Here is a 46,041-nt window from a genome sequence, read left to right on the forward strand (position 1 = left end):
TAGCGCAGCTTTCCCGTAGGCTGGGATGGCGAGGTCTCGGGGCCATATCCAATCGACCAAGAGAGAAAAAACTTTCATGATTAGTCAATCCTCTTCTTTTGAAGGAGAGGTAATTATTAATTATTAATTATTCATTATTCATTGTTGAACAACGCCATTTAATGGAGCAACCAATGACTTCTGTGTAAGATTTGCTTACTTCTTCATCTTCAAGAAGTTGGGAAATTGCCTGATGTAGATAAGCAATTTTTACTGCTTCTGGCTGATTAACATTATCGTCTATTAGGCCACGATATCGTAACTTACCTTCCCGATCCAATAAAAAAGCCTCGGGTGTTTTGTCAACCCCAAAGCTTTCTGCTACATCTTGAGTTACATCCCGAATATAGGGAAAATTTAGTTGATTATTTGCTGCAAATTCTTTCATTTTTTCAAAACTATCTGTGGGAGAAATCATCGCATCATTAGCATTCATTCCAATTATGATTACTCCTTGGTTTTGAAAATATTTTTGTAGTTGCTTAATGCGTTCAATGTATAAATCTACTTCTGGGCATTGATTGCTCAAAAATATCACACAAACTACTTTAAAAGTTTCCAAATATCTTGCTAAATGATGAACCTCACCATCTACTCCTGGCAATTCAAAATCTGGAGCATAATTATCAATTTCTGTTCCTGTCATTTCTGTCGAACTCATATCTCTATTACCTGTAAAAAATTCCCTTACTTAGAACAAATATTTTTCTATAATATCCCATATTTTTACCACCCTTGAGCTAATGCTTGATATCCAATAAGTTTATAGACTAATTTAGCTGCTGTAAACTCAGATACTACAGAATCAGTGACTGGAGCTAGCTCCATAATGTCACAACCTATTACTTCGTGTAATTCAAATAATTTCCGCAAAAATGCAGTTAAAGAATACCAATTTAGTCCGCCCGGTTCTGGCGTACCAACTCCAGGAATTAATGTTGGGTCAATTCCATCTAAATCTATTGTTAAAAAAACTCGTTGAGTCTGAATACTAGCGATCGCTCTCTCTATCCAATCTGGCTGAATAGCTATTTCTCTTGCACGAAAAACTGTGAGATTTTTCTCTTTGATTAAATCTGCTTCTTCTTTGCAAATTGCCCGAATACCGATTTGTATTGTTGGCAATTTCATTTCAATTATCCGTCGCATTACGCAGGCATGGTTATATATTGAACCTTCATATTCATAACGTAAATCCCCATGAGCATCTATTTGAATTACTGTAAATTTTTCATCCAAATATATTTTTTGATAAGCTTTAACAATCCCATTTGTAATGCTATGCTCCCCACCTATAGCAATGACAAATTTTCCATCATTCACTAATTTTTCTACTGTTTCTTGGGTTACTTTTAGCATATCCAATGGTAATATTTTTTTTCCATTACCAGTATCTGCTATGGATTCGTGGGTATATATACCAACTTCTAAACCAGTTTCTCGGTCTAATTCTTCGTCATAACATTCTAACTGTTGAGACGCATCTAATAGTGCTGATGGACCATTAACACAACCCCTTCTATAAGTGGTAGTTGCTTCATAAGGAATTGGTAAAATTGCTACTTTGGCAGTGGTGTAATCTGGTTCAATTTCCGAACCTATAAATGGTATATTTGATGTAGGGTAAATTGCTGACATCTTTAATATTTTAGTATTCTAGAGTTGAATGATTTAAAATTTAGCAAAATTTTAATGGTTATGGTTATTGTAAATTTTAAGTTTAGCATATTATAAAGTTTTTCATATTAATGATTAATGGTAATTATACTTGACAACAAAGTAAAAGTGTAAGTATAAAAATCACAATGCTAATATAAAAATTTATTTTATATAAAAGCTCTAAAACTATTCCTACTATTTATTAATGCTGTAGATATTTTCTACACAACTAATGATTGCTACAGGAATTCCCAAGAAGTGTGAGATACAAAATTTGTTTGTTTTAGGGAGTAGGGAGTAGTAATACCAAATCTCAAAAAGCTTGCTATATATCTTTTATTTGTAATGGTGAGATAGGGAGATGCTAATCAAACATAGCATTACTATTCATAAATGGTATAATTCGGGAAATAGGTAATAGAAAATAAAAAAAACAACTGTACCTCAGTAACTTGAGAAACGCTATATATATCAACAAATAATGAATCTAATTTAGAAGATAATTATTGAGATAAATTACTCATTTTTTCAAGGTCAGGAATTACGCAAAGGTACTATATATAGTAGATAAAAACTATAGCACTATGGTATATATAGCGTTTTTGTCGGAAAAATGCGTAAGTCCTGAAGGTTTAAGATGAAAATTATTATTAGCTCGCAAACTACAGAAAATTCCTCAAGGTAAATTCAGGTAAAATAATCAAATAATGAATCTAATTTAGAAGATAATTATTGAGATAAATTACTCATTTTTTCAAGGTCAGGAATTACGCAAAGGTACTATATATAGTAGATAAAAACTATAGCACTATGGTATATATAGCGTTTTGTCGGAAAAATGCGTAAGTCCTGAAGGTTTAAGATGAAAATTATTATTAGATCGCAAACTACAGAAAATTCCTCAAGGTAAATTCAGGTAAAATAATCAAACTTAATGATAAATACATCTTAAATCTGATGACTACCGCTAAAACTTGGATATGGCGAGGTTGGCCTATTTGCTACCAAAGCCAAGGAGAAAAAGGCCCTTCTGTAGTATTAGTACATGGTTTTGGTGCTTCCTGGGGACACTGGCGCAAAAATATCCCTGTACTAGCTACCAATTGTCGCTGTTATGCTATTGACTTACTTGGTTTTGGTGCTTCAGCTAAACCAACTCCAAGCAAAGATGTTACCTATACATTTGAAACTTGGAGTCAACAAATTGCTGATTTCTGTAGAGAAATAGTTGGCACCCCTGCTTTTCTTGTCGGAAATTCTGTTGGTTGTATTGCGGTGATGCAGGCCGCAGTTGATTATCCAGATATTGCTTTGGGTATAGGAATTATCAATTGTTCTTTGCGACTTTTGCACGAACGGAAACGGTCTACTCTTCCTTGGTATCGTAGTCAGGGGGCATACTTAGTACAAAAATTGCTAAAAGTCAAGTGGATAAGTCAAATATTTTTTAATCAGTTAGCAACAAAGAAAACAGTCAGGCGAGTATTGTTGCAAGCTTATAAACGTTCCGAAGCTGTTACTGATGAATTAATAGATATACTTTTAACACCAGCAAAAGATGAGGGAGCAGTTGATGTTTTTGTAGCTTTTACTGGTTATTCCCAAGGACCTTTACCAGAAGATTTATTGCCAATATTACCATGTCAGGCTCTCATTTTATGGGGAGAGGAAGACCCCTGGGAAAATATTGAATTGGCAAATTCCTTTGCCAAGTTTGAAACAGTAGAAAAGTTTATTTCTTTACCTGGTGTTGGTCATTGTCCTCAAGATGAAGCACCTGAATTAGTCAATCCTATTTTGCAAGAATGGATATTTGAAAAATGGGAGTGCTACTCTAAACCTCGTCAAAGCACTTAAATATTAGACTTATTGCTGAAGGGGGGAATAGGAAATAGTTCAACAATTAATTATTAATTATTACCTCTCCTTGAAAAGAAAAGAATTGACTAATCATAAAAATTTTTTCTTCTCTTAGTCATTGGATATGGCTCCGAGACCTCGCCATCCCTAGACCGCTTGTTCCTCCTTGAAAGGAGAAGTTTTAAACCTTAATTATTCGGTAAGACATTTTCGAGAAAAATGTCCGAATTTTTTTTTACTTTTACTTTTGCCAGAGGTATATTAGTTTAAATATCCCGTTATTTTTGAGAATATAGTATCAGTTAATCTCCATGTTTTAAATCTTAGATAAAAGAGTAAAATAAACATTAGATGTTATTATAAAATATCCTCCACAAGTTTCAGGATATATAAAAGTATCAATAGCCCAAAAAGTTGGAAGATGACCCAATGGTGCATGAATATTAAAAGTATATTGAGATGGATAATTAAGCCAAACTCCTTCTTTTCGCCAGCCTACATTATCACCTAATTTGTTTATAATAGCAGGAGTCCAATTAAAATTTTCTTGATTCAGGCGATCAAAACATATTATTTCCTTGTGTATAGAAAAACCGAAATGATTATTACTATATTTTAACCACAATTGATCGAGAGTTTTTAAATTTTCTACAGACATTTTTTCAATATCATTTGGGTCTATAAAGTCTGTTTCCAAACCATCTTCTGATATTTTCAAGAGTATTTGTTCCGTTTCTTCATTAGCACATTGCCACTGTTGTTGTTGGAGATAATTTTCTAAATTTGCAAATAATAAATTATTACTTTTTTGTTCCATATTCTAGGGTTTGCTGAAAAAGACAGAGAAAGTGTGAGGAATAATTTTACCTGTATCTGTACTGTGCTTGTCTGCTCAAAGTTCTAACTTTTTGGCAACTCAAGCTGAAAGGTTGCCACTTTTTTTCGCTCCAAAAAGGCTAAAACTTTTATATGTCAGTGCTTTTAGATTTAATCAGCAAACCCTATTGAGGGCTTGCTGAAAAAGTCTTATGGGTGAGGATAGGAAGACAGGAGACAGGAGACAGGAGACAGGAGAAATGGGAATGAGCGAAGAGGTAGGAGCTAAGTTTTGTCCCTTGATTTTTCTACCATAGTCAACTCAAGATACTAGCTTTTTTAGCTTTTTGCACCGAAAAGCAGGCACTTTTTTTCGCTCCAAAAAGGCTAATCCCTTTATTTATCAATACGCGCGAGAATTAATCAGCAAACCCTGTTTAGGTAAGTAATTTGATTTTAACTTAAATATGTTGCTTTAAAATCACACTAATTTCTATTGATTTTAAACCCAAATATTAATTTAGATAAAATTTAAAATTCAACCAATTAATAATACAATTAATAATAAAACAACACCAATAGCTATCAATATAATTCCCGCTAATATAACTAAATTTGTATATAATTTAAATTACTTTGAGCTTGAGGATTAAAAGCGATGAATAAGCATATAATTCCAAGAACCAACAAAACTATAGGAATGATAAACATAATCATAATAAAATATTTTCTATTCTTGCTATGTAAGCATTCCGCAGGAAATACTTACATAGGTATTTTTAGAATATAGTCATACTAAATAATTGGTGAAAAAACTACTCCCCTACTTCCTACTGCTTCTTTTCCGGATTATTTATAATAATCATAACTGAGCCGATCAAACTTTGAGCGTTAAACTTTCTTCTTGTTTACCATTTGATTTTCAAATATTTCTAAGGTTCTTAACAGAGAAATTGCTGACTGAAAAGCTTCCTCAGTAAGTTCTGTCTGTTCTTCGGGTGTATCAACTATTTCATCAGCTAATAGTCTCAAAGAACCAATAATTTGATTGAGAGAACCACGAGCTTCATAAGAAGCTTTAGTCAAAAGTTGGTGGTCAATATAACTATCTGCCTTAGATTGGTCGCCAAACTGTATAGAATATAGACGGCGATAGTAACCATCTTCTTTTTCTAGAAGTTCCAAATGAGTGCCAATTTCCACTAACTCTCCACGCTCTAAAACAGCTATTTGATCTGCATTTTGAATTGTTGAGAGACGGTGGGCAATAACTAAAACTGTTCGGTCTCGACTTAATTTATCGATGGCCTCCTGCACCAAACGTTCAGAAACAGTATCAAGGGCACTGGTGGCCTCGTCTAAGATTAATATTTCTGGATCTTGCAATAATGCTCTAGCAATAGCCAAGCGTTGACGTTGACCCCCAGAAAGCATAACACCCCGATCGCCTATTTCGGTCTCCCATTGCTTTGGCAATTCCATAATAAAATCATAAGCATTAGCTTGTTTGGCCGCTTGAATCATTTCATCTTCTGTGGCATCAGGACAAGCATAAAAAATATTATTTCTAACTGTGTCGTTGAATAAATGAGTAGTTTGACTAACAATACCAGTTTTTCTTCTGAGGCTGGTAATATCGAACTCACGCAAGTCAATGCCATCTATAGTAATGGAACCAGAGATAGGGTCATAAAATCTTGGTAGTAGGTCGGCAAATGTTGACTTACCTGCTCCCGAACCTCCCACTAATGCTAAAGTTTTACCTTTAGGTACAGATACATCAACATTTTTGAGAACTAAATTACTATTACCTGGATAAGAGAAAGAAATTTTATTAAAATGAATTTTCCTCCTAACTTTTTGAAAGGGTATGGAACCAGGTTTCATAATTGGTTTATTATCTCTTCTCCATAAGTCTAAAGCCATATTAAAACTAGCAGACCCTTTGGCAATTTGATTACGGGTACCATTAATTCCTGATATCATTGGTAGTGAGCGAAACAGAACTAAAAGATAAGTAAGTAGGATAGCAGAAACGTTTGCCATTTGATCGGCAAATAAAGTTCTACCTAATAATAAAATACTGATTACCGTAATTATGCTGGTAACCTCATTAACTGGTGCGATTAACGCTGAATTCATTTTTGCTCTCAGCGCTATATCTTCTAAGGACAGCATTAATTTTCTTAACTGTTTATATTCTCTATTTTCGCTACTTACTGATTTAATTAAACGGATACCACTAAGAGTTTCAATTACTTTGATGGCATAAGTTTTTTGTTCCCGGTTCAACAAAGACCCAAATTTCTTTGAACGACGGATAAATAATTGATTAATACCTGCTATTAAAGTTACCAATAGAGTAGAAATTAAAGTAAGTTGCCAAGAGATAGAAATTAGTATGCTGACAAATAATAAAATAGTTATTGATTGAGTTACTATATTAATATAAGCATTAATTGTTTGCGTGCATTGAGCTGTATCTGAGCCTAAACGTTTCGTTAAATCTCCTACTTTTACTTTTGTGAAGAAGTCTAAATCGCTGTCCATTAATGTTTGGAACATTTCCGATTTAATACTATTTGTGAGGCTACGAGTAAAAGCTACTGACAACAAATTTTTTAAATATGTGGTTAAATTTTTCAGAATAATAGTTAATATCACTGCTAAAAGCATCACCACAAGACGATACTTTTCTGGAACTCCGTCAAAAGGAGATAATAAAAACTGAATTATCGGTGGAGAACCCTTCAGTTCAATTTCTTGCCCAGAAATTTGCAGTAGTATTGGTACTATTAGGGCTGTATTAACTCCATTAAATAATCCTCCGGCAAAACCTAATATAATATTTCCTATTATGTGGAAAGGATAACGCCGAATAAATCTTAAAATAAATTCTTTTGTAGACATTTATATTTTCCTTTTGTCTGAATAGCCTAGTTGTATTGCGCCTCAATTTTTACTACTCTTAATACCTTCTAGCTAAATTTTGATTAACTCTGATAAAATACTTGCCATAGCATCAATACTATAATATTTAATACATCTTTCTCTGGCTTTCATGCCTTTGGTATTTGCTGTGGCTAAGTCGTTAAATATTAATTCAATTTGTGCTGCAATTTGTTCAGGAGAACTAGGATTGACTAAATAGCCAGTATCGCCTACAATTTCTGGTATATCCCCTACTTTTGTGGCAATAATTGGTTTGGCCATTGCCATGCCATCAGTTAGTTTTAATGGAAATTGTGCTTGGGCTTCTGGAGTATCTCTCTGGGGGACTACTATTATATGGGCAGCCGCTACAATTTCTGGCATAACTGTAGGTGGATATTTTGGCATTTTAATTATCCAATTTCCCCATCTTTCCATTAGTTGACGGTCATAATCATCATAAGGACTACCTCCAACAATTACCAATCTTAAATCTGGTTGATTGATATTTTCTAGGGCTATTAACACGTCTTCTACACCTTTATAAGGTCGTGGTGCCCCTGGAAACATTAAAATTTTATAATCGCTCAAACCATAACGAGTTCTGCTTACCTCTGGATCGTACTTGGTGGGGTCAAATAAAGTTGTGTCTTTTCCATTTGGTAAATAAGTACCACCAAAGCGTTTTTTGAGAAATTGATTGTGTAGAGTTACCCTGTCTGCTTTGGAGACGAAACTTTCTATCCATTTTAAATAAAAGGGATGGTCTGGTTGTCGTAATGCTCCTTCTGGTTTCAAAATATCTCTAGCTAATTGTTTAATACTGGGATGATATTTCCAATTATCCCCTCCATGCCAGCTTAACTCCCAATCGTCAATATCCAAAAATACTGGGCGATGGGTTTGCATTTTTCTTACTAGAGATAAACCTAGGCTGGTAGGTTTTAATTTGTAGGCGTAAATTATATCTCCTGTTATTTTATCTAGAAGTTGTTTGGCTGATAATAAAAATTTGGGATAGTAGTTTTGGCTATCTATAGCGATAATAGAATTTTCCTGATTAGTTGCTAATTGTTGTTTTTCTCCACTAATAAAGCCAACAATTTCTACATCTACTTGTAGTTTTTTCAATGCTTGAGATAATAAGAAAGGACGAACTGCGCCTCCCCATCTACCCACACCACTACTTGATAAATCACTAACAACTAATGATACTTTCACTGATGATTTATTTCCTGATTTTACTACTTCTATTCTAATTTTATTTCTTTGATCTAAGGATTCTTTACTTGATTTAGCAATTAGTTCTTGAGCAATTTCATTATATATCCCTAATTTAGAGATTTTGTTTGTGTGATATTTTTTAATAAAAATAGGAGGAGTTAGTTTAATGGATAAATTTCAAAAGTCCTGATCAAATTCAAGACCTGTGAATATAGTCATAAATTCTTTTTTTTATTTTATTTTATAGATGGCAAATTTTTCTAGTTTATCCATACAATAATAAATTTGACTACACTTGTAGTTCATCATAAAAAATATTGTTCCATACAATGCTTTTCTTTAAATAATATAACTGTCCTAAATAGTTATAGTTATAGGCTTTGAACAAATGTTAGTTATCTAAATACTAAGGGTTAATTCTCTTGATATGTAATTAATGTTCATATTTTATCTAAAATAGCTATACTCTATCAGGAGTGATGATAACTCATGTTAAAGCTTCCTGTCAATTATTACATGAAAGTTCAAAAGTAAGTATTAACCCCGATCTCTTGAGATAGCTAATTATTTAAGGGGTTGGAGAGTAAGAAGCATCAAAATAGGCTGGTCTTCTATAGTATTTTTCATCAATACAGGTGAAGTACATTATTATGTTTTCTGATTCTCAGTTAACTATTATCAATTTTCTACCTTGGACAATATGGACAATATGATAGATTTCATTAATGGATAATGGATAATGGATAATGGATAATTACCTCGGGTTTTAACCGTTACGGAATTGAATATCAGGAGATATTATTTCTTCTCTTGGTTGATTGGATATGGCGAGGGGACCTCGCCATCCCTCAACCGCTTTTTTCCCCTTAAAAGGGTCGGCTTTAAACCAGAATTATTTAATAATTAATAATTAATAATTCGGTAATATTAGGCTGTCATTCATTAACTGTACTTAGTTGAGTTATTTAAAATTGTATAATTTTTATAAAACTCCTGTTATCCCACCAATATTACAAATCTTATCGTCATACAATTTGCAGTATTATATGTCTACTCAAAATATTCAGAATCTTACCATTGCTCAAGCTGAAAAAATCCTCCATAAATTTACCTGCCAAAACATTAAGTTAGTAGAATCACCAGAGGAAAAAGCTATTACTCAAGCAGCAATTTTGCTATTAGCTAATTTGTCTGACTATCAAATGTTGGGAATTTGTGCCGAATCAACTACTGAGGCTTTATCTGCTTTAGAAAGCTATCTAGGGGCATTAGGATATAATACCACCCTAATTGATGACTCTAATTGTAGAAAAATTGAAGGTTCAATTTATATAAAATTTAATGGGATAAAAGAGTCATATCATCTTGAATCCTATACCGGAGAATATAGAGGGGTATTAGTATCTTGTCAATCTGCTGAAGATACAGGAGTTAATGGAACTTATGGTCATTTACCGCTAGATTTATTTACTTAAAAAAAAGCATTTTTGATGTTAATTTAGTAAATTAACTAGCTTTAAAAGCAAGACGTTCGGGGAAATAAAAAAGCTGACAACTGATACATTTCAGTACAAGCTTTCTATAATCAAGAAATAAGGAATTGGGTGTTTTACCTCAATTCCTATTCTAAAAATTAGGTTTTACTAAACTAATTCAGGCTCCTTCTCTGTTGTTGTTTCTTCCTCAGGTAAGCCAAGTATTGATTTGTACATTTTAATATACTCCTTAGCTGATTTGTCCCAACTAAAGTTTTCTCTCATGCCACGTTTTTGTAACTCTTGCCATTGATCTTTAAAGCGGAAAGCTTCACAAGCTCTAACCATTGCTGTAAAGAAGTCTAGTGGTTCATAGCGATCGAAACAATAGCCAGTACCAGCATTGTTAACTGGGTCATGGAAAGATACTGTATCAACTAACCCTCCTGTGCGACGCACAATTGGTACACTACCATAACGCATGGCCAACAATTGACTAATACCACAAGGCTCAAACCTACTAGGCATTAAAAAACCATCAGTACCTGCATAGATCCGGCGAGATAGGGCATCATTATATAAAAGTTGGACACTCATACGACCAGGGTAACGAGTAGCTATCTGCCACATTTGGGTTTCATAGAAGCGATCGCCAGTGCCTAACAATATAAACTGACTATCGGTGTAAGCCATAAACCGATCCAATACTTGCAGCATTAAATCAAGTCCTTTTTGATCTACCAGTCGGGAGACCATTCCTACTAAAAAGGTGTTTTTATTAACTTCAAAACCTACCTCTTCTTGGAGAGCAACTTTATTAGCATCACGTTTTTCTAAGGTATCGATAGTATAAGTTTGAGCAATGTATCTGTCATTAGCTGGATTATAAAAGTTCAGGTCAATACCATTAAGAATACCTGTTAACTTACCGCTAATAAAAGACATTAAACCATCTAGGCGTTCGCCATAAGCTGGTGTTTGGATCTGACCTGCATAAGTAGGAGAAACAGTAGTGACCCGGTCGGCAAACTGTATTGCTGCAGCCATTGTATTATGTCCCTCCATATACCAGGGACACCAAGTAATTCTTTCTAATAACCAGCGCCAAGGTCCTTGATAAGCTAGGTTATGAATAGTAAATACGGTTTTAATATCTGGGGTTTCATGCATCCAAACTGGAATCATGCCTGTGTGCCAGTCATTGCAATGAATAATATCTGGTTTCCAGCCATTCCAGCAAAACTCAGCTGCTCCATTGGCAAATAGAGTAAACCTCCAGTCTTCGTCATCTCCGTAGTAGATACGACGTGGCCAAAAAGCAGGATGACCAAATAGGTACAATGGCACGTCGCTTTTTGGTAGTACTGTCTCATAAATACTAAAGCTTTGATACATGGCGCTTCCTTCCCAGATTGGTTCTTCTGGAATTTCCATTTTGTCGCCTAGAAAGCCATAGTAAGGCATAAAGATACGGACATCGTGACCCATGGCCCGTAGCACTTTGGGTAAGGCTCCAACTACATCGGCCATACCACCAACTTTGGCTAAAGGAGTTACTTCAGCTGCCACAAATAAAATTCGCATGATTCTTTAATTTGCGTTCCCTTCATTGATGCTCAATATCGTCAATCATACCTGTATGGGCGCACCTAGACTATAAGTCAAAAGTCAAAATTTAAAAGTCAAAGAAGAGTTATTTGATTTGATAAGAATTCGGGTTGAGAAAAGATAATATTAATATTAAGTAGCTAGATAGATAGTATAGATGTTAAAAATTATTGTGATGATAGGGTCTAAGTTTGGTTTGCGAGTTAGAGACAGAGGGTAGAATACAGAAGGGAACAAGTTTTTTTGTGAGATTGCCATTACATTTTCTTTTGAAAAATAGGTAATTTTTAATACCAAATTCATTTCTAAGTTGCATAGAATAATATTTTGATTGGGGTTGACTGTAGATCGAGATAGACAAGTTAATAAATTTCATAATTCTGTGCCACCTCACATCACATTGGTGTAACTGTTAATTGTTGATTTTTGAACTTTTTTATTTATTTCAAAAATTTAGTTAAATCAAATTCTGCTTCTGTCTGAGGTTTTTGATATCTCTGGGAAATTAAGACTAATAAAAGTCGTTCTGAATAATCTACTGCACCCCGCATTTCATCTCGTAATATTTCTAACCCTCCATTGGCATACTCTTCAAATATTTTAATGTAATTTTCTTCTATTTCTTCATTTGTTGGAGAGAGAATTTGTTTATCTTTTGTGTCGGCGATCGCGATTAATTTAATAATACTGTCATATCCCCTAGACCAAAATACTTCAATACTAATTGGACCTGGTTCTCTTGGAGAAATTTCTGTTAGTGGAACTCGGTGGTTTTTTTTAATGGCTAAAGATGCGGCAAATACCATTACATCAGCATAAGTTTTAAAAGGACCTGTTTTTTCTTCTGACTCGGTTAAAGCTTTGACTAAATCTGCTTTATCTCTGGCAATTCTTATTCTATTCATCACTAAAAATTAAATATATTCATCTGTTTGAGATGTGTGAAATTTTCAAAATTATAGATTTAAGCTATAAAGTTTTTACCGAATAATTAAGATTTAAAGTCTCTTCTTTAAAGGAGAAACAAGAAAAAAATTTCCTCAAGCCTCAATCCTCTCCTTGAAAATAATTGTTAATTGTTAATTATTAATTATTAATTATTAATTATTAATTATTTAGTAGTATTTTCTTTTGTCCACAATAACATGATTTTTTGATCAAAATCTCCTTTAGTTGCGCGTTTTCGGTCTCGTTCGAGTGTAATTTGATTATGAGAAATGCCATAAATTTTGAGTAAAGCATCTACTACTTCTAATAAGTCGGCTATTTCTATGGCTAATTCACCGTTACTTGCTGTTGCTGCTTCTTGAGCTTCTTCAATAAGTTTTTCTCGTAATGCTTGGCGATATTCTACTTCTGAGAGAGTGATCGTTTCACACTCTAAACCACTTTTACGGATAATTTCGGGAATGTGATCGCGTACTAATTTATTATATTCTTGAGGCATAATTGTATTATTTTACCAACTAATTGTTATTGATTGCTTGAATTTATATAAACTACTGTATCTCAACTTAAAATATATACCAATACGTTCAACAATTAATAATTAGTTATTAATTATTAATTATTACCTCTCCTTGAAAATAAGAGGATTGCAGATATATAAGGCGAGGATAAGGAAAGTAGTTATAACTAAATTTTGCTTTGGCTTTACTTACTAATTTGGTGGAATATGATAAGATTATTCTAGTTATTTAATCCTAGTTAATTATGAATAAATTGTTCATCAACTATTTGAAAAATGTAGGCATAATTTTATTTATATCTATTCTAAGTCTACTCTTAAATGCTTGTTCTATAAAAGCTAATGTGGTTGCTAGTTCAGATGGAGTTTATCAATATAAAACTATCCATAATCCGGAAGGTATTGGGAAATTTTATCTAGGTCGAGAAATAGCTAAAGTTATGGGTCATGAAGGTGCTGTTTGGTTAGAAAGACCTAGCAGAAGTTATAGAGAAAATCCTCAAAATGCTATTGATCGTCTTGATTTAAAATCTACAGATGTTGTGGCAGATATTGGTGCTGGTACTGGTTATTTTACTTTTAGAATTAGTCCTTTGATTCCTCAAGGTAAGGTAATTGCGGTAGATATACAACCGGAGATGTTGGAATTAATTAATTTTGTTAAAAATGAGGAAAATATTACTAATATTGAGACGGTTTTAGGGGATGTAGATAATCCTAAGTTGTCTCCTTCTACTGTTGATATTGCTTTGTTAGTTGATGCTTACCACGAGTTTGAATATCCGCGAGAAATGATGTTGGGAATAGTTGCTGCTTTGAAGTCTGGTGGGCGGGTTATTTTATTGGAATATCGGGGTGAAAATCCGATGATTATGATTAAGGGTTTGCACAAGATGACTGAGAAACAGGTGAAAAAAGAAATGAATGCTGTGGGTTTGGTTTGGCAAGAGACTGATGATTTTTTACCACAACAACATTTTCTAGTGTTTAAAAAGTCTGATGTTTTTTGACAAAATGACAATTAAATAGCTGGATTTCTCATAGGAGAGCTATTTAAATTCCTTCTAATTGAAAACGAATAAAAATTTATATTTATGTGAAATACATTTTTTTTGTTGAATAAAAAGTCATGCTTAGGTACGAATAGATCCTAATACAACAACTGTATCACTATTATTTGGAGAATGCAAGACAAAAAACCTTGGCAATTTTTTAGATGCTTCACAGAATGACAATTTGTGGGATTTTTCTTGATTAGCGATCGCTTCTATCAAAAATGCAGCTTTGAGGACTCCCGGTATCATCTCCGATTTACCGGGAGAGGATGTCAAATTTTTGTCTTTTATTTCTCCAGACTATTTCATAGATCTTTCTTGGTTGAATAAAAAGTCAAGTGCATAGGCGAGTTGACCCTTATAGTTAAATTCTCTCACAATTATTTGAGCAATGCAAGACAAAAAACCTTGGCAATTTTTTTGGTGCTTCACAGAATGACAATTTGTGGGATTTTTCTTGATTAGCGATCGCTTCTATCAAAAATGCAGCTTTGAGGACTCCCGGTATCATCTCCGATTTACCGGGAGAGGATGTCAAATTTGTGTCTTTTATTTCTCCAGACTATTTCATAGATCTTTCTTGATTGAATAAAAAGTCAAGTGTATAGGCGAGTTGACCCTTATAGTTAAATTCTCTCACAATTATTTGAGCAATGCAAGACAAAAAACCTTGGCAATTTTTTTGGTGCTTCACAGAATGACAATTTGTGGGGTTTCTCGCTAGATTTTTTTTAACTTTAAGCTGTAGGGTTGCTGTTTTTTCTCTTAGTCCTAAAGATATCAGGATATTAGTTAGTATATTCCTTTAATTGTTGGGAGTTAAGCTTCAAAAATTATTATTTGTTTACCACTACCTTTTTTCTTAATCAGACCAATCTATAGACCATTTTTTTGATGGTAATTTAGTAGTTGGCACATTGTTATGGGCAGTTTTTCTTTGAAGATTTGTTGCCTGAGCAACCCAACTTCTAACAAGACTTAAACTAGGCAAGCGTTGCACGAGTTGTTTTTGAAGGTTAAGCTTCATCATCTGAGAGTGGAGTGTTTCAGGAAACCGATTTTTTAATTCAGAAATTGTATGTATTCCCAAAGCTGATAATAGGGAAAAATATTCCCGGTCTATTCCTTTAATTTGTGATAAATCAGCAAAATTTACCCACTGAATAATCAGGTTTTTTTCAATGGTAGTAGCTTGCTCTAATTCTTCTATTCCTGCGAGAGAAGAACATTTTTCTAATAGTTCTGTTACATTAGTAATACCTACTCCTATTAATTTTTCAGCATATACAGAATTCATGCCTTCAATATCTTGAATATTATGTATCATAATTTCTCTCCTATTTGACATTTGACTATTTTACCTCTTTCCGAGGAGCTATATTCAAGAAGTTAAAAATCAGAAGTGTGTTTGCGGAGCATTAGGACTGAAAGTTAGAAGTTAAAATTAGTGGGAGATTGTTACTCACCACTAATTTTTAACCACTAAAATAAAATTTGTAGCGGGGGTAGCGTCACTATATTTATCCGTCTAAAAATAGAGATTTTATTACCGAAAATGATTGTACGAAAAACTTCTGACTTGGTGAGTTCCTATTTCTGACTTTCCGTTTTTCATGCTGCACAAAGGAGGGCAGCGATCAGGGAATAAGCTATGTATAAATGCAAGATAAAAAGGGTGAGATTACTCCACAATATCTCCACTTAAAAACTTGAGTTAATATTACTAATACTAATTCACATAAATAATGTAATTTCAGTTATCAGTTAGCCTCCTGCTGGAGGAACTGCGTTAATAGTATCTCTAGCTGTTTGCGCAACATTCCGTAGGAAAGCAAGAAGCTTTAAATATTGAATATTCTCTTTTTATCCCCTTAAAAAGGGAACCTTGAGACAAAATTTTTTCGGTCATATCTAATGACGTGAAATAATCATTTGAAATTATTTTCAATCAAAGTTTAGGTGTTCATGGGATTTTAAAGGATGACTGTCTTGAGTGTATCTTACCTAGCTGTTTGCATAGTATTTCCGGAGGAAAGTTTTTCTCATAATTAGGGCTTGCTGATTAAATCTAAAAGTATTTACAGATAAAGGTTGAGCGCATTTTTAAGTATCAAAAAGTGTGAGGTTTTAGGTGGTAATGGTTCAAAAATTCAGGATTTTGGTCAAGAGTTGGGCAGAAAAATTGAGAGACAAAACGCCCGCTCCTACCTCCTCGCTCATTCCCATTCCTCCTGTCTCCTGGGGGGCGAGGGGTGGGTTTTCTCCTGTCTCCTACCCCTACTAAAAGACTTTTTCAGCAAACCCTAATTAGGCAATTGATGGATGACTTCTGTGAAACTGTATAGTTATAGCAGAAGGAAGAAAGAAGAAGTAAGAAGGAACAATCTTGCGTTGTCTGAGTTTTAAACTTTTGATATATTCTAACCTTTCCTTTGATTGCTATATATTCTACTATTTAGAGTTGAAAATACTTCTTGCAGAAGTCGGGGAATAGGGAATAGGAAATAGGGAGATGAAATTGTTTATTTCATGTAAGCATTCAGCTATTAGCTGTCAGCTTTTCCTGCGGAATGCTACGCAAACAGCTTTTGAATCTAATAACTTACTAAAGCTAGCTAATGACCTTTTTATTTCCTGCGGAATGCTACGCAAACATAAGTTTTAATTCTTTTTGGAGACTAATTCCTCTTTCGGTGTAATAGTAAGTTCATAACTCATAGCTGATAGCTGATAGCTGACAGCTGAATGCTTACTATTTCATAGTCTTGAATTGATTTAATTAACACTTTTCCCAGAGGTTTAATCATAATCTACTTCAAGTACTTCTGTATATTCAAATTCATTCGGACTACGTTTTACTAAAGGATAAGATTCTCCACTTAACTGAATAGCATCTTCTTCACAATCTAATTTTGGAGAATTATAGGAAAGTACGTATTCTCTACCAATATAATCAGTCATTTCTTCAGCTACTTCGCCTCGCCATTGAGTTTTAGTTACTAATACAACTAATTGATTTGCTAATTGAGGAATAATATTGGCAATTTGTCTGCGATAAATTTCATCTAAACTGCCAAAAGGGGAATCCATTACTATGGGAAAAGTGCTACTATCGGGTCCCATTAAAGTGTTTTTTTGACTCCAGATTCTTACTTCGTCAATAATACTACCAATAAATGCCAAACTGAGGATTTGATTTTCTCCTGTAGAAGCGGCAACTAAGGCATCTTCTCCACCAGTATTTTCTACTAAAGTTAATTCATAGTTTTCATTCAATTTAGGAATATAAGGGGTAAAGGAAATTTCTGAAAATAATTCTTGTATTCGTTTTTCCAAAGAAATTCTAAACTGTTTTTCTAGACGCCCTCGGACTTCTACCAATCTATTCATAGCATCTTGAGTAGCTGCAATTCGCCTTTGGGCTAAAACTTGTTTTAATTCATTCATTTGTTGTTTATCAAGTTGTTTTTCTAAGACTTTAATTTCTTTATTTAAAGTTTCTAGCTGTAGAGCATTTGAACCAGTTTCTCGGTTTAAGTTTCCTACTTTAATTTCTATTTCATCTAACCGTTTTTGTAACTGCTGAATATCTTCGTCTGGATAATTTCGTAGTTTTTTATGAACTGACTCTAATTCATTTTCAACCCGTGAAAGTTGATGACGCAATTTTTCGATATTACCTTGTTGTCGATCGACTTCATCCCAAAACTCTACTACTTGTTTGTCAATTTCATCTATCTGTATACTCATTCTAATTGCGGTTTCTTCTACATCAGCAATTTCGGCTTTTTCCATCCATTTTTCTACTGATTTTCTCCCTGGAGAATCTATAGTTAATTCTGCTCCACAAATACAACGTTGTTTTTCTAATAATTGTTGTACAAACTGTCTTTTAATTCCTATGGGTAACTCACCTTTTTCTTTTAAATTACCAAAAATTTCTCGGAATTTTTCTATGGCATCTGACAAGAAAACCATATAACCACGAGTTGATATGGCTCTTTTTAAACTCTGATAAGCTTGTAATATTTGTTCTTTGATTGATACTACCTGGAGATTTAATTGGTCTTTTTGTTGAGGTAATCCTTCTGCTCCTTTAAACTCCACTAAACGACTACTAATTTCTTTCTTCACTTCTCGATGATTTTGTAATTCTTTCTCTATCTCTGTTTGGCGTTTTGATAATTTGTTAATTTCTTGTTCAATTTGATTTTTTTCTTTCAGCAGTTTTTTAGTTTCAGGATTACCAATTAATCTCAAATCAGTTTCTAAGGATTTTTTGGCTTCTCCTAAATGTCTAACAGAACGATTTAATACTTCAATTCCTAATAATTCTTTCGTTGCTTCTGCTATTTCACTTTTCCGGTCATCTCTAACAATATACTCAATTCTTTCTCCGTCAAAAAAGAAATATCTATGTAAACTTTCTGGCAAAATTCTACCAATAATATCATCAGGATGTTCTGGGGGTGGAGACCAACGTCCGTCATCTCCAGCTATCTGCATATATAACTCACTTTTACCATGTTCAATTTCATTTTTTTCATTCCTATAAGCTCGTGATAAACGTTTAGCTTGATACCGTTTATTATCATGTTCAAATACAATTTCTACCCAACAAGCTATGGCTTTACCAAGTTTTGCTTCTGTAATTGCTCGTTTATTTACCAGTTGAGTTTCTATTACAAAAGCGGCGCTAAATTTTTCATAAAGTACCCAAGTAAAAGCGTTCATTATGGTAGTTTTACCTGCACCATTATTGCCATGAATAATTGTTGTATTTTTTTCGCCTGATGCTAAAATTATTTCTGGCGTTTTGCCGTAAAACTGACGAAAGTTACACAAGATAATTGAGATTAATTTCATTGCACTGCTTCTTTAATAATTTTGAGAATATCATCTTAATTTAAGGAAGAAGGAAGAAGTAAGAAAACTCCATTTCTCTGATGCCAAAATTATTTCTGGAGTTTTGCCGTAAAACTGCCGAAAATTACACAAAATAATTGAGATTAATTTCATTGCACTGCTTCTTTAATAATTTTGAGAATATCATCTTAATTTAAGGAAGAAGGAAGAAGTAAGAAAACTCCATTTCTCTGATGCCAAAATTATTTCTGGAGTTTTGCCGTAAAACTGCCGAAAATTACACAAAATAATTGAAATTAATTTCATTGAACTGCTTCCTTGATAATTTTGAGAATATCATCGTTTATCCGGGGTGTTTTTTTATAAAGTCTGTCTTTTTCTAGTTGTAATACTCGCCCAATAATTTGCTTTACTTCTGGGGGTGCAGTAGTAATTGGTTCTTGAATGTTATTCAGTTTTGCTTGAGTTTTAACGTCATACTTTGAATGCTTTTCTGAAAAAATTGTTGATATTGTTGTAGTTACTTTGTCTGAGTATTTTGAAGTCATTTTAATTTAAGGAGGTAGCAGGGAGTAGGGAGTAAAGAGTAGGGATTAGGGAATAGTGTTTTTAGGTATGAAAATATCTTTGTTCTTTTCCTATAATCGTTAAAAAACATTGCTGAATCTTATTTATTACTTGATAACTGAAATATTGAAGCAATATAAAATTATTTCAATATATTAGTATGATGTAAGTATTCAGGTAGGTCGCATTCAGCTTTTAGCTCTTTTATAAATCATGAATATACACTCCTAAGGTCAAGGTTAGTTGTTTTTTCAATACTTTGAATTCTTCTTAAACCTCTCAATACTAACTCCTCCTATAAAGGCAGTGAATTAATAGCTGATTGCTGATTGTTGACCGCTGAATGCTTACAGTATGATATTAATTATATCTAATGTTTTCATATTGGCTATCTCCTAAAAATCTTTACCTTTTTCTTTTTTATAAACCAATCTGGTAATAATACAGTTAAATAAAAATATAGTAAACGATTTGTGAAAAAACTGTACTACCCCTAAGTTTATGAAGTTGGTATTATTATATTGGGTTACTAGGTGTTAGGTGGTAGATATTATACTAAATCCGGTTTATACACCAACCAAATATTATCGAAAACACTTTTTATATATTAGAATTATTGCAGAAGTCAGGGAATAGGGAATAGGGAATAGGGAGATTAAATTGTTTATTTCATCTATTGAATTGGTTTAATTAAAACTTTTGCAACAGGTTTATTATTTGTCTATAATTATTAGATTGTATTATAAATAGGATTGTGATTATGAGCGAATTTATTGTAGGCATTCCATTATATTCTGGTGTAGATTTATTAGATGTAGTAAGTGCCCAGGAACCTTTTTCTTTTGTGGAAACAGTGAGCGACCACAAAATGACCACCTACCTTATTGCCGAGAGCACTGAACCTGTGGAAACTTCCCCTGGGGGTCTTCGAGTTATACCAGATAAAAGCTTTCAAGAAATAGATGAAGTAGATATCCTGTGGGTACCGGGAGGCAAACCTGCTTCCATCGAAGCGACTTTGCAAGACAATACTTTACTGAACTACATCAAGACATTAAGCCAAAAATCAAGCTGGATAACCTCGGTGTGTACTGGGTCGCTTTTGCTCGCGAAAGCAGGTTTACTCAATGGATATGAGGCAACTACCCACTGGAAGTTTATGCCTTGTCTGAGGAAATTTCCGGAAGTAAAGATACCAGAGGGCTATAATCGTTTTGTGAAAGATGGTAACCGAATTACAGGAGGAGGTATTTCTTCGGGTATAGAAGAAGCCCTGGAAATCATTACCATTGTCATCTCGGAAGATGTAGCCAACAGTGTTAGAGAAATACTTGAATATTATCCACAGATTTCTGAAGATCTACCTCCTACGCAGGAGCAATGCGAGATATCTACTGGGCTTTGTTGAATGGTGCTGCTTTACTGCCCATAAATCTGAAAGAAATTGCTTTGCATCTGTTGGACCGGTGGTTGCAGGATAATGAGATTACTGTACTGCCCCTAAATCTAAAAGAAATTGGTTTGTATCTGTTGGACCGGTGGTTGCAGGATAGTGAGATTACTGTGATGTTTGTTGTGGCCACCTTGTTTAGTCACTTCGGTAGCAGATTTATCGGACTTAAATAAGGTCTGCTGAAAAAATTGGTTGGTGGGGGTAGGACACGGGGACGCGGAGACACGGAGACACGGAGATGGCGGAACAGGCAACGGTTTCGGCAATTTTATGTGAAGAAATTTTCTTGAATTTCAGCAGAAAATTTCAGTAAATTGATGCCAATAACCTGACTTTTAGCTTTATTCAGCAAACCCTAAATATCTAATAATCCGTATCTTTTTTGAATGTTTAATAACTTTCTCCTAGCTTCTCCAGAATTATCTGCTAAATCTGCAAATTCTAAGAACCTTTTCAACTCTTTTCTAAGTAAATTTCGTTCTACTTCCAATGTGCTTCTACCCATATCAGGAGGCAAAACAATCATGTCAAATAAAGTTGCCCTTTCCTTACTTGGATGAGGTCGTAAAATTCTGCCTCTTCTCTGAATAAACTGTCGAGGATTTTGACTACTTGCTAAAATAACTGCATTTTTAATTGCTGGTATATCTACTCCTTCATCTAAACATCTAATTGCTACTAAACCTTGCAATTCTCCACTTTCAAATTGTTGTCTTAATTTTTCTCTTTTTTTAATTGGAGTTTCAGCAGTATAAGTATTAACTCGATAACCTAATTCATAACCTAATATTCTTACCACTGCTTCCATTTGTCTTAAATTTGAAATATCTTCAGTTTCTACCGAACTATCCCCACAATAAAATAAAGTATGACTGGTTTGTAAACGGTTTGCCATTAATGCTTTTAATGCTGTTAATTTATTTGTTGCTGAAGCGACTAAACGAGAACGCTGCATTAATAAAGCTGTTAAATCTTCTTTTTCTATTTCTACATTTTCTTTTTCTGATAATAATAATGCCCAACCAATCTTGGAAGTTAATTTAGCATAAGCGCGACTTTCTGCTTCGGTTAGTTCTACTAAAACTGGATAATAAAGATAACGAGCTAAAGCACCTTGTCTAATAGCATCAGCTAAAGTTAATTCAGGCTGTAATACTTCACCAAAATAATCTAAAATTGCCGTAGTTCCTTGGTCATCAAAATATCTTTCTGGCGTGGCAGACAAAGCAAGTCTTAAACCAATATTTTTTGGTAAATTCTTTTCTAACTTGGGCGAACCTAAATGATGTGCTTCATCCCCAATAATCAGAGTTTTTTCAGGAAAATATTTAATCTGAGATTGGAGACTGTCTGAAATAAAAGTAGAGTTCGTAGTAATAACAGTAATAAATTCTTCATAGCCAGAATGAATATTATAAAGTGTAGTAGAAAGTTGATTTTGCCAAGTATGTACATTCTCAAAAGCGAGAATTGGTTTAAGATTAAACTTTTCACATTCTCTTGCCCATTGAGTTACTAAATGACAGTAAGGACAAATCACAATTAATGCTTGTAAAGCAATTTTTTGATAAAGCTGAGTAGCGATCGCTAAGGCAGTTATTGTTTTTCCACTACCTGTTGCCATCTTCAAAATTCCCCTACCTCTATTTGTAAACCAATTATTAATAGCTTGTTCTTGATAGGGTCGTAATTTAAGTTGAGATGGCATTATTGGGTAGCAAAAATTTACTGTTAGTTTATTCATTTATACTAATTTTTAGATACACCAATTTTCAATAAATAAATTTATTATATAGTTATCAGAACTTAGTTTTAAACTTAAATCAAAACTATGAATTGCAGTGTACTAGAATCTTATGGTTGTTACAGGCGTTTTTTTGTAGTGCCATACTCTACTAAAAATTTTTACAAGTATCTATGAGATAGATGAACAGAAAAAATTAATGACTCACATCAGACTATTTGTCAGATTAATTTCTTGAGGTTTAAGATCAACCGGATATTCAAATTGTTCCTAATACAATACTTACTTTACTTTTGGATATAAATATATTTTTTAAAATTTGTAAACCAGAAAAAAACAATGACTAAAACCGGATTATTTGTCGGATTAATAACCTTAGATTTAGTTTATCTCACAGCAACTTATCCTGAGAAAAATCAAAAAGTTGTTGCTTCCGATTATACTATTACAGCAGGGGGACCTGCCACAAATGCAGCAGTAACATTTAGCTATTTTGGCAATCAAACAACTCTTCTCTGTGGGTTAGGAAATCATCCTATAACTCACCTAATTAGAGCTGATTTAGAAAAGCATAATGTCACAATACAAGACTTAGATAAAAATCGTGACGAACCACCACCAGTTTCATCAATTATTACTACTCAAAATACAGGCGATCGCTCTGTAATTTCTATCAATGCTACTAAGTCTCAAATCTCAAAAGAATTGATTGACCAAGATATTATTCATAATATTGATATTGTTTTAATCGACGGTCATCAAATGGCAGCGAGTTTAGAAGTTGCTCAACTTGCTAAGTCAAAAAATATTCCTATTGTTATAGATGGTGGTAGTTGGAAACCAGGATTTGAAGAAATTTTACCTTTTGTTGATTATGCTATTTGTTCTGCTAATTTTTATCCTCCTAACTGTGAAAGTCTAGAGGAAGTTTTTGCTTATTTAGCAAATCAAAATATTCCACATATTGCTATTACTCAAGGAGAAAAACCTATTAAATATTTGAGTCAAGGTAAGTTTGGTAATGTGGAAGTTCCGAAAATTAATGCTGTTGATACTTTAGGTGCTGGTGATATTTTTCATGGATCTTTTTGTCACTATATTTTTGATGGGGAATTTACAGAAGCATTGGCAAATTCTATTAATATTGCTGCTCATTCTTGTAAATATTTCGGAACTAGACAGTGGATTAACAGTTAACAGTTATCAGTTATCAGTTAATAGTTATCAGTTATCAGCGATTAGTTATTAGCGATTAGTTGACAGTTAATAGTTATTAGTTACCAGTTGTCAGCTATAGCGAATTTTATCTCAGTTACTAATAGCGGGTAAGATGCCCACACTAGATATTTGAATTAAAATGGGAGAGCTTAATATTATAAATTTGGAAACTCATACAATTTTAATAAAATTATGACATAAACCTGACTTTTTCAAGGGCGTTTTGGCGAGATTAAACTGTTCCACATCTTTAACAAATTGGTATAGACATCCGTGCTTATGTTGTAATATTTTATCGTAGGGGTTTGGTCTCTAAATCAATTTTTACCCTCGGTTTGGAAACGAAACCTCTACAGTTTTTTCACAAATAAAATCATTTATGATTGCTATATCAGGTTAACCATTTTTATTGAAAAAAATAAAGAGACTATCCAATGGAGCACTTAAACGAATATTTTACAGCAATTAAAACATCATTAGAAAATAGTGATTTTTGGCAAAAGGTTGCTATTGCTATTATCTCTGGTTTTTCAGTAGCATTATTTAATTACTTTTCATCAAACAAACAACGTCAAGACCAAGCAATGGAGCTTTCCTATACAATAAATACATCAAGTATTTTAGATTTCAAAAAAGATATAGATCAGAAAAATATTAGTATCCTTTATGGTGAAAATTGTCAGGTTGCAGATTTGTATATCATCTCTTGCGATATTGAAAATACTGGTAGAAAAGTAATTAAAAATCAAGAAATTACTTTTGAGTTTCTTTCTACAAATGTTGGAATTTTAGAAGAATTTTTCGAGCCGCCTTTGAATGGTAATTCAATGGGTATAGAGAAACTTGAGATAGAGGATATTCAGCAAGGTGAAGTAAAAAAAAGGTATTTAATCAGAGAAATTTTACCGAAACGTCAAGTAGGGTTTCGATTTTTGTCGGGAAGGCGAACTGAGGAAAATGAAGTACCAAAATTATTTGTTTCAAATCAAGATAGTAGCAAAGTTCAACTTATTCCAAGAACATATAAAAGTGAGAGGGATGAAATTTCTAGAATTATGAATTTTGTCAGCTTCTTGATATTATTTTTTGCTCTGCCACAAATCTTGGAATTGATTCCAGATTGGGGTAAAATTCTAGCTTTTTTAGCAAAATTAGTTATATTTGTATTTATTATTCGAGACATAGGTACTTTTTCTAAAAAAATTGCAGAGCTTCTAATACTGCCTTTTCAAATAAGTAAAACTCAAAGAGCTAAGTACAACATAAATATACAAGATTCAAAAATAGAGGATTCAGGTATATCAATTGGAGATATAGTTAGGAGTTCTTTTAAGCAGGAGCGACAAAAAGACGAAAAATAGCACAATAATTTGATAATTTGATTTGGGTATTGATGCCAAACTCTACTATCAATACAATCTCATATTCTTGCTTCTTACTTCTTCCTTCTTCTTTCTTGCTTCTTCCTTCTTCCTTCTAATTTCTGACTTCTCCCTTCTTCCTTCTTGCTTCTTGCTTCTTCCTTCTTAAAGAGTTTTCCTTTAAGTGCAGAGATTATTTCCCCTACAGATTTAGCTGAAAATGTCTTTTTAAAAGCTCAGGAATATTTAGAGTCTGGTGGCGAAGAAGTTTGGTTAGTTTTTCCTGAAAGTAAATGGATAATAATAGTTACTGAAAATCAAGGTTTAATGTTTACTTCTGGTCAGGTTGTTACTACTCAAAAAGTTTTAATAGGTTTTAATATGGCAGTAGATGATTTATTAGCTTGAGAATTAATTATATTTTTTTCTAATCTATATCAAAGGCAAAAATATTCGCAAACGCCATTCCTTTTTACCGCAAAAAAATATCTGCCATCTCTAGCAAAACCTCCTCCAGTCAGATTCCGAAATTTGGGAAAAATATTTATGGTTTGTCTACTACTATTCTGACAACTTTCCTCTTTCCAACAAAGCAAAAAATTTTCATATTTGTAGTTAGCTAATTTCCTAAATTTTAACTTCCAACTTCTAACTTCTGACTTCTCCCTTCTTCCCTCTTCCCTCTTCCCTCTTCCTTCTTCCTTACATAAAACGAATAAACCAACGTTCCTTAAAACTCACACCTGCTAATGCTTCATACTCTGCCAAACTTCTGACATTTCCTAACCCATAAATGCCAAAATCTTCCGTAGCAGTTTCCATTCCCAAAATCTGACGAAAACGAGATTCAGATATCTTATTTTGTACCCACCAATCTTGATGATCTTCCCAATGTACAACCCGCTTTTTACCAGTATTATAAAAATGCCAACAAACACTAAGATTAGGATGATAAATATCCCATCCCCTAGTCCAAGCTTTAGCAGCAAATAATACCTCTTCCCCAGTAAAATAAATCTCCGGGTCGTAGGGTACTTCCTCAATAATTAACCCATCTGCAAAAATAAATCCAGCAGCAACAAAAGCTCCTAGTTGTGGAATACTACATTTACTCAAATCACCTATTGCTCTCAAACTTAAAATACCAGGATCTCCAAACCCCTTTGCCTCTAACCGACTTGGCGTATCCCCAACCAATTCCCTGGGAGGTCTGTAAGCAGGAGGATAGGTACTCAAAAGAGGTTTTTCACTGGGACACATTTCCAGCATTTTAATCAATTCTATGTCCCAGCCAGGCAAAAATCTCATGTGGGCATCAATTTGTAGAGTATAACGTTCCTTTTGCCACAACTTTTGTACCAAAGACCTCGCCCAACCTACGCCACGAGCTTCAGAAGCAGGCACTGCAATAATACGACAATCTTGAATACCTTTAAGTTTACTGATATAGTCCTTTTCCTCATCCGTACCATACTGCCAACAAATGCCAAAAGTGAGGCGTTCAGGATGAGTGGCATGAGCGATCGCTTCTTCTACTGTTGGGACTAATTCTAAATCGCGATAGGCAACTATTTGAATAAAAATACTATCCATAAAATTTGTTTATATTCATCTTAATTATATTGTTTAACTAGCTATTAGCTTTTAGCATTTCCGTACCCGAATGCTCCGCAAACAGCTAGTCTCTTGCAGAGGAACTGTGTTAACAGCTTGTAGGGACGCCATTCGGCAGCTCTACGTTAGCAAATGGCCATTTGCCCCTACTTGGGTTTATAGCAGTTTTCATGTTTCATAGAATACAGAGATTTTGGCTTAAAGGCAGCTATGCTGAGAGCAGAAGGCAGAAGCTTTGTAGTCAACATGAGTGAAAACCGCTATAAATACCAGGTTTCTATAAAGCGGAAGGTGCGCGGAGGGGTAACAGTCCCCTTCTAAACATTTACTGCTGACTGCTGACCGCTTTTTTAACTTATTACTACTTTAGATAGTGCAAATCAGACCATCGGTAGACTCATGCTAAATCCAGTTATTATAGGCTAGTTATATATATCAATTCCCATACTGATGATGTACAAATTCTTTTCAAGGAGAGGTAATTATTAATTATTAATTATTAATTATTAATTATTAATTGTTGAAATAGCTCCAATGATTTTCTTCAACATCCGTAGATCCACAAGAGGTCACACTATACTATTGATCTAGATCGCAAAAGACATAAAAATTTGTCACAATAACACCTTGACTAGGCTCACTGAAATTACGGCATGAATAATCAGATGATATATTAAAGTTGAAAAATTGATTAAAATTCAGGGTTTTTACTGATATTAAATTATGGAAATTACTACTAATAATCCAATAAATATTAATTCTGAAATACCTAGTCCTGTTGAATGGGTAGAAGAACATTATTCGATCGCCAATTTAATAGATACTCTCACCGATCTACAAGAGGTACTTGCTCATGGACTACTATTCCAAGATAATCAAGATGGAGAATTAGTTATTAATGCTGATGTGAAAGATTTACTACAAGAAGAATACGGACATCAACATTGGCAGTATTTAGAAAAGTATTTATTGAGTCATGGTTGAAAATAGTATTTTGTAGCGTAGTATTATTGATTATTGAGTAGGGGAGTAGGGGAGTAGAGAATAGTTATACCATTTCTCAAAAACTTTTCTACACTTTGTTGAGCAGGAGACCCACCCGCGGGCCCCGACCGTGGAGGGGAAGCAAACATCACAATAATTAACATTAACGCAAGCTGAAATTAGCATACAAAGTGATTTTGCTTGTACCTATCAGTTGACAACTGAAGTATTGCCCAAGTATAGCAATAATGCATGGGAATTGGTATTAGGAGAAACGAGGAATTAATTAGGAGATAGTCGGATATATTTGTCCCTTAATTTTTCTGCTAAAATTTCTGCCTTTTATGCTAAGTTTTTGAGGGTTTTCAACTGAAAACCAGGCACTTTTTTCGCTTCTTTAAATGCTAAAACCTTTATCAAAAGAGTGCTTTTAGCTTTTATCGGTAAGCCCTACTTAAATAATTGGGTGCATCTCATATTTGCAAAAATACTTTTTCCTATATATTTCCTGTTGCCTCACAGGAGTGCGCATTCCGCAAGCGAGCTGACGTCGTCGCGGGGTCGCACCGCTGTTGCTTTCCGGAGCTGTTGCCTAAAAGCGATAAATTTTTGGCTTTATTCAAAATTGAGATGCACCCTAATAATTGAAGTTTCACCTCACAAAAGTATTCTTTTTTCACCCTTAGGTATAAAACAGCTTTCATTGCAGATAAATTTTTGTAGCTTATTGCATTAAAGCTAGTCTAAAGAAGTTGAAAAAATTCAAAACATCAATCAACTCTTCCTCACCAAATAATTAAGGTTTAAAGTCTCTCCTTTAAATGAGAAACAAGCGGTCGTTCTCTCTTCGCAGCGCACCCGTTGGGTGGGATGGCGAGGTCTCCTCGCTGTCCGACCATCGACCAAGAGAGAAAAAATTTTTATGATTAGTAAATCCTCTTCTTTTCAAGGAGAGGTAATTGTTAATTATTAATTATTAATTATTAATTGTTGAACTTGCCTTTTTTTCTCACACTCTAAGACAAAATTTTCGGCAACCCTACCTTTTTTAATTCCACAAACTTACCTTGAAAATCTACAGCTTGATTCTCCCCAACTCTCCTTGCTTCTGCCAATTCTCGACGAATTCCTGCTCGTTCCATCTTGTCAGAAATTCCACCTAATATATAGATAAATAATCTCATTGCTAAATCTCTTCCAGCTACCGACATTCGCTTCCGATTAAAATCATATAAAACCCCATACCAAATAGAGTCAAAAAATTCTATTCCACTCAAACCACCATCCACATCATACTTATTTAATTTCTGAAAAACCTCCTCCAGAGAAAATCCTTTTTTGTATATTAAAATTCCTAGAGCTTCAGCAAAAGCAATTTGTCCAACAGGGCGAAATAAAACATGACCTTCTCCTGGTTTTATTTCAAAACTAAATCTTCTCAATTCTGGAGTTTCGGCACCATTTTCTAATCTTGAATAACTAGGTAAATTAGCTAAATAATTCCAAAGCAACATAAATTCCTCTAGTCCCTCTTCTAATTCTTCTTCTTCAGGACACATCGGAATTAAGCCTTTATCTGAAGGTTTCCAATGAGGATAACGAGGCTTTAAATATCTTTCAGACATTTCTTGAATTGCCTGAAGAGTTGTTAAAACAGTAGACTTAGTTGCTACAGTTGCACTATCCCAATTCACCCGTGGATTTCTATCATCTTTCTCCTTTAATAAAGGATGATAAATTGCTGTTTTTCTAGCCACAATGGCAAACCCGTCATCCTCATTTAATAATGCCAACTGCCCTTTACTTAATTTTACAGCAGTCAAATTTACATGAGCAAAAACTGACCTAACTCTCCGTCGTGCTTGTGCTCTATTTTCTCCTTTTACTACTGCTGGAATAAATTCTATTCCTATTTGTTCGTAAGCTAATTTTTGTAGTTCTGGTAATTCAATATTATGAGTTTCCGCTAAATCATCAATATTAATAGCTGCACCTACTGGTTTTTTTTGTTTGTTATATCTAGGCAACCTACCTGTTTTTATTAATTCCATTAAACCTTGAATTCCCATCAGTCGATGTTGACCGTCTAGGGCAAATACTGCTACTTCTAAACGTAGGTCTAATAATCCTACTTTTCCGGCTGAGTCTAGGGGTAAAAAATCAGTAGCAGATTTATTTGCTTCACCATTTTTATTCCATTCCTCTGCTTTGGGATTATCTACCCAACTGGGGCTAATTACTACTAATACTGCTGGAAATTTGTGAGCTTTTCTTGTTGCTAAATATAGGGTTAATGGGGCTTGACGAGACCAATCTAAAGGTCGTTGTTGAATTTCATCTATTGTTTCTGCATCACGAATTACATTATCTGTTTCTATATCAAATTTTTGCCGAAATAATGGTAGTTGAGAGGCAAAACGTACACGACTATCTAACCATTCTAGAGTGACAGAACCGATGTAAGCTTCCGTTTTTCCCATCATAGTTTTTTGTACTAAAAGTCTGTCATCTTTGCCTATATGTTTGTCTAAAAGGATAGCGATCGCTTCTCTTTCTCGATTATCATTTTCTAAAATTTCTTTTGCTATTTCTGATGTGGGTTTATTGGTCTTTTTCATCGCTGATTTTGGGAAATATTTTTAATGATTTTTGAAAATTACTACATATATAAATTTTTGTCAATAAACGTTTTTAAAAACTTTTGAGTTAGTATAATTATTAATTGTATAGTAATTTTGCTTATCATATACTATTTATTATGTCAATACTAACGGATGGAACATGAGGTATGAATATTGATGTCTTTTTATAGCTATAAGCATTTCCGTTTGTCATGCTCCGCAAACAACATTCAGCTATGAGCTAGAGTCAAAAATTTTAACTGTAATATTTTGAAGTTTCTTAGCTGTCCTAATTTTAATGCGTAGTGCTATAACATCAAAATAATAGCCATTCAGCTATTAACAGCTAGTTTTCACAGAGCATAGTGTTTAGAGAAAAATGAATAATTTATTAGTACTTTTCCTAAAACTTACTACTTAATAAATTTGAATATCAGCTATTTTAGCTGACGAATACATCCTTACTGAAAATAGAAATAGTATCTAATAGATAGTTCATTTCTTTCTGTAAAAAAAAGGGATGAAAAACTTATTTATTTTGTAGAAGTACAACATTACAGTAGCAGGTATAAATGAGAAACTAATCAACTTAATTTTGCCATTGAAAAAGCGTTTCCTGACGGAATTCTGAGCAAACAGCAGTTCGGCAATCAGTTTTTTAGAAGGGGATTTAAACCCAAGCTTGGACGTTCCGGAATGCTCCGCAAACAGATACCATTACATAAGCACAAATTTTTAGGCTAATAGCTGTTAACGTAGTTCCGACTCAGGAGGCTAGCTAATAGCTGATAGCTAGTTAAAAAAGGAGGAATTAGAATGGTTATGGTAAATTTAACTTTGGTAGTTATTTTAGATTTAATCTGGCATATTTATTTAGTTAATCTGCTGGTTTATGACAAATAAATAGTAAAAATATAGATGTTTTACCGAATTATTAATTATTAATTATTAAATAATTCTGGTTTAAAGCCTCCCCTTTTAAGGGGAAAAAAGCGGTCGAGGGATGGCGTTTTGCTCCGCAACATATAAAGCGGAGCGGCTCTGTCACTCTTAGGGTCTCCTCGCTGTCCGACCATCGAGCAAGAAAAGAAATAATATTTCCTGATATTCAATCCTCTCCTCTCGGTTTTAACCAGAGGTAATTATCAATTATCCATTATCAATTATCAATTAATGAAATAGTGCTATAAATGAGTAAAAATCAAGAATCAAGCAGAGAAAAAAAATTAGCATACTACTGTCAACTTTTTACTGAGATTAATACAAGTAAAAGTCAAAAATTAGGTACTGCCAAACACAAGCCAATTTTACTTTTATCTGTAATTGATTTGATTGCACAAGGTTTAATCCAAAAGAATGAAATTAATGTTTCAAAAAAATTAGTTGATACTTTTAATCAATACTGGGATCTTCTATCCTCTGATTCTCATCGACGTGGTTTGTACTATCCTTTTTACCATCTACAGAGCGATAATTTTTGGCATATAAACTTTAACTCTGACTTTATTAATACTTTGCCAGAAAAAACAGTTACAAAGGAAGACAGGCCAAAATCACTAACAAAGCTAAGAAAAATAGTTAATTATGCCAGTTTTGATGCATAATTATTTGAATTACTACAAGATAAAAATCACAGAAAAGAATTAACAGATGTACTAATTGCAAATTGGTTCTCAGCCAACCAAAAAGACACCAAAGAACTCATCAGAATTAATCAAAATTTTCAAAAAAATGATGAGCAAGAAGAAGAACAAAAACAGCCTAAATCATATTTCAGAAAATCTGTACTTAGAGATGGTATTTTTCGTAAAGCAGTTGTACATACTTATAACTATAAATGTGCTTTTTGTGGAATAAAAGTAACCATGTCAATCAAGCAAAATATTGTAGATGGAGCGCATATAAAACCATTCGCCAAATTTTATGACAATAGAATAGATAACGGCATATCACTTTGTAAAAATCATCATTGGGCATTCGATAAAGGTTTATTTACTATCTCTGATGATTATGATTATAGAATTATCGTTTCCAATAACTTTCAAGAAGAATCACCAAATTCTAAAGCCATGAAAGAATTTAATGATAATCAGCTTTGGTTGCCTAGTGAAAAAAAATATTTTCCTAGAATAGAAGCTTTACAATGGCATCGCCAGAATATTTTTATCTCATAAAAATAGATATTAATCAAAAAATTGAGGATATTTCTAAATATGAAAGGTATACAACAATCTTTATTTCCCAGCAGAACTACTGCCGAATTAGTAGAAGACATAAAAAAACTAACTACAGAAATTCAAGAACTATATTGTTTAGATTCTATTCCCTGGGTTGTTGGATATTCAGGCGGTAAAGATAGCACCGCAATATTACAACTAATATGGAATGCGATCGCTGAACTTCCGAAAAAAAAACGAGCTAAAACTATCCACGTTATTACCACAGATACATTAGTAGAAAATCCCATCGTTTCTGCTTGGGTAACTAACTCTTTAAACTTGATGGAAGAGGCGGCAAAAAATAATAAACTACCTATAGAATGTCATTTATTAAAACCAGAAGTCAAAAAAACATACTGGGTGGGATTACTTGGTAAAGGATACCCAGCCCCGCGTCATACATTTCGCTGGTGTACTCCCCGTTTAAAAATAGATCCATCTAATATTTTTATTCGTAATGTTGTTAGAAATAATGGGGAAACAATAGTTGTTTTAGGAACTCGTAAAACAGAAAGTGCTAATCGTGCTGCAATAATGAATCAACGAGAAATTGGTAGAATAAGAGACCATTTGAGTCCTCATCCTAGTCTGCTTAATTCTTTACTTTATACTCCTATTGAAGACTGGCGAACTGATGAAGTTTGGCTATATTTAATGCAGTGGGAAAATCCTTGGGGAAATAGTAATAAAGATTTACTAGCAATGTATCGAGGTGCGACGGAAGATAATGAATGTCCGTTAGTAGTTGATACTTCTACTCCTAGTTGTGGAAGTTCTCGTTTTGGATGCTGGGTTTGTACTTTAGTAGATAGTGATAAATCTATGTCAGCAATGATTCAAAATGATGAGGAAAAAGAATGGTTACAACCTCTTGTAGATTTGCGTCGGGAACTAGATATTTCTGATAGAGATAAAAGAGATTTTCGGCGAATTTGGGGTACAGTTCAACTATTTGAACGGAATATAGATGGTGAAGTTTCTGTAGAACCAATTCCTGGTCCGTACAAAAAAGAATGGCGAGATACTTTACTGAGAAAACTGTTAGAAGCTCAAACACAAATTCGTGAAACTGCTCCAGAAAATATGCGAGATATTACTCTCATTTCTCTGGAAGAACTGAGTGAAATTAGACGCATTTGGTTAGAGGAAAAACATGAGTTTGATGATAGTTTACCTCGTATATATGAAGAAGTAACAGGAGAGAAATTTGAAGACTGTCGTCCTGGTGCAGGAATAAGTCTTTTAGGTAGTGATGAATGGTCAGTATTAGAAGAAATATGTAATGGGGATGAAATGCACCTTGAACTTATGGCAAAACTGTTAGATACAGAGCGACAATATTATATTAAGTCTCACCGATATAAGATTTATGAAAGTCTCGAACAATGTTTTGAAACAAGTTCTCGATCCAAGGAAGAAGCTATTCAAAACGCTCATAATAAAAGAGACCTTAAAAAAGCTGTCGAACGAGGAAAAGTCTCAGATAAAATTAAACAATTAAGTTGGGCAAATATGAAATTTTCTCCTCAAAATTCGGCAGATATTGAGTAAGGGAGTAGGGGAATAGGGGAGTAGGGGAGAAATAAAAATATGAAACTTTATCTGGAAAATTTATCTTTTCTTCTACGGGAAAAATGCAAAAATGACTAACAATTGATGAAATTTTATCTTGCAAATTCATCTGTGGAAAACCTCTGTTTTTCTCAGTCTGAGTCAGAGGCAAAAATTCTCCGTCGCTTGAGACGAAAATTTTATTTGTCAGACCTATCCCCTATAGGAAAAATGCAAAAATGACTAACAACTGATGAAATGTTCTTGGGAAAACTAATCTGTGGAAAACCTCTATTTTGGCAAGTCTAGGTTAAAGGTAAAAATTCTCTATTGGTGAACAAGAAAATTCTATTTCTCAGACTTATTTGCTACGATCAAAATTCAACAATAACTAACAACTGATGAAATGTTTTCTGGAAATCTCATCTGTGGGAAACTTCTCTTTTTCTCAGTCTAAGTCAAAGGCAAAAATTACAAGAAAACTCGATTTGCCAGACCTATCTCCTACCGGGAAAAATTCCACAATGACTAGAAAGTTATGAAAATTTATCTGGAAACCTCATCTGTGGAAAACCTCCCTTTTTCTCAGTTTGAGTCAGAGGCAAAAATTACAAGAAAACTCGATTTGCCAGACTTAACTTCTACTGGGAAAAATTTCACAATGACTAGAAAGTTATGAAAATTTATCTGGCAAACTTACCTCTGGGAAACCTCTGTTTTTCTCAGTTTGAGTCAGGGGCAAAAATTCGGGCGTTACTTGAGAAGAAAATTAGATTGGTCAGACCTATCTCCTACCGGGAAAAATTCCACAATGACTAGAAAGTTATGAAAATTTATCTGGAAAACTCATCTATGGGAAACCTCTGTTTTTCTCAGTCTAAGTCAAAGGCAAAAATTACAAGAAAATTAGATTGGTCAGACTTACCTCCTACCGGGAAAAATTCCACAATGACTAGAAAGTTATGAAAATTTATCTGGCAAACTTACCTCTGGGAAACCTCTGTTTTTCTCAGTCTAAGTCAAAGGCAAAAATTACAAGAAAATTAGATTGGTCAGACTTACCTCCTACCGGGAAAAATTCCACAATGACTAGAAAGTTATGAAAATTTATCTGGCAAACTTACCTCTGGGAAACCTCTGTTTTTCTCAGTCTAAGTTAAAGGCAAAAATTACAAGAAAATTAGATTGGTCAGACTTACCTCCTACCGGGAAAAATTCCACAATGACTAGAAAGTTATGAAAATTTATCTGGAAACCTCATCTGTGGAAAACCTCCCTTTTTCTCAGTTTGAGTCAGAGGCAAAAATGGCAAAAATTCGGGCGTTACTTGAGAAGAAAATTAGATTGGTCAGACCTATCTCCTACCGGGAAAAATTCCACAATGACTAGAAAATTATGAAAATTTATCTGGAAACCTCATCTGTGGAAAACCTCCCTTTTTCTCAGTTTGAGTCAGAGGCAAAAAATACAAGAAAATTAGATTGGTCAGACTTACCTCCTACCGGGAAAAATTCCACAATGACTAGAAAGTTATGAAAATTTATCTGGCAAACTTACCTCTGGGAAACCTCTGTTTTTCTCAGTTTGAGTCAGAGGCAAAAATTCGGGCGTTACTTGAGAAGAAAATTAGATTGGTCAGACCTATCTCCTACCGGGAAAAATTCCACAATGACTAGAAAGTTATGAAAATTTATCTGGCAAACTTACCTCTGGGAAACCTTTGTTTTTCTCAGTCTAGGTCAAAGGCAAAAATTCGGGCGTTGGTTGACAAGAAAATTCTATTTTTCAAACTTATCTCCTACCGAAAAAAGGTAAATTCTAAGAATAAAAAAATCAAGTTAATTATCCCACTACTTTTTTTCCTACTCCCTATTCCCTATTCCCTATTCCCTATTCCCTAAAAAATGATTTTCCTAGAACTTGTCTTACAAAATTTCGGACCATACTCTGGTAAACAAACAATAAACCTTCGCCCTACTCTTACCGATCACCCTCGCCCCATCATCTTATTTGGAGGTATGAATGGAGGAGGAAAAACTACTCTTTTAGATGCTATTCGCCTCGCACTTTACGGTCATCGCGCCCAATGTTCAACTAGGGGAAATTTAACTTATGGCGACTTTCTTTCTCAATGTGTAAATCGTAATACTCCACCTACAGAAAAAACTCGCATTGAATTAGCTTTTGAACATATTCAAGATGACCAAATTGTTGAATATCGCATAGTTCGTACCTGGGAAAAAAATCCTAAAGACGGCAAAGATAGTTTGGGAATTCTTGATGGTGAATGGCCTGATTCTTACTTAGCAAATGCCTGGGATGAATATATAGAAAATCTCTTACCTTTGGGAATTTCTAATCTATTTCTCTTTGATGGAGAACAAGTAAAAGAGTTAGCTGAACTAGAAACTCCTCCACCTTTGGTTGTAGATGCAATTCAATCATTATTAGGACTGGAATTAGCTGAACGTCTGGCAACAGATTTAGATATTTTGGTGACTCGGAAAAAGAAACAAATTGCTAAAACTACAGAATTAAAAAATTTAGAGGAAATTGAACAAAAACTGCATCAGCAAAAGACAGATTTGGAAGTTGCTACAGAAAAATCGAAAGATTTGGGAAATAAATTAAAAAAGGCTCAACAAAAACAGCAAAAAGCCATGAGAAAATTTGTCTCGGAAGGGGGAAAAATTGCTGCTGAAAGAAGTCAGTTAAAACAAGAATTTCAAGATGTCGAATTAGAGATGGAAAATGCTCGTCAGGAAATGATTGAACTTGCTGCGGGAGCTTTACCTCTGGCTTTAATTTCTCCTCTTTTGGAACAAGCAAGTTCTCAAGGTGATGTAGAGATTTTACGACATGAAGCAGAAATAGCTTTAGATGCTTTTCAAGAAAGAGACCGACGTTTAGTTAATTATCTGAATGAGTTGTCTATTCCTGCTGGCAAAATTAGTAAAATTAAAACGTTTCTCCATCAAGAAAATATGATGATTGAAGAGGATATTAATCAAAGTGATGAATCTTGGTTATTAGCAGATGAGAAGGCATTAACTTTACTAGAAAATTTGTTGCGCTATGAGATTGAAAATTGTCGGAAAAATGCTCGGGAAAATTTAACTCGTCTCAAAGATTTTGAAGTGGAAATTAATGTTTTGGAAAAGCAGTTGGTAAGTGCGGCATCTCCGGAAGCTTATGAAATTTTGGAAGCTGCTTTACAGGAGGCACAAACTGAGTTAGCTAGGATACAGATAGCTTGTGAAAATAGTGAACGCGATTGTAAAAAATTGGAGGATACTATTACTCAAACCAAGAAGGAATTATTTAGTTATACTGATGAAACTATAGAACGTCACAATATTCAAAATATCATTGAATCTTCTGGCAAAGTGAAGAAAACTTTGCAGCTATTTAAAGAGAAGTTAACTTTGAAAAAGTTGAATAAGTTAGAGATGGAAGTTACTGAGTGTTTCCGCTATCTTTTGCATAAATCAGATTTGGTACATCGCGTGGCTATTGATACTAATAACTTTGCTCTTTCTCTCTACGATAATCAAGGACAAATTGTTCCTAAACATCGCATTTCTGCTGGAGAAAAACAGCTTTTGGCAATTTCTTTTTTATGGGGTTTGGCAAGGGTTTCTGGTAGAAATTTACCCGTCGCTATTGATACACCTTTGGGTAGATTAGATTCATCCCACCGTCAGAATTTAGTAGAACGTTATTTCCCTTCTGCTAGTCATCAAGTTATTCTTTTATCTACTGATACTGAAATTGGTAAATCAGAAGTAAAAAATCTCCGTAACTTAGAGGCGATCGCTCACGAATATTTGCTGGAATATGATGCTCAAAAAAATCAAACTAATCTGGAAAAAGGATATTTTTGGTAAGCAAATTTTGGCGTTGGTAATTTTAGGTATGATACTATGTCCGGATAAGAGCGCGATAGAACTCCGTGACCTTTACGCGACCAAAAAACTTTCTCCTTCTAGTCCTATTTCTTCTGTCTTTCTTCCCTCCTGACTCCTGACTCCTGGCTCCTGACTCCTGACTCCTAAAGAATTAAGACTAATATCATACACGCGCTTTACCAACGCCCAAATTTTTTCCCTTTACTTTTTCAACTTAAGTTGTCTAAGTAGGGTTTGATGATTAAACATAAAAGCATTGACATATAAGGGTTTTAGGGTTTTTTAGTTAAAACCAACATTCCGCACTTCAGAATGTAGCATAAAAAGATACATGAATCATCATCAGAATTTTAGCCAACAAATTAATTGTATGGAACCCACATTCCGCACTTCTTAACATTTAATTGATAAATAAATTTTATACTTCGGCTAATATCCTTAGCCAGCAATTGTTTTAGCCATTCAAGCTAAAATCCCAGAATGTAAATTTTTGTTACTAAAATTATCATAAAACAAGGAATATTGGCGTTCGCAACTCCTGTAAGTACATTTTATCGTTCAAGAAATTTTGGGAATGTAAACAGATATAAAGATATATTGAGAACTGCGGAATGTGGGATGGAACATAAAAAAGTGAGGGTTAGAGTATAGTTGTTGAACCAGGGAGTTCTCTTGCCAGCAAAAAACACAGTCAGCCAAAAAGTCAAACTCCCTCGCTGTTTTAAGGATGCATCATACTCAGACCAGTTTTTGAGCCGATACAAGGACTTAGATTTACTCATACCTACTGACTGTATTTTGTGTACCATCTTAACTTCTTTATTTTTACCCTAAACATCATCTTTTGTGCAACAAAGCCTATAATTAGAGTATTTTGGCAAAATTTATTTACAGTTAGCAACATTTATAATTATGAAAATCAACTATGTTAACCTGTCTTTATATAAGTTATGATGATTTTCTCATTTAGGCGATCGCTATAATTTTTCAAGCGTTAGCGGAGCTTTGCGTCAGCAATCGCCTAAATTAGTAGGCGCTATATATAGTGTCTTTGCGTAAGTCCTGATATAGCTAATCCCATCCGACAACGCTCTTCCAAGGCATAGGGAACACTCGCACAAAAATGCTTTGTGAATGTTTCTATATTTTGCTGAAGTAAGTCATGGTAAAAGTTGAGACCCGAATCTTGGGATAAAAACTTAAGATCCGCTAATATAGCCTTGCTGGGAAATTGTTTTACTCCTTCTGCAATAGTCCCAAAGTGATTGAAGAGGGTTGTTAGTCGAGGACTTTGCAAACATAGTTCGCGAATTTGCTGGTAATTGTATTTTTTCATGTCTTTGGCTGTTTTATTTTTTATTTTTTTCGATTTTTACATAAATCAACTAAAAATCACGCGGTATTGATACAGTTCTTCATAAAGTTGTTGAATTACATTCTCATAGTTGGTTTCACAGGATTCAATAATTGCCTGACGATGAGGATGATCGAAACCATGTGTCAACAAGTACGGAGCATATAGCGGTTCATCAAAAATCAGACAACCATCTAACTGTTCAAATGATCTCGCTATCAGTGTTGAGCGACTTCTCGGGCAAGTCCAGAGGGCAATATGTTGATTCCTGGTCATTTTATTTATTCCTTTCTTAACCTATTTCTCAACTTGATAAACTCCTGACAAACTCTTTGTAAGTCTTCAGCACGAAAACCTTCAGCCAAAGATGGTGCGTACTGCTTAATGGCTTGAGATGCTCTTTGATTCCAACGAATAAAACCCTCTGTGTCGATCGCTTCTACTCCATCTTCAATAGCTGCCCGACGATTCAACTCAATTGCTTCAGCTATTGTACAACCTTGAGGTAATGCGATCTCAACCTTGCCCCCTTGTACGACTACAGGATAACCACCGGGCAAGCCATTGGGGCCTGGAACATGAGTATGTACTGGAGAATTTCCCAAAAGAGCTAAGACCACCTCTGCGGATAGACAACCGACAATTTGATTGATTTGCTCTCCTTTGATAGATTGGATTGGGGAAAGCAGTGTATCGATCTGATGGAACTGTTGCCCATCTAACCAAATACGAAGACCTTCTAGTTCGGTTAGCCGAGCTTCTGGACTCTCGGCTAAATTGATGACATGAGAATGATGGGCTATGACTTGAAAATGGCGAGTTTTACCCAAATTCAGTAGGGATTGAAGTAACGTAGAGATAATACCAACATTGCCTGCACCACAAACAATTGGCAACCCCAAATAACTGAGAAGTGGGTTGACTGCATCTGGGTAACAGACATTGACTAAAATTGAGTCAGTAGGCATTGTCCGTTTAATTAACGAGGCAACTCGTGCAACTAGGGCTGCTTGTAAGGGTAATGTAATGCCAAAACCCCCTTCCTTAATTAGAGAACACCAAGCAGACTGGGAAGCAGTAAATTCCCAGGGAGACTGAAGAGATGCTGTCTGTAAAATTAAACGTGGAGAGTAGGTTGCTAATTTATCGCTCAGGTCATTTTCACTATCCCAATCAATAGAATCGCCAATAAAAGTAACCTTCGATGAGAAGGCAACAGAACGGGCATTAGCAATAGTTACGACTTTATCTACCGAGTTTTTAGATCGTCCGATGACGCACAGTTTTAGTGATTCGGAGAAAGCCAGGGCGATCGCATAACAAAAAACTTGAGATACAGATCCAGTGCCGATAACTAGGATATCACAGTTCATTACCATCACCTCACTTCTTTCTGCGAGCGGCTGAAGTTACCGCTTCGAGTATTTCTTGATCTTGGAGCGTAGTTAATACCTCCAAAGCTTGCGATACAGGATTAACATCTTTACCTGTAATGCAGATAACTGGACTTTGAAGACTGGAGAAAAATTTTTCGGTTATATTGGCAGCTATGGTTTTACAAATGCCTTGACTGGCTGTCGCTTCTTCCACGATGACAACAGCACCAGTTTTTTGAATTGACTTGCCAATAGTATAGTAATCAATACTAGGTGAATCCAGCGATCGCAAATCAATCACTTCCACGAAAATTCCGTCATTTGCTAGTATTTTAGTTAAATCCTGGCAACGCCCAACGGCTGAACCATAGGTAACGAGGGTCATATCTTCACCAACTTCCGCAATCCTAGCTTTTGCCATAGAAATAAAATAGTCCAAATCGACCTTCGGGACTAGAAACTCTCGGTCTATAGAGAGATTTGAACTCGACGATCAAAACTGGGTCGAGGAATTGCATAGCAGAATTGAACAAACCGATGTAGTCAAAAGCATTAGAAGGTGCTAGGATACGCCATCCGGTGAATAGGGCCAAAAGACCAACTGGATTCATTGAATGATGTTCCCCCATTCCGAAACCTAGGGTCACTTTTGTACGAACTACAATGGGCAGATCGAGGGTGTTGCCGTACAAGTATCTTGATTTGCCAATTTGGGAAAAAAGTTTTTAGCTTTTTTCCCTTTAAGCACATTTTTTTTTCCCAAACTAATTGACCAAAATTTAATTACCTAATTCTATTCTCTTGTTCCATACACTATTGTATCATGTCCAGATGATTAGTGATGATTAAGAATTCCTAGTTTGAGGCCACAGCGTGAAAACAGGTTAACCCCCGAACAAATTCCTGCTGCTCCATAATTTTCTGACAACGATAGACCAGCAGATGTTCGAGCTTCATCTAAGTTTTCTGGTGAATAATCGCTCTTTGAAGTTTTATTATACCTAATCATCCGGACACGATATAATATCCTATATAACGCTATACCTTCAAGACCAGCTTAAAAATATGCATAGGAGTGTTGAGACATTTGAGTTAGGTGAGTCATGCAAGTACCCATCAGAAAATAAACTACCATCATTGCAGCAGCAGATGTAGCAACTAAAATACCAGCTAGCATTAGGGAAAACTCTCGATGATTAAATGATTCCTGCATGAGATGCAGAGACCAAGCCACTAAGGCCACATCAAGTATTAGAATAGTGAATAACATAAGTTACATTTTGTAACAGTTACTTTATTCTAACAACATTTCTTAAAAAAATAACCTAATTTTTTTACTAAAAAAATAGGCGTTGATGAAGCGCGTGTATGATATTAATCTTAATTATTTAGGAGTCAGGAGTCAGAACTCAGGAGTCAGGAGGAAAGAAAGAAGAAGAAAGAGTAGTAGAAGGAAAAAGTTTTTTGTTCATGCTCTTATCCGGAGAGGATATAATACCTCTTTTCACCAACGCCAAAAAATCTAAAAATCATCTTAACCATGTCTCACAGGAACTTGATGGTTAGCCAAATAATCTTTAATTTCCGACACGCTTAGTTGACCATAATGAAGTAAAGAAGCAAGTAAAGCCGCTTCTGCTCTACCCTCAGTTAAAGCCTCAAAAATGTGCTGACAGTTACCCGCACCGCCAGAAGCAACCACTGGAATTTGAACATTCTCTGCTATAGTTCTAGTAAGCGCTAAATCATAACCAGCTTGAGTTCCATCAGCATCCATACTTGTAACAAGAAGCTCTCCTGCGCCTCTTTTCTCTACTTCCAATGCCCAAGATATTGCATCTTTACCAGTATTTTCTCGTCCACCCCGCACATAAACGTCCCATCCTAATTTGTCTGGGTCTAGACGACGACGGGCATCAATAGCTACTACAATACATTGATTCCCGAAGCGGTCACTTGCCCGATCTATCAAGTCAGGATTCCGTACTGCTGCCGAGTTTATACTAACTTTATCTGCACCTGCTCTTAACAAATCTTTAATATTTTCTAAGGATTGGATACCACCACCCACTGTTAGAGGTATAAAAACCTGCTCTGCAGTCCTATAGACCACATCTATTATGGTTCCTCGGTCTTCGTGAGTAGCAGTAATATCAAGAAATACCAATTCATCAGCACCAGCATCATTATATACTTGGGCCAGTTCTACAGGGTCTCCAGCATCTTGAAGATCAACAAAGTTGACACCTTTAACTACTCGACCTGCATTAACATCAAGACAAGGTAAAATTCTTTTGGCTAGCATAGAAATAAGTTAGTTATAAACAACGGAGGGGTCAGGAGTCAGGAGGAAAGAAGGAAGAGCAAAAGGAGAAAGTTTTTTGATCAAGCTCTTATCCGGACATGATAGAGGAGTCAGGAGTCAGGAGTCAGGAGTCAGGAATCAGGAATCAGGAGTCAGGAGGGAAGAAGGAAGAGCAAAAGGAGAAAGTTTTTTGATCAAGCTCTTATCCGGACATGATATTAGCTATTCAATCTTATTAACTTTTACACAATTTAAGTAGCTATCAGCTTTTCCTTAGGTCATGCTCCGCAAACAGCATTTAGCTGGAGCGCTAAAAATTCAAGGGTTTAAGTCCCCCACGCTTATTTGAAAAAGCGCGTGGTGCGCCTTTTATGAGGGTTTTAATCCCTCATTATACACCTTGAGAAGCTGATGGCTGATAGCTGAGTGCTGAGTGCTACTTCAAGTTAATCCTTCAATGACAGGATGGTAATAAAAAGCTAATCCCAAAACGGCATAAGCTGCTAATAATAAAGCTCCTTCTAACCAATCAGAACGACCATCAGAACTTACAGAATTAGCAATTAATACTGCTACTACTACTGCTACTAATTCAAAAGGATTAAAATTCAAATCCATTGGTTGACCCAATAATAAACCCGCTAAAATTAACACTGGTGCTACAAATAAAGCAATCTGTAAACTAGAACCTACTGCCACTGAAACAGACAAATCCATTTTATTTTTCATAGCAACAGTAACTGCTGTAGCGTGTTCAGCAGCATTACCAATAATTGGAACTACAATTACACCAGTAAATAAAGTAGTTAATCCCAAAGTTGCTGTAGCTTCTTCGAGAGAATCAACCAATAATTCTGATTCAAATGCTACGGCTAAAGTTGCTATTAATAATACAGAAATCCACAGTAATAAATTAGGTTTATGCTTAGAATGTTCTTCTGATTCAGTATTAGAATCTGATTCTTCTGGCTCATTACCTGCCACACCAACTTCATATAAATAAGAGTGAGTCTTCATTGAAAATAATAAGGTGAGTATATAAACAGCAATTAAAACTACTGCTACTGCACCCGATAAATTCTGCATAGTACTTTGACTAATACCATCAGAAGTAGCATTTACAGCTGTTGGAACTAAAATTGCAATTACGGCTAAGTTCATTGCTGAAGCATTTAAACGAGCTACTACAGACTGAAATTTTTGTTCTTTGAAACGTAGCCCACCTAAAAACATTGCTAAACCCATTACTAACAATAAGTTACCAATTATAGAGCCAGTAATACTAGCTTTAACTACGCTTACTAACCCGGCATTTAGAGCAATAATACCAATAATTAATTCTGTAGCATTTCCGAATGTAGCATTCAATAATCCACCTAAGTTAGGACCAAGAACAACAGCAATTTCTTCTGTGGCTGTACCCATCCAACCTGCTAAAGGAATAATTGCAATAGCAGATGTAATAAAGATAGCTGATGAACCCCATTCTAGGAAATTACCTGCAATTGAAATTGGAATAAATACTAATAAAATTGAAATGATTGTTTGTGTGTTTAGCATAAGGTGTAAATTCCCAGTTTAGTAAATCAGAAATTAGGCAAAAATCAGTAGGACTTGCTGAAAAAGTATTTTGCGGAGGGGTATAATTCAGGATTAAGAAGTCGGGAGTTAGAAATCAGGATAAATATGAAAAACCCAAGCAATAGATAGAAAAAATAGGGGATTTTTTTGGATATCCTAGACTGATTATAGCAAATTAGCAGTTCAAATGAGTTTAAACTCTTAAATAGCATAGGATTCAACTAAATAAAAATCCATTTTTCTGAGAATTGCTTTTTTGTATTCCCATAATCCTTGCGTAAAATTCTACCTTAATAACCGATTAATTCAAACCTGACAGAGCAATATAATCTCGATCTCTTCCCAGTTTAGCTCATAGTTTTTAGCGGACTTAAAAATACATTTTTTGCTATACACCACGAGTTGCAATTTATTAGGAGTCAGGAGTCAGGAGTCAGAAGTCGTATGGGAATAGCTTCAATACCGATTTTGAGGTAGGAAATGCTCTTTTTTGTCAAAGGGACATTCCCTGAACTTATATTTTAATCGCACTTATTATTCGTAACATTCTTTTTTCACGCTTGGTATTATACCAATAACGATTAAACCAATAAAGTATACTGATAGAAATACCTAAAAAATCAGATAACCAAGTTGATCTTCCGTCTTAATATGTGTCAGAAAATTAGCTATGTACATTGGTGAACGAAAACTGATTTATTTAACGAAAAATTAATATTTTCCAACACATTTTACTTAGGGTTTGCGCTTCACTAGTCTTGTTGCTGAGGTAGGAGACAGCTATACTGAAGACAGGAGACAGGAGAAATGGCTCGGGAGCGAAGAGGTAGGAGCGGGCGTTTTGTTAGAATGATTTTTCTGCCATAATCGTCCCAAAATACTATCTTTTTGAGCTTTTTGAGCTGAAAACAGGTGCACTTTTTTATACCAAAAAATGCTACAACCAATATCAGTCAATGCTTTAATATTTAATCAGCAAGCCCTACTTAGACAAATAAGCCTGTTAAAAATAGTGGGATAGGTTCATTCTGTAATTACTTCAATATTCAATTTCCTCTACTGCTCTACTCCCCACAACTTTATAATAAGTAGGGTTTGCGCTTCACTAGTCTTTTAGTAGGAGACAGGAGACAGGAGACAGGAGACAGGAGACAGGAGACAGGAGTAAGAATGAACCTATCCCA

General features: G+C 34.6%; 48 protein-coding genes. 22 read left to right on the forward strand and 26 right to left on the reverse strand.

From position 1 onward, the window contains the following. Window positions 1-127: 127 nt before the first annotated feature. Window positions 128-685, reverse strand: coding sequence for a thioredoxin family protein (locus tag F6K15_RS25155; RefSeq protein WP_293066026.1), 558 nt, complete (start codon window positions 683-685; stop codon window positions 128-130). An 80-nt stretch (window positions 686-765) separates the two neighbouring features. After that, entirely contained in the window at window positions 766-1,677 is a 912-nt protein-coding gene (gene speB, locus F6K15_RS25160; RefSeq protein WP_293065911.1) for an agmatinase, read from the reverse strand. A gap of 978 nt (window positions 1,678-2,655) precedes the next feature. On the opposite strand from speB, the gene F6K15_RS25165 reads away from it, so the two are divergent. Next, window positions 2,656-3,555 (forward strand): alpha/beta fold hydrolase, encoded by a 900-nt coding sequence (locus F6K15_RS25165; RefSeq protein WP_293065914.1) that lies wholly within the window; start codon window positions 2,656-2,658, stop codon window positions 3,553-3,555. Window positions 3,556-3,874: 319 nt separating this feature from the next. On the opposite strand, the gene F6K15_RS25170 is transcribed toward F6K15_RS25165, so the two are convergent. From F6K15_RS25170 to F6K15_RS25180, 3 genes are all read right to left on the reverse strand, one after another. Continuing rightward, window positions 3,875-4,375, reverse strand: a complete 501-nt coding sequence (locus tag F6K15_RS25170) for a GUN4 domain-containing protein (protein ID WP_293065917.1) — start codon at window positions 4,373-4,375, stop codon at window positions 3,875-3,877. Between the two features lie 890 nt (window positions 4,376-5,265). After that, a complete protein-coding gene (locus F6K15_RS25175) occupies window positions 5,266-7,284 on the reverse strand; it encodes an ABC transporter ATP-binding protein (protein ID WP_293065920.1) in 2,019 nt (672 codons plus the stop codon). A gap of 72 nt (window positions 7,285-7,356) precedes the next feature. Continuing rightward, window positions 7,357-8,526 (reverse strand): glycosyltransferase family 4 protein, encoded by a 1,170-nt coding sequence (locus F6K15_RS25180; RefSeq protein ID WP_293065923.1) that lies wholly within the window; start codon window positions 8,524-8,526, stop codon window positions 7,357-7,359. Window positions 8,527-9,575: 1,049 nt separating this feature from the next. Between F6K15_RS25180 and F6K15_RS25185 the strand changes: the two genes are divergently transcribed. Beyond that, window positions 9,576-10,004, forward strand: coding sequence for a DUF1824 family protein (locus F6K15_RS25185; RefSeq protein ID WP_293065926.1), 429 nt, complete (start codon window positions 9,576-9,578; stop codon window positions 10,002-10,004). A gap of 168 nt (window positions 10,005-10,172) precedes the next feature. On the opposite strand, the gene glgA is transcribed toward F6K15_RS25185, so the two are convergent. The 3 genes from glgA to F6K15_RS25200 all read right to left on the reverse strand — a co-directional run bounded on the left by glgA (window position 10,173) and on the right by F6K15_RS25200 (window position 13,059). After that, complete coding sequence (gene glgA / locus F6K15_RS25190) at window positions 10,173-11,588, reverse strand: glycogen synthase GlgA (protein WP_293065929.1); 1,416 nt, start codon at window positions 11,586-11,588, stop codon at window positions 10,173-10,175. Between the two features lie 464 nt (window positions 11,589-12,052). Continuing rightward, window positions 12,053-12,517, reverse strand: a complete 465-nt coding sequence (locus F6K15_RS25195; RefSeq protein ID WP_293065932.1) for a DNA phosphorothioation-associated protein 4 — start codon at window positions 12,515-12,517, stop codon at window positions 12,053-12,055. A 206-nt stretch (window positions 12,518-12,723) separates the two neighbouring features. After that, window positions 12,724-13,059 carry a nucleoside triphosphate pyrophosphohydrolase gene (locus tag F6K15_RS25200; RefSeq protein ID WP_293065935.1) on the reverse strand — a complete coding sequence of 112 codons (336 nt, stop codon included), beginning with the start codon at window positions 13,057-13,059 and terminating at the stop codon, window positions 12,724-12,726. A 266-nt stretch (window positions 13,060-13,325) separates the two neighbouring features. Here F6K15_RS25200 and F6K15_RS25205 point away from each other — a divergent pair, with 266 nt between their 5' ends. Continuing rightward, window positions 13,326-14,090 (forward strand): class I SAM-dependent methyltransferase, encoded by a 765-nt coding sequence (locus F6K15_RS25205; protein WP_293065938.1) that lies wholly within the window; start codon window positions 13,326-13,328, stop codon window positions 14,088-14,090. A 123-nt stretch (window positions 14,091-14,213) separates the two neighbouring features. Here F6K15_RS25205 and F6K15_RS25210 read toward each other — a convergent pair whose 3' ends face one another. The 5 genes from F6K15_RS25210 to F6K15_RS25230 form a co-directional block, all read right to left on the reverse strand. Further along, a complete protein-coding gene (locus F6K15_RS25210) occupies window positions 14,214-14,411 on the reverse strand; it encodes a hypothetical protein (RefSeq protein WP_293065940.1) in 198 nt (65 codons plus the stop codon). 88 nt (window positions 14,412-14,499) lie between these two features. Continuing rightward, the gene (locus F6K15_RS25215) at window positions 14,500-14,673 is read right to left on the reverse strand and encodes a hypothetical protein (protein ID WP_293065942.1); all 174 of its coding nucleotides are present in this window, start codon (window positions 14,671-14,673) and stop codon (window positions 14,500-14,502) included. A gap of 324 nt (window positions 14,674-14,997) precedes the next feature. Next, window positions 14,998-15,462 carry a DUF4332 domain-containing protein gene (locus F6K15_RS25220; protein WP_287276795.1) on the reverse strand — a complete coding sequence of 155 codons (465 nt, stop codon included), beginning with the start codon at window positions 15,460-15,462 and terminating at the stop codon, window positions 14,998-15,000. A gap of 1,472 nt (window positions 15,463-16,934) precedes the next feature. After that, the gene (locus tag F6K15_RS25225; protein WP_293065948.1) at window positions 16,935-19,001 is read right to left on the reverse strand and encodes an AAA family ATPase; all 2,067 of its coding nucleotides are present in this window, start codon (window positions 18,999-19,001) and stop codon (window positions 16,935-16,937) included. A gap of 302 nt (window positions 19,002-19,303) precedes the next feature. After that, window positions 19,304-19,549, reverse strand: a complete 246-nt coding sequence (locus F6K15_RS25230) for a hypothetical protein (protein WP_293065951.1) — start codon at window positions 19,547-19,549, stop codon at window positions 19,304-19,306. A gap of 779 nt (window positions 19,550-20,328) precedes the next feature. Between F6K15_RS25230 and F6K15_RS25235 the strand changes: the two genes are divergently transcribed. Both F6K15_RS25235 and F6K15_RS25240 read left to right on the forward strand, forming a co-directional pair. Beyond that, on the forward strand, window positions 20,329-20,976 hold the full coding sequence (locus F6K15_RS25235; RefSeq protein WP_293065953.1) for a DJ-1/PfpI family protein: 648 nt from the start codon (window positions 20,329-20,331) through the stop codon (window positions 20,974-20,976). After that, a complete protein-coding gene (locus F6K15_RS25240) occupies window positions 20,949-21,194 on the forward strand; it encodes a hypothetical protein (RefSeq protein ID WP_293065955.1) in 246 nt (81 codons plus the stop codon). The genes F6K15_RS25235 and F6K15_RS25240 overlap by 28 nt, the downstream gene beginning before the upstream one ends. Before the next feature lie 182 nt (window positions 21,195-21,376). Here the strand turns inward: F6K15_RS25240 and F6K15_RS25245 are convergent, their stop codons facing one another. Next, the gene (locus F6K15_RS25245) at window positions 21,377-22,765 is read right to left on the reverse strand and encodes a DNA phosphorothioation system restriction enzyme (RefSeq protein WP_293065958.1); all 1,389 of its coding nucleotides are present in this window, start codon (window positions 22,763-22,765) and stop codon (window positions 21,377-21,379) included. Window positions 22,766-23,104: 339 nt separating this feature from the next. Between F6K15_RS25245 and F6K15_RS25250 the strand changes: the two genes are divergently transcribed. The 3 genes from F6K15_RS25250 (at window position 23,105) to F6K15_RS25260 (ending at window position 25,752) form a co-directional block, all read left to right on the forward strand. Continuing rightward, window positions 23,105-23,962: a sugar kinase gene (locus tag F6K15_RS25250; protein ID WP_293065961.1), complete on the forward strand. Its 858-nt coding sequence runs from the start codon at window positions 23,105-23,107 to the stop codon at window positions 23,960-23,962. A gap of 455 nt (window positions 23,963-24,417) precedes the next feature. After that, window positions 24,418-25,344, forward strand: a complete 927-nt coding sequence (locus F6K15_RS25255) for a hypothetical protein (RefSeq protein WP_293065963.1) — start codon at window positions 24,418-24,420, stop codon at window positions 25,342-25,344. Window positions 25,345-25,488: 144 nt separating this feature from the next. Beyond that, window positions 25,489-25,752: a hypothetical protein gene (locus F6K15_RS25260; protein ID WP_363268672.1), complete on the forward strand. Its 264-nt coding sequence runs from the start codon at window positions 25,489-25,491 to the stop codon at window positions 25,750-25,752. Window positions 25,753-26,046: 294 nt separating this feature from the next. Here F6K15_RS25260 and F6K15_RS25265 read toward each other — a convergent pair whose 3' ends face one another. Next, the gene (locus F6K15_RS25265) at window positions 26,047-26,937 is read right to left on the reverse strand and encodes a GlcNAc-transferase family protein (protein WP_293065965.1); all 891 of its coding nucleotides are present in this window, start codon (window positions 26,935-26,937) and stop codon (window positions 26,047-26,049) included. Between the two features lie 744 nt (window positions 26,938-27,681). On the opposite strand from F6K15_RS25265, the gene F6K15_RS25270 reads away from it, so the two are divergent. Next, a complete protein-coding gene (locus tag F6K15_RS25270) occupies window positions 27,682-27,942 on the forward strand; it encodes a hypothetical protein (protein WP_293065967.1) in 261 nt (86 codons plus the stop codon). Window positions 27,943-28,958: 1,016 nt separating this feature from the next. Here F6K15_RS25270 and F6K15_RS25275 read toward each other — a convergent pair. After that, window positions 28,959-30,560, reverse strand: a complete 1,602-nt coding sequence (locus F6K15_RS25275; RefSeq protein ID WP_293065969.1) for a DGQHR domain-containing protein — start codon at window positions 30,558-30,560, stop codon at window positions 28,959-28,961. Window positions 30,561-31,753: 1,193 nt separating this feature from the next. Between F6K15_RS25275 and F6K15_RS25280 the strand changes: the two genes are divergently transcribed. From F6K15_RS25280 to dndD, 13 genes are all read left to right on the forward strand, one after another. Then, the gene (locus F6K15_RS25280; RefSeq protein ID WP_293065972.1) at window positions 31,754-32,167 is read left to right on the forward strand and encodes a hypothetical protein; all 414 of its coding nucleotides are present in this window, start codon (window positions 31,754-31,756) and stop codon (window positions 32,165-32,167) included. Between the two features lie 195 nt (window positions 32,168-32,362). After that, a complete protein-coding gene (locus F6K15_RS25285) occupies window positions 32,363-32,737 on the forward strand; it encodes an HNH endonuclease (protein ID WP_293066028.1) in 375 nt (124 codons plus the stop codon). Window positions 32,738-32,776: 39 nt separating this feature from the next. Next, the gene (gene dndC, locus F6K15_RS25290) at window positions 32,777-34,333 is read left to right on the forward strand and encodes a DNA phosphorothioation system sulfurtransferase DndC (protein ID WP_293065974.1); all 1,557 of its coding nucleotides are present in this window, start codon (window positions 32,777-32,779) and stop codon (window positions 34,331-34,333) included. Window positions 34,334-34,438: 105 nt separating this feature from the next. After that, window positions 34,439-34,576 carry a hypothetical protein gene (locus F6K15_RS25295; protein WP_293065977.1) on the forward strand — a complete coding sequence of 46 codons (138 nt, stop codon included), beginning with the start codon at window positions 34,439-34,441 and terminating at the stop codon, window positions 34,574-34,576. Window positions 34,577-34,871: 295 nt separating this feature from the next. Continuing rightward, window positions 34,872-35,012, forward strand: a complete 141-nt coding sequence (locus F6K15_RS25300) for a hypothetical protein (protein WP_293065980.1) — start codon at window positions 34,872-34,874, stop codon at window positions 35,010-35,012. Further along, window positions 35,009-35,152 (forward strand): hypothetical protein, encoded by a 144-nt coding sequence (locus F6K15_RS25305; RefSeq protein WP_293065982.1) that lies wholly within the window; start codon window positions 35,009-35,011, stop codon window positions 35,150-35,152. Before F6K15_RS25300 ends, F6K15_RS25305 begins: the two co-directional genes overlap by 4 nt. 6 nt (window positions 35,153-35,158) lie before the next feature. Further along, window positions 35,159-35,299: a hypothetical protein gene (locus F6K15_RS25310; protein ID WP_293065984.1), complete on the forward strand. Its 141-nt coding sequence runs from the start codon at window positions 35,159-35,161 to the stop codon at window positions 35,297-35,299. After that, a complete protein-coding gene (locus tag F6K15_RS25315) occupies window positions 35,296-35,436 on the forward strand; it encodes a hypothetical protein (protein ID WP_293065986.1) in 141 nt (46 codons plus the stop codon). The genes F6K15_RS25310 and F6K15_RS25315 overlap by 4 nt, the downstream gene beginning before the upstream one ends. Next, entirely contained in the window at window positions 35,433-35,573 is a 141-nt protein-coding gene (locus F6K15_RS25320) for a hypothetical protein (protein WP_293065989.1), read from the forward strand. Before F6K15_RS25315 ends, F6K15_RS25320 begins: the two co-directional genes overlap by 4 nt. Beyond that, complete coding sequence (locus F6K15_RS25325; protein ID WP_293065992.1) at window positions 35,570-35,722, forward strand: hypothetical protein; 153 nt, start codon at window positions 35,570-35,572, stop codon at window positions 35,720-35,722. Before F6K15_RS25320 ends, F6K15_RS25325 begins: the two co-directional genes overlap by 4 nt. Before the next feature lie 6 nt (window positions 35,723-35,728). Further along, entirely contained in the window at window positions 35,729-35,869 is a 141-nt protein-coding gene (locus F6K15_RS25330) for a hypothetical protein (RefSeq protein WP_293065994.1), read from the forward strand. Further along, entirely contained in the window at window positions 35,866-36,009 is a 144-nt protein-coding gene (locus F6K15_RS25335; RefSeq protein WP_293065997.1) for a hypothetical protein, read from the forward strand. The genes F6K15_RS25330 and F6K15_RS25335 overlap by 4 nt, the downstream gene beginning before the upstream one ends. 228 nt (window positions 36,010-36,237) lie before the next feature. Beyond that, window positions 36,238-38,220 carry a DNA sulfur modification protein DndD gene (dndD, locus tag F6K15_RS25340; protein ID WP_293065999.1) on the forward strand — a complete coding sequence of 661 codons (1,983 nt, stop codon included), beginning with the start codon at window positions 36,238-36,240 and terminating at the stop codon, window positions 38,218-38,220. A gap of 72 nt (window positions 38,221-38,292) precedes the next feature. On the opposite strand, the gene F6K15_RS25345 is transcribed toward dndD, so the two are convergent. The 10 genes from F6K15_RS25345 to cax form a co-directional block, all read right to left on the reverse strand. Further along, the gene (locus F6K15_RS25345) at window positions 38,293-38,424 is read right to left on the reverse strand and encodes a hypothetical protein (RefSeq protein WP_293066001.1); all 132 of its coding nucleotides are present in this window, start codon (window positions 38,422-38,424) and stop codon (window positions 38,293-38,295) included. An 853-nt stretch (window positions 38,425-39,277) separates the two neighbouring features. Continuing rightward, window positions 39,278-39,577 (reverse strand): hypothetical protein, encoded by a 300-nt coding sequence (locus F6K15_RS25350; protein WP_293066003.1) that lies wholly within the window; start codon window positions 39,575-39,577, stop codon window positions 39,278-39,280. A gap of 45 nt (window positions 39,578-39,622) precedes the next feature. Further along, window positions 39,623-39,871 carry a hypothetical protein gene (locus F6K15_RS25355; protein ID WP_293066006.1) on the reverse strand — a complete coding sequence of 83 codons (249 nt, stop codon included), beginning with the start codon at window positions 39,869-39,871 and terminating at the stop codon, window positions 39,623-39,625. A gap of 5 nt (window positions 39,872-39,876) precedes the next feature. Then, entirely contained in the window at window positions 39,877-40,968 is a 1,092-nt protein-coding gene (locus F6K15_RS25360) for a hypothetical protein (protein ID WP_293066008.1), read from the reverse strand. Window positions 40,969-40,978: 10 nt separating this feature from the next. Then, entirely contained in the window at window positions 40,979-41,392 is a 414-nt protein-coding gene (locus tag F6K15_RS25365) for a transketolase C-terminal domain-containing protein (RefSeq protein ID WP_293066011.1), read from the reverse strand. Continuing rightward, entirely contained in the window at window positions 41,379-41,663 is a 285-nt protein-coding gene (locus F6K15_RS25370; RefSeq protein ID WP_293066014.1) for a hypothetical protein, read from the reverse strand. The genes F6K15_RS25365 and F6K15_RS25370 overlap by 14 nt, the downstream gene beginning before the upstream one ends. Window positions 41,664-41,806: 143 nt before the next feature. Then, entirely contained in the window at window positions 41,807-41,980 is a 174-nt protein-coding gene (locus F6K15_RS25375; RefSeq protein WP_293066016.1) for a hypothetical protein, read from the reverse strand. 48 nt (window positions 41,981-42,028) lie between these two features. Continuing rightward, window positions 42,029-42,241 (reverse strand): hypothetical protein, encoded by a 213-nt coding sequence (locus F6K15_RS25380; RefSeq protein WP_124142948.1) that lies wholly within the window; start codon window positions 42,239-42,241, stop codon window positions 42,029-42,031. 264 nt (window positions 42,242-42,505) lie between these two features. Beyond that, window positions 42,506-43,276: an imidazole glycerol phosphate synthase subunit HisF gene (hisF, locus tag F6K15_RS25385; protein WP_293066020.1), complete on the reverse strand. Its 771-nt coding sequence runs from the start codon at window positions 43,274-43,276 to the stop codon at window positions 42,506-42,508. 441 nt (window positions 43,277-43,717) lie between these two features. Then, window positions 43,718-44,836, reverse strand: a complete 1,119-nt coding sequence (gene cax / locus F6K15_RS25390) for a calcium/proton exchanger (RefSeq protein ID WP_293066023.1) — start codon at window positions 44,834-44,836, stop codon at window positions 43,718-43,720. Window positions 44,837-46,041 lie beyond the last annotated feature (1,205 nt).

The organism is Okeania sp. SIO2B3 (assembly GCF_010672525.1).
In the GTDB taxonomy this organism is placed as follows: domain Bacteria; phylum Cyanobacteriota; class Cyanobacteriia; order Cyanobacteriales; family Microcoleaceae; genus Okeania.

Bases quoted from the DNA above. Each gene is read 5' to 3' on its own strand.
- F6K15_RS25185 (WP_293065926.1), top strand. From the start codon at position 9,576: ATGTCTACTCAAAATATTCAGAATCTTACCATTGCTCAAGCTGAAAAA.
- F6K15_RS25350 (WP_293066003.1), bottom strand. From the start codon at position 39,577: ATGAAAAAATACAATTACCAGCAAATTCGCGAACTATGTTTGCAAAGT.
- F6K15_RS25305 (WP_293065982.1), top strand. From the start codon at position 35,009: ATGAAAATTTATCTGGCAAACTTACCTCTGGGAAACCTCTGTTTTTCT.
- F6K15_RS25200 (WP_293065935.1), bottom strand. From the start codon at position 13,059: ATGCCTCAAGAATATAATAAATTAGTACGCGATCACATTCCCGAAATT.
- cax (WP_293066023.1), bottom strand. From the start codon at position 44,836: ATGCTAAACACACAAACAATCATTTCAATTTTATTAGTATTTATTCCA.
- dndC (WP_293065974.1), top strand. From the start codon at position 32,777: ATGAAAGGTATACAACAATCTTTATTTCCCAGCAGAACTACTGCCGAA.
- F6K15_RS25365 (WP_293066011.1), bottom strand. From the start codon at position 41,392: ATGGCAAAAGCTAGGATTGCGGAAGTTGGTGAAGATATGACCCTCGTT.
- F6K15_RS25360 (WP_293066008.1), bottom strand. From the start codon at position 40,968: ATGAACTGTGATATCCTAGTTATCGGCACTGGATCTGTATCTCAAGTT.
- F6K15_RS25245 (WP_293065958.1), bottom strand. From the start codon at position 22,765: ATGAATAAACTAACAGTAAATTTTTGCTACCCAATAATGCCATCTCAA.
- F6K15_RS25300 (WP_293065980.1), top strand. From the start codon at position 34,872: ATGAAAATTTATCTGGAAACCTCATCTGTGGAAAACCTCCCTTTTTCT.
- F6K15_RS25355 (WP_293066006.1), bottom strand. From the start codon at position 39,871: ATGACCAGGAATCAACATATTGCCCTCTGGACTTGCCCGAGAAGTCGC.
- F6K15_RS25325 (WP_293065992.1), top strand. From the start codon at position 35,570: ATGAAAATTTATCTGGAAACCTCATCTGTGGAAAACCTCCCTTTTTCT.
- F6K15_RS25295 (WP_293065977.1), top strand. From the start codon at position 34,439: ATGAAATTTTATCTTGCAAATTCATCTGTGGAAAACCTCTGTTTTTCT.
- F6K15_RS25320 (WP_293065989.1), top strand. From the start codon at position 35,433: ATGAAAATTTATCTGGCAAACTTACCTCTGGGAAACCTCTGTTTTTCT.
- hisF (WP_293066020.1), bottom strand. From the start codon at position 43,276: ATGCTAGCCAAAAGAATTTTACCTTGTCTTGATGTTAATGCAGGTCGA.
- F6K15_RS25175 (WP_293065920.1), bottom strand. From the start codon at position 7,284: ATGTCTACAAAAGAATTTATTTTAAGATTTATTCGGCGTTATCCTTTC.
- F6K15_RS25205 (WP_293065938.1), top strand. From the start codon at position 13,326: ATGAATAAATTGTTCATCAACTATTTGAAAAATGTAGGCATAATTTTA.
- F6K15_RS25255 (WP_293065963.1), top strand. From the start codon at position 24,418: ATGGAGCACTTAAACGAATATTTTACAGCAATTAAAACATCATTAGAA.
- F6K15_RS25195 (WP_293065932.1), bottom strand. From the start codon at position 12,517: ATGAATAGAATAAGAATTGCCAGAGATAAAGCAGATTTAGTCAAAGCT.
- F6K15_RS25170 (WP_293065917.1), bottom strand. From the start codon at position 4,375: ATGGAACAAAAAAGTAATAATTTATTATTTGCAAATTTAGAAAATTAT.
- F6K15_RS25315 (WP_293065986.1), top strand. From the start codon at position 35,296: ATGAAAATTTATCTGGCAAACTTACCTCTGGGAAACCTCTGTTTTTCT.
- F6K15_RS25250 (WP_293065961.1), top strand. From the start codon at position 23,105: ATGACTAAAACCGGATTATTTGTCGGATTAATAACCTTAGATTTAGTT.
- F6K15_RS25230 (WP_293065951.1), bottom strand. From the start codon at position 19,549: ATGACTTCAAAATACTCAGACAAAGTAACTACAACAATATCAACAATT.
- dndD (WP_293065999.1), top strand. From the start codon at position 36,238: ATGATTTTCCTAGAACTTGTCTTACAAAATTTCGGACCATACTCTGGT.
- F6K15_RS25275 (WP_293065969.1), bottom strand. From the start codon at position 30,560: ATGAAAAAGACCAATAAACCCACATCAGAAATAGCAAAAGAAATTTTA.
- F6K15_RS25155 (WP_293066026.1), bottom strand. From the start codon at position 685: ATGACAGGAACAGAAATTGATAATTATGCTCCAGATTTTGAATTGCCA.
- speB (WP_293065911.1), bottom strand. From the start codon at position 1,677: ATGTCAGCAATTTACCCTACATCAAATATACCATTTATAGGTTCGGAA.
- F6K15_RS25380 (WP_124142948.1), bottom strand. From the start codon at position 42,241: ATGTTATTCACTATTCTAATACTTGATGTGGCCTTAGTGGCTTGGTCT.
- F6K15_RS25375 (WP_293066016.1), bottom strand. From the start codon at position 41,980: ATGATTAGGTATAATAAAACTTCAAAGAGCGATTATTCACCAGAAAAC.
- F6K15_RS25235 (WP_293065953.1), top strand. From the start codon at position 20,329: ATGAGCGAATTTATTGTAGGCATTCCATTATATTCTGGTGTAGATTTA.
- F6K15_RS25220 (WP_287276795.1), bottom strand. From the start codon at position 15,462: ATGATACATAATATTCAAGATATTGAAGGCATGAATTCTGTATATGCT.
- F6K15_RS25335 (WP_293065997.1), top strand. From the start codon at position 35,866: ATGAAAATTTATCTGGCAAACTTACCTCTGGGAAACCTCTGTTTTTCT.
- F6K15_RS25225 (WP_293065948.1), bottom strand. From the start codon at position 19,001: ATGAAATTAATCTCAATTATCTTGTGTAACTTTCGTCAGTTTTACGGC.
- F6K15_RS25270 (WP_293065967.1), top strand. From the start codon at position 27,682: ATGGAAATTACTACTAATAATCCAATAAATATTAATTCTGAAATACCT.
- F6K15_RS25330 (WP_293065994.1), top strand. From the start codon at position 35,729: ATGAAAATTTATCTGGAAACCTCATCTGTGGAAAACCTCCCTTTTTCT.
- F6K15_RS25310 (WP_293065984.1), top strand. From the start codon at position 35,159: ATGAAAATTTATCTGGAAAACTCATCTATGGGAAACCTCTGTTTTTCT.
- F6K15_RS25265 (WP_293065965.1), bottom strand. From the start codon at position 26,937: ATGGATAGTATTTTTATTCAAATAGTTGCCTATCGCGATTTAGAATTA.
- F6K15_RS25165 (WP_293065914.1), top strand. From the start codon at position 2,656: ATGACTACCGCTAAAACTTGGATATGGCGAGGTTGGCCTATTTGCTAC.
- glgA (WP_293065929.1), bottom strand. From the start codon at position 11,588: ATGCGAATTTTATTTGTGGCAGCTGAAGTAACTCCTTTAGCCAAAGTT.
- F6K15_RS25240 (WP_293065955.1), top strand. From the start codon at position 20,949: ATGCGAGATATCTACTGGGCTTTGTTGAATGGTGCTGCTTTACTGCCC.
- F6K15_RS25280 (WP_293065972.1), top strand. From the start codon at position 31,754: ATGAGTAAAAATCAAGAATCAAGCAGAGAAAAAAAATTAGCATACTAC.